The sequence below is a fragment of the Cedecea neteri genome, assembly GCF_000758305.1.
GTDB classification, from domain to species: domain Bacteria; phylum Pseudomonadota; class Gammaproteobacteria; order Enterobacterales; family Enterobacteriaceae; genus Cedecea; species Cedecea neteri_C.
The window spans coordinates 2,294,710-2,351,826 of the sequence record NZ_CP009458.1; the positions used below are offsets into that span (position 1 = coordinate 2,294,710).

Here is a 57,117-nt window from a genome sequence, read left to right on the forward strand (position 1 = left end):
CTGACGTATGCATTGATGTCACTTTTTTGCGCGACGCTTAGGGCGTCGAAATTCACAAGTTTCCTTTCATGAAATAAATAAGCCAGACCGTCTGTCGCATACTGAGAGGCGCTGATAACCATAACCATATTATTTCTCCTGCATTAAATTTTTTCTTGCCCAGAAGGTCTTGTATTTCATGCTAAATAAGGCTGAAAACAACACAATGCCGGGAAGGAGCAGGAGGATGTTTATATGTATAAAGCCCAACGCATAGATAAGCGAAAATACGCAAATGCTTAATAAAAAAAGATATATGTTTAAGCCTGCAAAGCGCTTAATGCGCCTGCTGCCGCAGGTTGAACACACATCTGTGTCTTTGTGCCTGAGCCGGTTGCAGACCACGCACCGCGTGTAGTTCTCGTCCTTTAAATCTGAGTTTAAACCGATCTGTTTTGAGTTAACCATGCACCCTCCACTTTATTCATGCTGAACATGCCTGCGAGTCAGGAGAACCCGGCTGGCAGCGTTAGGTAGCGTTGCTTATAAATTGTTTTGCTCTGGCATGATGCTATGTCAGGCCATTATGCTTTTTAAACAGTAGAAAATTAGCCCTGAGATAAGGCCTCTTGAGTATAATTATATTTTTAATTTTATGAAGCGGGTTTTATCTTAAGAGTCTGTCAGTAAACTCTGTCATTCTCTTGTTTAGTTAAATAACGTTTTTTTGTTTTTCAAAGTTAATAGTAAATCACTATAGGTTTTGCGGGCAATTGAGAGGAGTGGCTTTAAGATAAACTCTACCGGAATGGTGTGCGCTTCTTTATAGCCAAAAATATAGAGTTGATAATATAAGGAATGAAAACTTAAGCTGAAGTGTTCTTTTGTTGATGAATTCGCTTCGTAAGTAACGGCTGACCTCGCCATAATCCTTTACATCTGTTTTACATTGTTTTGAATTTGCATAATGACCTCACGCCATAACCAACAGGGCAACACAGAAAAATATTTCTGCTGGAATAACGGTTGTGGTTTTGACTAATTTTACTTGTGAGATGATAACAATGAAACTGATGCAAAAATCAATCTGCGCGCTGGCCGTGCTGGCCGCAACGGCAACCTCTTTTACCGCTCAGGCGGCGGACACTGTCGATCTGACCGTTATTGGCACAATCACCCCATCCGTCTGTGTGCCAACTCTGGCTGGCGGGGGTGTTTATGATGTGGGCACAATTAAAGCTGCTACCTTAAGTGCAACTGCGCTCAACGGGGTGACAACACAAACCAAACAGCTCTCCATTGTTTGTGATGCTCCAACCAAAGTTGCCATCAAAGCAGTCAACAAGCGTCTGAATACCGCGGCGGATACTACTGAGGTTGCTGCTACTGGAGCGGCTCCGGCGCCGACGTCATTGGTTACGTGGAGGGGTCATAATGTAGTTGGTCTGGGTCTGGATGGCTCTTCACGTATCGGCGGGTATTCCCTCTATAACACTGGCACAGTTAATGCTGATAACAACACAGTCGATGTGATCACCGCCGACGATGCAGCGCATACCGCATGGACTAAAGGTAGCGGAACTCCTAATATGTATGGTATAGGTGCCGCGCCGCGACTGCTCACCGTTGCCGCCACGGGCACAACCGTGCCCGTGGCCTTCACCAGTCTGACGATGAATGTATCAGCTACAGTATATGTTAATAAAGCTTCCGAGTTGGATCTGACTAAAGATATTAAGCTGAATGGTATGACGACCCTGGAAATGGTGTACCTGTAAGTTCTTCATGCTCAACCCGGCAATCGCCGGGTTTTTTCTGATGCTGTAAGCATTCTCTTACTAACTCTTAAAATATTACTGCTACGCAATATCAGCGTTTTTATAAATAATAAATCTGTATTGGATGTTATTTTGTTTATTTTTTTCTAATAGCATTAGAGGCTAGTGATGAAGTGTGATTTTCTATTAAAGTTTTTGGCGACATTTTTATTGATGAATGTTACCAGCGTTTATGCTGCCGGGATGATTCCTGAAACCTCCGTCGTGATTATTAATGAAAACGATGGGGAAGGGGCTATTAATATTCAAAATAGCGACGAACAACCACTGCTGCTGGTGACCACGCTGCAGAATACTGTGGATGACAAAATTACTAATTTGCTGTCAGTCACCCCGCCTGCGGCCCGAGTAGAGCCAGGCAAAAGCCAGCGCGTGCGTTTTATTCTGATCGATAAAACGCCGTTAAAAACCGAGCGCCTGGGCCGCGTTATTTTTGAAGGCGTGCCGCCGCAGAAGAAAGATGAAAATATAATACAAATGAATGTTCGCCAGAATCTGCCGCTGCTTATCCGCCCGGCGGGCTTGGTTAAAGACGATTCACCGTGGAAGCGCCTGACCTGGAAGCAGGCCGGGAACCAACTGACCGTCAGCAATGATTCTCCTTATGTGGTGCGCCTGGGGCAGGGAATACAAACCCTGCCGGACAACGTGAGCTGGACGCTGCCGCAGAGCTATGTGCTGCCGGGGCAAAAAATCACCATTTCTCCAGATAAAGATAAGCAGCCCGGCGTGGCCAGCAGCGTGCGGATCTCCCCGGCCACCACCTGGGGCTATAGCGTAGCCACCTACGACGCACCTGTTAGCCGGTAAGTGAAGTGAAAACACAGCCAAAACGGGCGTTGAGTTTACCTCGCTTAACGCATCTGTCCGTTGCCATTGTAGGTGCACTTGGTCTGTTCTCCGTGCCTGCGGCAAAGGCGGAGGAGGCGATTGAATTTGACGTGGAGTCCCTACGCTCGCAGGGGCTTGACCCTAAGCTGGCGAATCTATTCCCGACCGCGCCGCGTTTTCTGGCCGGTAAAAGCCTGGTTGAACTAAAAGTTAACGGCAGCGGGCGGGGGCGGATAGAGCTGATGTTTGACGAGCAGGGGCAGCCCTGCCCGGACGCTGAGTTTATGCAGAAAGCCGGGCTGAAAGCGCCCAAACAGGCCAAAGACGCCCGGCAGTGCATCGACTTAACAAGCCTCTGGCCGCAGGCGGAATGGACGCTGGAGCCTGGAGAAAGCAAGGTTGAGCTGGTGGTACCGCAGGAGGCGCTCGCCAGCCCGGAGGAAGATACCGGCCACTGGCAGCACGGCGGCGTGGCCGGGATGCTCAACTACGACGCGCAGTACAGCGGCTCCCGCGGGGCGACGAGCGGTCTGGAATTTATGCAGCTTGCCAGCGAAGCCGGGTTTAACGCCGGGGACTGGATCGTCCGCAGCCGTCAGACCCTGAGCCGCTTTAACGGTGAGGACAGTTTTCGCCACGATGCTGCCTATGCCCAAAGAACGTTCGCCGGATTAAAAAAGGTGCTACAGGCCGGGCAAATCGGCCTGGGCAACTCGATGTTTGGTGGTGGCCAGGTGCTGGGCGTGCAGGTGTTCCCGGAGCAGGCGCTACAGGGAGATAGGGGCGGCCCGGCGCTGGTGGAGGGCATCGCCGACAGCCAGTCGGTGGTGGAGGTTCGCCAGCAGGGGGTGCTGGTGTACAGCACCACGGTGCCCGCCGGGCCGTTCCGTCTGCAGGGGTTCCAGTTGCTAAACACCCGCAACGATCTGGAAGTGACGCTCAACGGCGTGGACGGCGGCAAGCGGCAGTTTATCGTCCCGGCGGCCACGCTGCTGCTCAACGGCCACGCTATCGCGCCCGGCCTCTCGTTCGGGATGGGAAAAATGCAGAACCAGGGCAGCGGCGACGCTCCGGTGGTGGGCACCCTGGCAACCGGCTGGGTGCTGACCCCGCAAACCACGCTGAACGGCGGGGTGTTTGGCTCCGATCCGTGGCGGGCGCTGGCCGCAAGCCTGGACTCGCAGGTCTGGAACCAGACCCTGCTTTCCCTGCAGCTCACCGGCGCGCAGGATAAGCGTCACGGTAATCACGGGGCGCAAGCCAGCTTCTCGGTCAATCAACCGATCACCGAGCGCCTGAGCGCCAGCGCCAATATTTCGCGGCAGAGCTTTGGCTACAGGGAACTGAGTGAGTCCGTTGCTCGGGAAACCCAGGACAAAAGCGGGTACACCCGCGAGCAGTATAGCCTCGGGCTAGGCTGGTCGCAGGAGGTTATCGGCAGCCTGTCGCTCTCCTGGGCGCGCAGCAGCACCTTTGACAACGATGTCATCAACTACTTGCGCGCCAGCTGGAGTAAAGGGTTTGGCCGCAGCTTTGTGGGGCTGAGCCTGGAGCAGGACAGCGGCGGCCGCCATTCGCGCGGCGACAAGCGCGCTTATCTGTCGGTCAGTATTCCGTTTGGCGACGGGCAAAGCGTCAGCAGCTACCTGAATACCAGCGCGGGAAGCGCCCGCAGCGGTCTGCGCTACAGCAACCGCACCAGCCAGGACCGGGGCTGGAGCCTTTCAGCGGACAGAGACCTGCGCAACAGGCGTTCGTCAGGTACGGCAAGCGGCGATCTGGTCACCTCCGTTAGCCAGCTCAGCGGTAGCGTAGGGACAGATTCAAATCGTTATACCAGCTATTCGGCACGCGCCAGCGGTTCGTTGGTTGCACACGGCGGCGGGGTTACCCCATCGTCCTACCGGGTGGATGACACCTTTGGCATTGCCAAAGTCGGGACAGAAAAAGGCATTCGCATTGAAACGCCATCCGGGCCGACCTGGACCGATAGCCGTGGCTACGCGGTGCTGCCGTCGCTCTCCAGCTACCAGCGATCCACTGTAGAAGTGGACACGCGTTCGTTGCCCAAAAATGTGGATATTGCCAACGCCTGGAACGAGACCGAAGCCGCGCGTGGTTCCGTGAGCCATATCGCTTTTAACGTAATCAAAACGCGCCGCGTGCTGGCAACGGTTATTGATGCGCAGGGTAAACCTTTGCCTTACGGCGCCAGCGTCTTTGCCGAAAGCGGCGACTTTATCACCGTCGTGGGTGAGAACGGCGGCGTGTTTATCAGCGACGCAGACAGCGCCGGGAAAATGGACGTGCAGTCCTCCGGCAAAACCCTGTGCAGCTTCCGCCTGATGCTGCCGGAGCAACCCGCGCAGGCCGAGCTGTATGAAACCGCCCGCGCCAGTTGCAAATAACAGGAGCCATCATGAGAAATATTTTTGCACCTTTCGCGCTGTTGCTGGTTTTGTCCGGCCATGCCTGGGCGGACATTGCGCCACCGCCTTCTGTCATGGCGGTTGACCCGCGCTGCACAATCTCCGTCGGCAACGGCACGATTAATTACGGGACGCAGACCAAAGCACAGCTTCAGAGCAGCGGCCCTCAGCTCACGCCGGGCAAGCGCACCCTGATGTTGAGCGTGGCCTGCCCGTTTGCCCGCGAAATCAGGCTCGGTGTTCAGGGGGAGCGGACCGGCGACGGCAGCCTGCGCTATGGCGATCTCGGGCAGCTTAAGGTGCGGTTAGTGGACGCGCAGCTCGACGGGCAGCCTGTGGCGCTGAGGGACATCAGCACCGGAGGGCAGCCCGAGGTCTGGAATATGAGTCTGAAAGCAGGCTCCCGCTTTGAGGTGAGCCACAATAGCCTGCCGCTGAACGGCAAAAGTTTCAGCGCCAGGCTCGAAATTGAGCCACTGATAAGCGAAAGCGCCGTTCGCGTAAGCCACCAGACCACCAGCGAAGCAAGACTGAGCTTCGACCTTCTCGACTAACTCTCCCAAGGAGTGCCACCCGCGGTAATGCTGCCGCGGGGGCTTTTTGCTACCTGTAATAACCTTCAGTCAAGTAAAGGGATGATGCTATGATTTTGAAAAATAAAAACAATTTTCTATTTCGCTATTCTCTGCTGGCTCTGGCCTGCGCGGCTTATCAGGCTTCCGCTGCCAGTTCTCCCGGCATCAGTATCGGTCAGGGAAACGTCAGCCTGACCGGGGCGGATATCGCGGCCACCGGCTCGGATAACGCGGTAGAAATTTATAACCCGGCGATGAGCGGGCATGGCTATGTCACGCTGGTGGACAGCACGCTTAGCAGTGAACAAGGCGATGCGGTGTACCTGCTGAGTGGTGATATCAGCCTCACCAATTCCACCGTTACCACGCAGGGCGGGATGGGGATCAACGTCAACAACGACTCGAATGCTCTGATTCGGGGCGGCAGCGTCACCACGCTGGGAAATAATGCCTCCGGGCTATGGCTGGCGCGGGGTGACTCCACGGCCGATGTGGACGGCACCCATTTCACAACATCCGGTTCTATGTCCCACGCCTTTGAAGCGCAGTACGGCAACGCGAAGCTGAACCACAGCGTGCTGAATACCAGCGGGTTGGGCAGCTACGGCCTGTATACAGAGGCCAGCGTAGAGGGCGAAGACAACGAAATTACCACCTCCGGCGACAGCGGGATTGGCGTTTTTGCCGCCCGGGGAGGCGTTATCAAGCTGAATAACAGCCAGATTACGACGGCCGGAGCAAGCGCGGCAGGCCTGCTGGCCTACCCTGGCTCAACGATTCAGGGGGATAACCTGACGGTGAATGTGTCGGGCAACAATAGCCCGGCGCTGTGGGCGCGTGAAGGCACGCTGGCGCTAAGCCACAGCCAAATCAGCGCGACAGGCCAAAGCGGGGCCGGGCTGCTGGTGACGTCGTCCACGGCGGGCAATGCCAGCCAGATTAGCCTGACCGGCAGCCAGCTCAGCTCAGCCAATGGCCCGGCTATTCAGGTGAACAGCAATGCGCTGGCGGATATCAACCTGCTGAACGGCTCTCAGCTCCTGGGCGATGTCCTGGCGGCGAGCGGGAGCCTGGTGAACCTCAATTTTACTGATGCCAGCGGGCTCACCGGCGCGGTAAACGGCGTCGAACAACTTAGCCTGGACGGCAACAGCCGCTGGACGATGACGGGCAGCTCTGCGCTGAACCAGTTGCACACCGACGGCGTGGTGGAGTTTTCGGCCAGCGGCGGGTTTAAAACGCTTTCTCTCGGCAGCCTGAGCGGCAACGGTGATTTCAGCCTGAACACCGACCTGGCGGCGCTAAAAGGTGACCTGATTGCCGTCAGCGGCCAGGCGGCGGGGAATCATCAGCTGCGCATCAATAACAGCGGCCTGGAGCCAGCTAATCCTGCCGACCTGACGGTGGTCACCACCGGAGGCGGAAGCGGCAAGTTTGCGCTTTACGGCGGCCTGGTTGATGCCGGGGCTTATTCCTACCGCCTGCAGCAGCAGGGCGATAACTGGGCGCTGGTGCCTTACACCTCTGGCGGAGGCGGGCGCGGCGGAGATGGTGGAGATAACGGGGCGATTTTACCGTCGCCTACCGCCGCCAGCGCCTTGGGGATCGTGAATGCGCTGCCCGTCGCCTGGTTTAGCGAACTGACCACGCTGCGCAGCCGTATGGGCGATGTGCGGCAGGGGCTCTCCAGCGGCGGGGCCTGGGCGCAAACCACCGGCGGTGAAACGCGAGTCAACAATGGTGCCGGGGTGGATTACCGCCAGACGCAGCAGGGCGTCACCGCAGGTATCGACGGCATTCACTCGTTCGACAATGGCCGATTGCTGACGGGGCTGTTCAGCGGGGTGGGCAACACTCGGCTGAATTTTGATCGCGGCAGTCGTGGCAAGGTGAATAGCTTTACCGTGGGGGCCTATGGCACCTGGCTACAAAACGACGGCTGGTTTACCGACGCGGTGATGAAGCTGAACAATTTTGCCAGCCGCGCCGATGCGGTGATGTCGGATGGAACCAAAACCCATGGCGGTTTTAACGTGCCGGGCCTGGGGCTTTCTCTGGAAGCCGGGAAGCACATTAAGCTGAATGACGGCTGGTTTGTGGAGCCTTCCGTTCAGGGTGCTACCCTCTGGACCAAAGGTGAAGCGTTCCGCTTTGATAACGGCCTACAGGCGGACAGCGGCAGCACCCGCTCTGAACAGCTTGCGGCCCACCTGAGCGCGGGGAAAGATCTCCAGCTTCAAAACGGCGTGGTATTGCAGCCCTGGGCGAGGGTTTCCCTTGTTCAGACGTTCAGGGGCAATAACCAAATGAACATCAACCACCACGGTTTTGATAACGATCTGGCCGGGACTCAGGGTGTATTTGCCCTTGGCGCTGCCGCCATGCTGCGAGCCGATACCCAGGTTTATGCTGAAGCCAGCACCAGCCAGGGAGAGCGAGTCTCTTCCCCTTGGAGCGGCATGCTCGGGGTTCGCTGGAGCTGGTAATGATTAACGGTGATATCCGCTGCAAGGCGGGTGTCACCGCGTTTTAATTCACGTCAGGCTGTTTCTTCTCTTTATTCCACCACTAAGTGCTTCTCTCCGCTGGGTAATCTGGTAATAGCCTTATTAATAAAGGCATTACTGTTTTTGTGGGCTAAATATCGACCAGTTCAATAAGTAATCTCCTACAGATCATTCTGTGGTGAATCGTTAATGTGGCGCTAACATTACTTGCGGGTAAGATGTTTCCCAGGGCCCCTTCAGGAAAAAGAGCGATGATTAAGAAAGTGCTTATTGTTGATGACCACCCGGTGATCCGTTTTGCGGTGAAAATGCTGCTGGAGAAAAGCGGCATGGAGGTCGTCGGCGAAACTGACAACGGTATTGAGGCGGTGCAAAAGTCGCGCGAGCTGGAGCCGGACCTGGTGCTGCTGGACATCGGCCTGCCGAAAATCGACGGCATGCAGGTGCTGGAGCGTCTTCGCTCTCTGGCGCTGCCGATGAAGATCCTGGTGCTGACCTCTCAGGCGGGGGCTCACTTTGCCCAGCGCTGCCAGCAGGCCGGGGCCGACGGGTTTGTCACCAAAACGGATGATCTCAACGACCTGCTGGACGCGGTCAGAATCGTGCTGAAGGGCTATGCCTATTTCCCGCAATCTTCCCACTTTGTCAGCGCGGCACCGGGTAAAGTGCAGAACGAGGAACAGAAGGTGAACGACCTGTCTGACCGCGAGCTGAGCGTGCTGATCCTCACCGCACGCGGCCTCGGGAATAAGCAAATTGGCGAGCAACTGCTGCTGAGCGAAAAAACCATCAGCACCTACAAGCACCGACTAAAAACCAAACTTAACGTCACCACGCTGGTGGAAATGATCGACTTCGCTCGCCGTAATAATCTGCTGCAGTGAGGCCCTGCGTGCGCCGTCTGCTCCTGATTCTGTGCCTGCTTTTACCGCTGAGCTTTGCGGCGGCAGAGGATTTCCAGCTGCTGACCCGCGTGCCGCCTCAGGCCGTTCCCACGCTGACCTTGACCGAACAACAAGCCTGCTACCTGGCCGATAAAAAACAGCTGGTGATGGGGATCTTTCGCTATGACTCTCCTCCCTATGGGATGAGAAATATTCGCAATGAATTTGAGGGGTTAAGCGCGGATTACGCATACCTCATCGCCGAACAACTCAAGTTACCGCTCAGAATTAAACAGTTCGATACGCCGGAAGAAGCCTGGCGCGCCTTATCCCAGGGCGAAATTGATTTCATCCCATCGGTAGGTACGCTCTCCGAAGACGAGACGTTCGCGACCTCGCGCCCCTACGCCACGGAAAGACCGGTGATCGGCGTTGATTTTAACGACATCAAAGCGCTGCCGGACGATTTAGCCAACACCCAGGTCGCTATGGTGCGTGACTACCTGCCGCTCGACGTGGTGCGGAATTATTATCCCGGCGCGCATTTTCGCCTCTACGACAATTACCAGGATGCGCTCAGCGCCGTCGCCTTCGGGCAGGCCAGAGTTTACCTGGGGAACAGCTTCTCGCTCAGCCGTAATTTTCTCAACAGCCTGCGCATGGTGCGCTTTAGCCATATTCCCGCCAAAGGCATCTCTTTTGCCCTTAGCCGTCAATCCCCGGAGCTGCTGAATCTGATTAACCAGGCGCTGCTGAACGTGCCGGAAGAAGAGCGGCTGGAGATCCTGCGTAACTGGCAGCCCAACTTTGCCAACATCAGCCAGTCGGCGGGGGAGTTACAGCTCACGCCGGATGAAAAAACCTGGCTGGCGCGCCACCCGGTGGTGAAAGTTGCGCTTTACGGCGGCGACAAAGCGGCCCCGCTGTCGTTTATTGACAGCAACGGCCCGCTGCTGCGTGGCATGGTCAGCGACCTGCTTTATGCCGTCAGCGTGCGCACCGGGCTGCGGTTTGACTTTATTACGGTGGACACAACCTCTGAGATCCTGAAGCTGGTCAACACCGCCGATGCCGATATGTTTGCCTCCATGACCGCGAGCGCCGAGCGGACAAAACAGATCCTGTTTACTCGCCCTTACCTACGCAGCGCCTTTGCGCTGACGGTCGCCAGCAAAAATAAAGAGATAAAATCGCTGCCGGATCTGCGCGGTAAAACCCTGGCGCTGGTCAAAAACAGCGGCATAGAAGGCATAATTAAAGCGCGTTATCCCGAAATCAAAATCCTCCCGCTGGAAAATGAAACGGAAATTATGGACAGCGTGGCGAGCGGCAAAGCCGATGGCGCGGCCAGTATTCTGCTGATGGCCGATTACCAGATAAAAACCCATTACGCGGGCAAGCTGAAAGTGGTGGCGACCCTGGGCGACCAGCCCGCCTGGATTTCATTTGGCGTGGGCCGCGCCGACCCCGAGCTGCGTTCCATTCTTGATAAAGTTTTGCTGAGCATTCCCCCGGTCGAAATCGAAAGCCTGGCAAACCGCTGGCGGCCAAGCGATTTAGTGGTGGTGGACAGCTTCTGGAGCCGCTACCGCACGGTGCTGGTGACCGGCGGGCTGGTCACCACGGCGATTATTTTACTGCTGATGGGCTGGGCGCTGACGCTGCGCAGGGAAATAAAACGCAAAGCGGCTCTGCGCAGGCAGCTTAACGACCAGCTGGCGCAGATGCAGACGTTGGTCAGCAGCATGCCGTTCCCGGTTTCACTCCGGGATCGTGAAGGTCGGCTGACCTACTGCAACGAGCGTTACCTGGCGGAAACTGGCGTGGTCTACGAGCAGGCGCTGGGGAAAACGATGGTGGAGTACCCCGGTTTACGCTCGCCTGAGCAAGCCGCGGTTGATCACCAGCAAATGATGCAGGCGATTGCCAGCGATCTGCCCATCTTTGAAGACCGACGCTACGATCTTTGGGATAACCCCGGGGCGTCCATTGGCATCACCGTTTATCAGTGGATCCAGCCTTATCACAACAGCGAAGGTAAAGTTGTGGGGGTGATTGCAGGCTGGCTGGACATTTCAGAGCGTGAGGCTCTGTTCGCCGAGCTGCGCGAAGCCAAAGAGCGGGCCGAAGATTCCAACCGGGCAAAATCGGTCTTTCTGTCTACCATGAGCCATGAAATTCGCACGCCGATGAACGCCATTATCGGCATGTTAGATATGGCGCTGAAAAAAGGCCGGAACGGCGAGCAGGATCTGCAGGCGCTTGAAGTTGCCTATGACTCAGCGGACAGCCTCGTCGGGCTTATCGGCGATATTCTGGATCTCTCCCGCATTGAAGGCGGGCACCTTGAATACCACCCGGAGCCGGTCAATCTCGCCAGGCTGGTGGATAACCTGCTGAAGGTGTTCCAGGGGCTGGCGATGGATAAAAACATCACCCTCAGCAAGTCGCTGCCCGAACCGGCGGGCGAAACGGTACTGGCCGACCCGCTGCGCATCAAGCAGGTACTTTCCAATTTGCTCAGCAATGCGATCAAGTTCACCGACCAGGGCGGCGTAACCTTGACGCTTACGCAAAGCCACGATGAGGCGGGCGACAATATTGTTTATTGCATCGAAGTGCAGGACAGCGGCATCGGCATCGATCCTGTCCAGCAGGCTGCATTGTTCAGGCCCTTCAGCCAGGCGGATAACCGCCGGGCGGGCACCGGGCTGGGGCTGTATATCAGCCGTAATATCTGCGAAGACATGGGCGGTAGCTTAATGCTCAGCAGCGAGAAGGGGACAGGGACTCGCGTTTGTGCCACGTTTTGCCTGCCCGTTGTGGCTGAGCCTGGGGCTGCCCATTCCCGCTCGTCGCAGCCGGATGCGCCGCTGCCTGCCATGCACATTTTGGTGGTGGACGATAACCCGGCCAACCGGATGCTTTTGGCGAAACAGCTGGGCTGGCTCGGGCAGCAGGTTTCCCTGGCCGAAGACGCTTATCAGGCGCTGCATGTGTGGCAGAAGCAGCCGTTCGAGGTGATCATCACCGACTGCAACATGCCCGGTATGAACGGCTATCAGTTCACGCAGGTCATCCGGGAATCCGAAGAGGAACAGGGGCGCGAGCGGGCACTGATTATCGGGTTTACCGCCAATGCGATGCACGAGGTGACCGAGCGTTGTCTCGAGGCGGGCATGGACGGCTGTCTGTTTAAACCTTGCTCTATCAATGCGCTGGCCGACATGCTGCGCGGGCGCGGCGGGGTAAAAAATAGTGACGCCGTGGCGGCTAAAGACGAGGGAGAAGAGGTGGATCGAGCGATGGAAAAAGCCATGCTGGCGCTGATGATTGATACCCTGCGTGAAGACTTAGCCCACCTTGAAGGGCTCACGCCCGAGCGTGACCGGCTGGCGATTGCAGACCTGGTACATCGCATGGCGGGCAGCGTGCGTATTGCCCGGCAAAATGCGCTGGCGGATGACTGCCTGGCGCTGGAAAAAGCCTGCCGGGGCGAGGTCCCCGTCGAAGCCCTGGCCGGGCCGTTAAGCGAGCTTAACCAGCGTTTGCATAGCTATCTGCAACGCCTGCAGGATGTTAGTTCACTAGACGAGCTGGCCGGAACGGTCTTTTAACCAAACAACAGGGGCCGAAGCCCCCTGGTTAAAACCCGTTGCGGCGGGCGAAATCCATCAGCTCGTGCAGGGTTCTGGCATGAATCTTCAGCATAATATTGCGCTTGTAGGTACTCACCGTTTTCTCGCTGAGCTGCAGTTCGCCGGCAATCTGCTTATTGGTTAACCCGGCGCTCAAATGGCGTAGAACCGAAAGTTCACGGGGCGTCATGTGCAACAGCTGTTCGCTGTTACTCTCTGCGGTTTCAATACTCCTCTGAGCCTCCGGGCCGCGCAGGCAAAAAAAGTTGCTCATCACGAGGCTATCCAGCGCCTGATTTATTTCCGCAGCACCAAAGCATTTATTGAGATAGCCGTGAACGCTCAGTTTGCAGCCGAGCAGCCGGTACCAGGCGCTATCGGACGCCGCGTAGGCCAGCATTCGCATGCGGGGGCAAAGGATCTGCACCCGAGGCAGCATTTTTAGGGTTTCGTCGTTCAGCGTCGTGGGGTCGAAAAGCAATATATCGGGCTGCTTCTTAAAGAGTTCATGCAGTAAATGACGCTCTTCCTCCTGCATCAGCATGACCTGCCACCCCCGCTGGGCCACGATCCCGGTTAACCCTTCGCGCATCAAAGGGTGCTGTTCATAGATCAATACCTTTCTCATTACCTGTTCCTTTCTTCATCATGAGACATGCCTCTTCCGGGCGAGCTTGGTGCTCTTTTTGTTGAGTAGTTACCAGCAGGTGCTGCAAGGTTTCGGGTTGCAAGGGTTTGGTTAAACAATCGTTCATGCCGGCGGCGAGGCAGTTATCGCGGGCATCTTCGCGGCTCATCGCCGTCAGGCCGTAGATTGGGGTTGGATTCAGGCCAAAGCGCTTTTCTGCCTGCCGAATGTGGCGGCTTAACTCGAAACCGTCCATGTCGGGCATCGTACAGTCGGTAATGACCATGGTCAGGTGGCGGTGCTGCTGTTGCCAGAGCGATAGCCCTTCGCGGCCATCCGTGGCGGTCAGTACCTGGTAACCCTGTTTTTTAAGCTGCTGGCGGAGCAGAAGCCTGGCGGGCGGGTAGTCATCCACAACCAGCACCTGAGGTGCGGCGGCGGGCAGTGCCAGCTCGGAGGTTATTAGCGCCGCAGGCGTCGCGGGGGTAAAATGGCGAACGCTAAAGCTGAAGCTTACCGCCGCGCTTTGCGAGTCCTGTTCGGCCCTGAAAAGTTCAGCTCCCGACGCCGTCGCTACGCACTGGCATTCTGAAAATACGTGCTGCTGCGAGGCTTCGGGCCAGGCCGGGTTACTCACTTCGATTTTTAACGGCAGCGCACCTGCTTTTTCTTCGCCCAGGACTCTCAGCGCCACAATGATTTCCCCGCTGGACGAATGCTTGATGGCGTCCCGCAGCAGGCAGGAAAGAATGCGGATCATCTGCAAAGGGTCGCACTCAACCTGCGGGTGAGTCAGGTCAGACTGAACTTTAATCCCAACACCTTTTTCTTCCGCCTGCTGGCGGTAGAGCGCCACGGTGCTGTGCAGCAGAGAAGGGAGATTCACGAGGCGGGAATGCCCCTCCGAATCCATATTTTCTGCCCGGAAGATGTCGATGAGATCGTTACTCAGCATTTGCAGCGAACAGGCCGACTCGTAGGCTGTTTGCACATTTTCATTGTGCTGATGTCGTTCCTGAAAGCGCTGGAGCTCAAGCTCAAGCAGGCCCACGATGGCGTTCAACGGCGTGCGGATTTCGTGCCCCATGCTGCGCATAAAGGCATCTCTGGACTTCACCAACTGCTCATTCTCCTCTTTTGCCTCCTGCAGCTGCTCGATCAGCGCCTGGCGGCTTTGTAGATGCGCGGCGAGCGCCCTCAGGCGGTGGCGCAAATGGTTTATCCAGAATGCAATCAGCGTAAACAGGGCCACAACGCCCGCGGCGCCCCACAGCAGGGCCTGCAGGGAAGGCGCGTTAACGGCGGGCTTGTCCAACGTGGTCTGCGACTCACGCCAGCTTGCCGCCAGTTTGAGCAGCGTTTCAGGCGTTATTTTTTGCAGCGCCTTATTGAAAATAGAGAGCGGCTGCGGGTTATCGCCGGGGAAGCCAAAGCCGAAATTAAGCGGCTTAAGCGGGAGCGACAGCGCCTGATAAAGGCGCATATCCTCCTCCCGCTTGATCTGGTATTGCGCGGCAAACTGGCTGGTGATAACGCCGCGCACCTGGCCTTTATGCAGGGCCTGAACCGCCTCGGCCAGGGTGTCTGTGCGGATAAGCCTGAGCGTGGGGTACCAGGTTTCCAGCCACGGGATCAACAGGCTATGGCGCTCAATAGCAATGCGCTCGCCGCTTAAATCGTGCAGCGAGGCCGGGCGCTGGTGGTGGCGATCCATGACTAACACCGCCGGGGAGACGAGCCACGGGAAAGAGACTTTTTCCGGCGGGCGCGCCGTTTCGTCTTCCCCTGGGATCGTCAACTGGTGAGCCAGAATCGCGCCGGGAAAACGGCCAATCAGTCGGGTCAGCTCTTCATCGCTGTTGGCTATTTCGTAGCGCAGCTTGAGGCCGTAGCGCGCTGAAATAAGCCGCAGCACGTTGACGGCCAGGCCATCGGGCTGCCCTGCGGCGTTAATTAGCGTGAAAGGGGCGCGGCGGGTATCCACCAGCACGACCAACGGCTGCTGCTCGTCCAGCCAGCGCTGCTCTTCTTCGCTGAGCTGAAGCGGCAGTAAATCCTGTGTGCCGTCGTCGTCAACGCCCCAGCCCTGGGCGATGCGCAGCCGGCTGACGACCGGCAAAGCGTTGAGCGTGTCATCAATGGCGCGGAGCAGCTGCGGCGAACGGCGGGTCACGCCAAAGCTAAAATTGATGTCACTTTGGGCAGGATGGGGCATCAGCCAGATATTATCGACCTGCCCGTCGCGGGTTAAGTACCGGGCGGTGGCCTGGTTGAGTGCGAGCATCCCCGTCTGGCCGAAGGCCACTTCGTTGATGGCGTGCCGGTAGTCCTGGAAACTGTGTGGGGCGACGCCAAACGGGTCGTGCGGCGCGGCGGCAATGTCCTCCAGCTCCGCCAGCAAGCCAAGTTTTGCCAGTTGACGATCGGGGTCGCGTTCGTGGCCAACCACCATGACGCCGGTATCGTGCAGCCACGGCACGGAGGCTTCAACAGGGCGCCAGGTGTCCAGCGCCGGGTTCCAGACGGCAAGCATTTGAAGGGTGTTCTGGCTGAGCGCCGCCAGGGCTTCGCCTTTGCTCCGGTAGTAATGCAGCCTGAAACGCACGTTAAGCGTCGTTTCCAGCACGGACAAATAGTCCGCGTCCATGCCCGCCAGCTCCCCGTTTTCAAGGCCGAGGCTTATCGGCGGCTGGGATATTCCCCAAATACCGACGTTGATGATGGGGTTGGCAAGCAGCCAGGCTTTGACCTCCGGCGGGAAATCCACTGTCGGCGGGTTGACCTCTATTCGGGGCGCAAGCTGCAGCGCCTGGGATGCCGCCTGGGCCGAAATCATCAGAAAAAATAGCCAGCCAGTAAACAGCGCGGTGAGTATTTTATTCATCAAGGATTCAGCTCCGACGGCGGTCAGCATAGGGGTAGCGGCTAAGAAAAGTCTGGCAAGGATGCCGAAGCGCGGGGCAAAAGCCTCCAGGCTCTGTCCTGGATTTTGATGTGATTAGCAAGGTAAGCAATTGCTTACCGGTCGCTCAGTAAAGCTTGATAAGAAACCACCAGAAGTGTGACTAAGATCTACCCCAGAACACCGTATGAGCCGGTGCATCAAGCGTGAAACAGAGAGGCATACATGCAGGTGAACACTCCCCAAAAAATCCGCGTCGTGCTGCTGGACGACCACCCAATGATTCGCCTCTCTTTTGATATCGCCGCCCGAAGAGAGCCGGACATGGAAGTGGTGGCCAGCTTTAGCCAGAGCAAAGACCTGCTGCAGTGGCTAAGCTCGCACCGGGCAGATGTGCTGGTGCTGGACTATATCCTCGAGGGGCATGAAGTGGATGGCCTGACGCTAATCAAACAGATTCTGGCGCGTTACCCCGACCAGAGGATTTTGCTGTCTTCTTCAATGGAAAGCCTGGCGGTGATCCACGCGGCTCTGCTTGCCGGCGTGAAAGGCTACATCAACAAACGAGAAGACATTAGCCGCTATTTTCACGCGGTGCGGCAGGTGGCGGCGGGGAAATGCTATCTCTCGGCTGAGCAGGAAGCGGGGCTTCTGCAGTTACCCGCTCGTCGCAAAAACAGCGCCTCATTAGACGCGCGTTTTGGCGATGACGCGCTGCCGGTCAGCAGGCTGCTGGCGCTGCTGACGCCGCGAGAGTCTGAAATACTGCGGCTCTTTCTGGATGGCCTGACGGTGCAGCAGATCTCAGATAAGCTCAAGCGAAGCCGGAAAACGATCAGCTGTCACAAACAAAGCGGCATGAAAAAACTGGGGATTGCTTCCGATCCCGAGCTGTTTAAGTACCGGGAAGATCTGTTCAAGTAAGGTTTGGCGGCTGCGGGAGAGGCTGTTTTCTGGCCGGGATAGCGTGATTGCTGGGGGAGAAAGTTATTTCGGTGCGTGTTAACTTCAAAATGGTACGCCCTACAGGGTTCGAACCTGTGACCTACGGCTTAGAAGGCCGTTGCTCTATCCAGCTGAGCTAAGGGCGCACTGAGTAATGCAGAGAAACATTACGGCTTGATGCGGGGTGGATTATACGGTCAGCACCTTTTGAGTCAATGGCTTTTCAACCACCTGCGCGACAAATGAGCATAAACCCACATCAGTGCCTGACAGCGGGCCGCGCATCTGACAAAATAGCCGCAACCCCCTTCCTTTAAGTTTACAGATGGAATTCTCTCTCTGATGGCAGCAAAGATTATTGACGGTAAAACGATTGCGCAGCAGGTCCGGCTTGAAGTTGCTGAAAAAGTAAAAGCCCGAGTTGCCGCAGGAAAACGTGCCCCTGGTCTGGCCGTTGTATTGGTGGGAGCGAACCCTGCGTCCCAGATTTATGTCGCGAACAAACGCAAAGCTTGCGAAGAGGTGGGTTTTGTCTCCCGCTCTTATGATTTGCCGGAAACCACCAGCGAAGCGGAGCTGTTAGGGCTGATCGATGCGCTGAACGCGGACGCCGAGATTGATGGCATTCTGGTACAGCTGCCGCTGCCTGCCGGGATCGATAACGTCAAAGTTCTCGAGCGTATCGACCCGGATAAAGACGTGGATGGCTTCCATCCGTACAACATTGGCCGCCTGTGCCAGCGTGCGCCGCGCCTGCGTCCGTGCACGCCACGTGGTATCGTGACGCTCCTTGAGCGCTATAACATCGACACTTACGGCCTGAATGCGGTCATCATTGGCGCCTCCAACATTGTGGGGCGCCCGATGAGCATGGAGCTGCTGCTGGCCGGTTGCACCACCACCGTGACTCACCGTTTCACCAAGAACCTTCGTCAGCACGTTGAGAACGCCGACCTGGTGATTGTCGCCGTGGGCAAACCGGGCTTTATTCCGGGCGAATGGATTAAGGAAGGCGCTATTGTTGTGGACGTCGGCATTAACCGCCTGGAAAGCGGGAAAGTGGTCGGGGACGTAATTTATGATGAAGCCGCCGCCAAAGCCTCGTATATTACGCCGGTTCCGGGTGGCGTAGGCCCAATGACGGTGGCCACCCTAATTCAGAATACCTTGCAGGCCTGCGAGGAATATCATGATGTTGATGGAGAGTAATAATGGCGACCTTCTCACTAGGTAAACACCCCCACGTTGAACTGTGCGACTTGCTCAAGCTGGAAGGCTGGTGTGAAAGCGGCGCGCAGGCTAAAGCGGTGATTGCCGAAGGCCTCGTGAAGGTGGACGGTGAAGTTGAAACCCGCAAGCGCTGCAAAATTGTGGCGGGTCAGACCGTCGTCTTTGAAAGCCTGAGCATTACCGTTCAGCCTTAATCGCGCGCGCCCTTTTCTGAACGAAGAGGGCAGGCATCAACTCTCCTTGCCGTTCGGGGGAAGGAGAGTTGCAGAGCCTTTCCCACCTCAGATCCAAGTACCCTTATCAAAACCAGGCTTAAAAACCTGCGTCACTTCAAATATTCGATAACAATATGGCAACAGCGCAGAATTCAGTTGCGGGGCAAAAACCGTTTCGGCACTCTAGGTAGAACGTTCTACTAGAACGTTCTACCTACCATAAAAACGCGTGAACAGACAAAACGCGGTTACTGCGTCTGCACCGGGGGAAACGTCCATGAGTCTGTTGTCCAGTGTTGTTAAATCGTTATCAAAGCTTTCCATGATTGGCCGCGCCTTAATGCTGCCTATCTCTCTGCTGCCCGCCGCAGGTTTACTGCTGGCGTTCGGCGATAAGTTTCACTTACCGCTGATGATGAATGCGGGCGGCGTTATCTTCGATAACCTACCTATGCTGTTCGCCATTGGTTCCGCTGTGGGCCTGGCCGCTGAGTCAGGTATTGCCGCGCTGTCTGCGGCGGTGTCGGTGTTTATCATCAACATTACCATTGGCACGGTGATGCACATCACGCCGGAAATGGCCTCTGCGGGCGGGAAATACGCCATGGTGGTCGGCATCCCGACGCTGCAAATGGGCGTTTTTGGCGGGCTGATCTCCGGTATCCTGGCGGCATGGTGCTACAACAAGTTCCACACCATGCAATTGCCGGAATTCCTGGGCTTCTTCTCCGGCAAGCGTTTTGTGGCCATTGCGACGGCGTTTCTCTCCTTCCTGTTGGGGATGGTGCTGCCGTGGGTCTGGTCGTACATTCAGTCCGGCATTGATGCGCTGTCCGTGGTGGTTAACGGGGATAATCAGGCCGCATCAACCTTCATCTTTGGGCTGGTTGAGCGCGCATTAATCCCGCTGGGCCTGCACCACATCTGGTATCCGTCCTTCTGGTACTCCTTCGGGGAATACACCACCCATACCGGGCAGGTGATTCACGGCGACCAGACGATTTGGTTCAAAATGCTGGAAGAGGGCGTGAAGTCCTTCAGCAGCGACAGCTACCAGAATGCCGGTAAATTCATGCAGGGCGAGTTCCCGCTGATGCTGTTCGCGCTGCCTGCCGCCTGTCTGGCGATGTACCATGAAGCCAACACCAAGAATAAGAAAATTGCCTCCGGTATTCTGTTCTCTGCGGCGCTGACCTGCTTCCTTACCGGGATCACCGAGCCGGTTGAGTTCACCTTCATCTTCGTGGCTCCGATTCTGTATGTGTTCAACGCGGTGATGGCCGGCCTGTCTTATATGTGCATGTACCTGCTGCATGCCCATATCGCCAAATCGTTCTCCGCCGGGATGATCGACTACATCTCCTTCGGGATCCTGCCGTCGTTCAACGGCTACCAGACTAACTTCCTGATGGCGGTGGTCGTGGGCGTGCCGATGGCGCTGATTTACTACTTCACTTTCCGCTTCGTGATTCGCCGTTTCGACGTGAAAACGCCGGGCCGCACCGAAGTGACCGCTAACGCGGGAGACAAAACCGACACCGAACTGGCGGGCGATATCATCGGCCTGCTGGGCGGGGCACCAAACATCAACTCCGTGGGGTCCTGCATCACCCGCCTGCGTCTGGAAGTGGACGACAGTTCGATGGTCGACAAAGACGGCCTGAACAGTCTGGGCGCTCGCGGCGTGGTATTCGTCGGCGATTCGGGTATCCAGGTCATATTTGGTGCCAGGGCGCAATTTATTGCACAGACAATGTCGACGATGATCGGTAAATAATGTAATACCTTTCGGCCTCCTGTATGTTTCAGGGGGCTGAAATTTATGGATGTGCGGTTACAGGGGTGGAATGAAAAAGGTCAACATCATTGATGTCGCTGAGCTGGCGGGCGTATCGGTTTCGACGGTTTCGCTGGTGCTGCGCCAGAAGGGCAAGATCTCTGAGGCGACCATTGATAAGGTCAATGCCGCTATCAAGGAGCTGGGCTACGTGCATAACGTTGCCGCCGCCAACCTTCGCTCCAACACCTCTAACCTGATCGGCCTGATTATTCGTGACTTTAACAACTCTTTCTCCGTCAACGTCACCGCGAGCGTTGTCCAGCAGCTCGAAAAACAAGGCTATATGGTGTTTCTCGGCCAGCCGCGCGACGGAGAGCAACAGCTGCGCAACTGCCTGACGTCGTTTAGCCAGCAGGGCGTTGCCGGGGTGATTTATCTGGCCGCTGACTGCCACTCCGCTGACGTTCCCCAGGCCATTACCGACTGCCCGCTGCCCACGGTGGTTATCTCTGAATCAACCATTACCAGCACGCGCGATGTGATTGGGCGGGATAATCGCCAGGCCGGTAACCAGGCCACGCGCTTTCTCATTGAACGAGGGCATCGCAATATTGCCTGGCTGGGTGGCACAAAAAGCTGCCTAATCCGCGCCGAGCGGCTGTCTGGCTACCGCAGCGCCCTGCAGCAGTATGGCTTGCCGTTCAGAGAAGAGTGGGCGCCGGAATGTGCAGACGATACATCGGCCTCGGCTTTTGCCACGCGCCTGATGCTGGAAAAGAGCAACCAGATTACCGCCATGCTGTGTCATTCTCCGGCGGCCATTATCGGCGCAATTACCGGCATTCAGCAGGTTGGCCGCACCGTTGGGAAAGACGTTTTCTTAACGCAGCAGGTCTCGCTGATTGGTTTCGAGGATATGATGTACATTAATCTGACCTCGCCGAGCTTTACCTATGTTTCCGCCTCCAGTGAAGAGACCGGACGACAAGCTGCTGCATTAATTGTCAGCAAAATCAAACAGCCGGAACTTCCCGCCCAGAGAATTATCATCTCTGGTGAACTGGTGCCGCGCGAATCTGCATAACGGGAAGTATATTACCCGTCCGTTATTATTATGCGATTAAACCCTTCCACTCACATTAATGGCATATTATTAACGCATTATTTTCATTTTTATTTCAATTAATGATGAAATCAGCCTGAGATTGCAAACCGCATATGTTCTGGTCAGAATAGCCACTTCTCTTTCAGAATTTTCTCTTAAATATGCTCAAGCGTGTGCTTTTCATCTTATTGTTAATATCTGGTTTTTATACCGGTAGTGCGATGGCGGCTAGTTGCCAGCGTCCGGCTACGCCTTTGGAAAATACCATCTGCACGAATGATACCCTGCACTGGCTTGACAGTGCGATGACCGTTATTTACCGCAGCATGCTGGAGAAACACGATGCGCTCCCGGTGCATAAAGAGTACGCGGAGTGGGAAAAATCCCTTGAAAGCTGCACGTCATATAGCTGCATTGAACGCGCCTACTATGAAGGTATTAGCCGTATTTCTGACGTGAAAGAGAATTTTGACTGGCAGGGAAAATGGTGGAATACCTCGGCGGCCAACCGCAGCGGCGGGATACTCACCTTTAGCCGCAATGCTGAATGGTCATTGACCGTTGATATTCAGGCCTGGGCAGGCTCGAATCATGATGATTTTAGCGCCGAAGCCAGAAAACTCTACGGTATTGCGATTGTGGAAAAAGTGAAGGATACCAGTAACTGTAAGCTGTTGCTTATCCCGCAACAGGACGGCTCCATTCAGGTTTACAGCAACGCGAGCTGGGGCTGTAGTCTGTCGATGCCGACCGGCGTATTTATTGACGGTCTCTATGCCAAAAGTCCAACGGATCCACGCCCGAAAGCCACGTTGTTGTCCCTGGGTATTTTCCCAGACTCGGCAACAGATACCCGTTTTAGGGAGATGGTAGGGGACGACTATCAAAACTTTGTTGATTCCGCGAATGTCTATATCTACCAGGACGATATCGACAATATTGGCGCGAAAGTGATTTCCATGTGGGTGCGCGGAGAGGCGAATCGCCATACCGCCATTATTATGTATACACCGGACGGTAAAATGTGGGCCGCCCGGACTACGCCAGGGAAAAATGGCGTTCAGGAGGCCAGGTTTTATCGCGGTAAAGGGAATGAGACTGGCCCTCTACCTAGAACGATTCAGAGCTGGAAGCTGCGGTTTTTAGATAAGTAGCTTTGCTCACGCCGCCACTTCTTTCAAACTTAACATCGCTTCAGGTCTTTACCCTCACCCTAACCCTCTCCCTGAAAGGGAGAGGGGATAAAAAATTCGCCGCGGTTTGTTTTTCCCTGAAAGGGAGAGGGGATAAAAAATTCGCTGCGGTTTATTTTCCCCTGAAAGGGAGAGGGGATAAGCCATATCCCCCATCGCTTGTTTCCCCCCTCGCCTCTTTGGGGAGAGGGCCGGGGTGAGGGGAAATCACGCCAATGTCCCGACAATCTTCAAATCACTGTCGTCCGGCACCTCGTTATAAGACAACACGTGCAGACCGGCGCTAAACAGGCGGCCATAGCGCGCCAGAATTGGACGAAGCTGTGGGGTGACCAGCAGCAGCGGCGGCAGGCTTTTCGCTTTCATCTGCTCGTAAATCATCGGCATGGTATTTTGCAACTGCGCCAGAATATTGGGGTCAACCGGGAAGCTGTCCAGCGCAACTTTCCCCGCCTGCTGGGCCTGATTCAGAGCGTTCAGCAGCAGGTTTTCCAGGTCGTTATCAATGGTGTAGGCGGCAAGCTGTCTGCGGTCGCCGTTGATGTTGTGCAAAATAGCGCGGCGCAGGGCGTAGCGCACATCGGCGCAAAGCAGTTGCGGATCTTTGGTCACCGCCGAACTTTCCAGCAGCGTGGCGGCAATGGTGACAATATCTTTCAGCGACACCTGTTCCAGCAGAAGCTGGCGGTACACTTTCAGCAGTTGACTGAAATTCAGCGCATTCGCTAAGTCCTCCGCAAGCTTGGGTGCCTGCAACGCAAGGCGTGAATGCAAGTGAGTAATATCGTCATAGTTAAACAGGTCTGGCAAATGCTGGCGCGCCACTTTGTTGACATGTGTGGCCACCACGCTGGCACAGTCCACCACCTGATAGCCAAGATTTAGCGCCCGCGCCTTTTGGTCAGGATCAATCCAGACGATGGCCATCCCGTAAGCCGGATCGGTATCCAGTACGCCGTCGATTTCGCCGTAAAGCTCGGTGCCAGGAATAGCCATTAATTTTTCCGCGTTCACTTCCCCCAGCGCCACCCGAATACCATTGATGTGGATGGCGTACTGGGCGGGCTTGAGGCGGAAGTTTTCACGAATGCGGATCTCCGGCAGCAGCACGCCGCAGGTTTCAGAGATAACCTGGCGCGCCCCACGAATACGCTGCGAAAGCGGGCTGCCTTTGGCTGTATCAACCAGCGCAACTAGCTTGTAACCAAGATTTAAACCAATCGGCTCTACCAGCGGAATGCTGTCCCAACTGACGGTGGGTTCCGTGTCGGGGATGAGTGCCTCCTGAATCGCCAGGATGTCATCATCCTGCTGCTGCGCAGGCTGTACCACTTTGCTCTGTCGCCAGGCGGCAAACAGCAGCAGGGCGGTAAAGCTCAGGAAGGCAATATGCGGCATGCCCGGTACGACAGCCAGAATAAACATCACGAACGCGGCGGTATAAAGTACGTTCGGGCGAGCCAGCAGCTGCGTCTTAATTTCGTGGCTAACGTCGCCGCCATCGCTTACTCGGGTCACGATGATGGCCGCCGCAGTCGCCAGCAGCAGCGATGGGATCTGCGCCACCAGGCCATCACCAATCGTCAGCAGCACGTACTGCTGGAAGGCGTGGCTGGCATCAAGATCGTATTTAAAAATACCAATACAAATCCCTCCGATCACGTTGATGATAAGCACCATGATCCCGGCAATGGCGTCGCCGCGCACGAACTTCGAGGCCCCGTCCATCGCGCCGTAGAAATCGGCTTCGTTGGCAACGTCTTTACGCCGCGTCTTGGCCTGTTGCTGATTGATTAAGCCGGCGTTCAGGTCGGCATCGATTGCCATTTGCTTGCCGGGCAGGGCATCAAGGGTAAAGCGGGCCGACACTTCAGAAATACGCTCTGCGCCCTTGGTGACGACCACGAAGTTGATGATCATTAGAATAACGAACACCACGAAGCCGACCACGAAGTTCCCGCCAATAACGACCTGACCAAAGGCCTCGATCACTTTCCCGGCAGCGCCTTCACCTTCATGACCGTGCAGCAGCACCACGCGCGTGGAGGCCACGTTCAGCGTCAGACGCATTAGCGTGGTGATCAGCAGCAGCGTCGGGAAGACGGCAAAATCCAGCGGGCGCTTGCTGTTTACCGCCACCAGCAGCACGATGACCGCCAGCACGATGTTGAAGGTAAACAGGATATCCAGTACCAGCGGTGATAGCGGCAGAATGATCATCGCCAGCACGCTGAGCAGCAGCACAGGCACGCCCACGTGCGTTTGCCTCAGCACAGGCACGCCCACGTGCGTTTGCCTCAGCACAGTCATGGCCTGGGTAAACTTATTGTTCGCCATCGGCTTTTAATACCTCTTTTGGAATGTCTATCTGCCTGTTAAGGCGGGGTTTTTGCTCAACGCTTCCTGCCCGCCAGGCTTTCACCTGCATCACGTAAGTCAGGACATGGGCAATCGCGCGAAACAGCTGCGCCGGAATTTGTTGGTTAACGCGGGTGGTGTAGTACACCGCGCGAGCCAAAGGTGGAAACTCGACGATTTCCACGCCGTGGTTCTGGGCGACTTCACGAATAAACATCGCCACGTCGTCCACGCCTTTCGCCACGATGTAGGGCGCTTCGGCTTTATTCGGGTCATACTTCAGCGCCACGGCGTAGTGAGTCGGGTTGGTGACGATAACGTCCGCCGAAGGCACCGTTTTGTTGATTTGGCCCATCGCCATTTGACGCTGCAACTGGCGAATACGGCCTTTAATCTGCGGGTTACCGTCGTTGCTCTTATGCTCTTCTTTCACTTCCTGCTTGGTCATGCGCATTTTTTTGGTGAACATAAATTTACTGAGCGGCACGTCCAGCAGGGCGAAGATAACGATCACTGCGACAAAGTAGCTGATCACATGGTGAAAAATATCGAAACCGCTGCTGATTGCCTGACGCAGGTAAAGCTGCTGCAGGTAAAGCAACCCGGACAGGGAGTCGTGCACCATGGTGTAGAGCACGGCGAGGATCACCCCACATTTCAGCAGCATCTTGCCAACGTCGACGTAGTGACTGCCGGAGACCATGCGCTTAAATCCGCTGATCGGGTTGATTTTTTTGAAGTCGGGCAGCAGCTTGTTGGGGGTGAATATCCAACCTCCGGGGATTAGGCTTGCCACAATACAGGCCAGCGGAATCGGCACCAGCGTGGCGATGAACTTGAGGATCACCAGTACGTTAAGCAGCATAAACTGGCTCAACGCGCCGCTGTCGTCGAGCCGTCCGGCCATTCTGCCAACGGAGAGAAATGACTCACCTATCAGCGACTTGTAATAAGGGAAGAAGCTGCTTATGGTCACGAAAGAAGCCACCAGCCCTACCGCCATGGTCATGTCTTTTGAGCGCGGAATATCCCCTTTCTGGCGGGCTTTACGCAGCTTGCCCGCCGTTGGTTTTTCGCTCTTATCTCCGCTTGAGGATGACGACATTACTGCACCCTTATGGCGTCAAGTCGGGCAAGGATCTCATTGGTCAAATTGAGATAGTGCTCCGGAATATGGGAAACAATCATCGTGATGCACAGCAGGCCAAACAGCATGCTGATGGGAAAGCCGAGTGAAAAGAGGTTTAGCGTCGGCGAGACGCGGTTCAGCAGGCCAAAACCGCCCTGCACAATCAGCATCACAAAGGTCGTGGGCAACGCAATCAGCGTGGCGGCGGACATGATCCAGCCGAGGCTTTGTGCCAGCTGTTTTAGCGTGGGTTCATTGATGGCCTGGCCGATAGGCCAATAGGTGAACCCCTTTACCAGGATGGTGACCACCAGCAGATGGCCGTCCATGATGAAAAAGAGCAGGGCGCAAAAAACAAAGATGATCTGCGAAATCACCGCCGTCGAGCCGCCGTTAACCGGGTCGTTCATCATTGCCATGCCCAGGCCCATATTCATCGACAGAATATGGCCGGCGGTTTGCAGCGCCACGAAGACAAGCTGCATCGTCATGCCAAACAGCAATCCCCAGAGTAACTGTTCGCCGATGAGCAAAATTGCTCTCATCGACATCAGTTCACTCAGCACCACGTTGTGCGGCAGCATCGGCGTAATCAACACCGTTAGCGTTAGCGCGGTGGCGATTTTTATACGACGGGAGAAGGCTTTGCTGTCGAGCACCGGGCAAAAGTGGATGAACGCCAGAATGCGTATAAACGGCAGGATCATCGCCATCAGCGGATTAAGCAGATCGTGAATGTTGATGCCCATATGTCAGCCGACCAGCGAAGAGGCCTGGTGAAAGATTTCAGTCGTGAAGTCTACCAGTCGGGTAAGCATCCATTTACCGCCAAAAATCAGCACCAGCAGCGTGACCACCAGGCGAGGCAGGAAACTCAGAGTCTGTTCATTAATCTGAGTGGTGGCCTGAAAAATACTAACGCACAGGCCCACCAGCAGGCTGGGAACAATCGCCACGGCGGAAATCAGCAGCACCAGCTGAATGCCGGAGGCCATGATGTCACCGGCGGTATCCATGTTCATCATCGTTACAGCCCCTGTACGCTGGAGGTCAGCGTACCCACGATCAGCGTCCAGCCGTCGCACAGTACAAACAGCATCAGCTTAAACGGCAGCGAGACAATCAGCGGGGAGAGCATCATCATCCCCATCGCCATCAAAATACTGGCGACAATCAGGTCGATGACCAGGAACGGGATGTAAATCATAAAGCCAATCTGAAAGGCCGTTTTTAGCTCGCTGAGCAGGTAGGCCGGTGTGACGACCGTTAAGTCCTGTTCTCTCGCGTCGCCGGTGACACCGGCAATGCTCATCATTTGCGACATGGCCTTGTTGTTGGTCTGCGCCAGCATGAACTTCTTCAGCGGTACTTCGGCGGTCGCCAGGGCCTGATTCAGGGTTATTTTATCGTTTTGAAACGGCACGACGGCGTCGTTGTACACGGTGGTCCACACCGGGCGCATCACCAGCAGCGTCAGGGCCAGCGCGATGCCGGTCAGGATTTTGTTCGGTGGACTTTGCTGCAGCCCCAGCGCCTGGCGCAAAATCGCCAGCACGATGATAAAGCGCGTGAAGCAGGTCATCATCAGCACCATGATCGGCAGCAGGCCGAGCAGGGTCATCAGGATCAAGATTTCAATTTTGACGTTGTAATCCTGGCCCGTGTCGGTGTTGTTGGCGCTAAATAAGGTCACTTCGCCGTTGGCGGCAAACAGCAGCGGCGAGAAGCACATGCCGAGCATCAGAAGTGCCGCAAGGCCGCTTTTTCTGCTCGTCAGAGCGTGGAGCAGGTTGTTCATCCCGCCAGCTCGCCCAGGTTTTTGTTGTTAAATTCGGTAATGCGCAGCCCGTACTTATCGTTGAGCACCACGACTTCGCCTTTACCAAACAGAATGCCGTTAACCTTTATATCCAGCGGCTCACCGGCGAGTTTGTCCAGCTCAACCACGGAGTCGTTGGTGACCGACATTAAATCGGCCAGCGAAATCTCCACCGAAGCCACTTCCAGCGTCAGGGTAACGGGGATGCGGCTGAACAGCGACATCTTGCGGATCTGATCCATAGGATTTGCGCGAGAGGTATTTTCCTGCAAATCCAGGCGAATGTTCCCTTCCACGGTCTCTTCCTGTGGGATATCGTCGAAATTCAGGTCATCCAGATCCAGCGCCTGGTTCAGATCTTGTTCAATTTGACTCATAGTGATTCTCACCCGCTTTATCGTTAAATTCACTCAACAGTAATTTGCCGCGATCTTCCGCAATTTCAGCGGTAAAAATCTGCTCTTTGCCGATAAAAATCGGTATAGGTTGGTTCAGAGAAATGGGAATAATATCCCCTGGTTCAATATCTGCAATTTGTGCGACAGTGAGGTTCAGCGACGCCAGGCGGCCATTCAGCTTCAGCGGCAGGTCGTAGAACAATCTTTCTATTTGCCCGGCACTCAGGGCGGACTCTCGCTCGCCGTCTCCACTGTCAGGCGTCCGAAGCATGGCCAACATGCGATCCACATGCAGATGGTCGAGCAGGATGGTAAATACGCCCTGTTCGTATCCCTCCAGGCTAAACGTAATACACCACGACCACTTGCTGATAACCGTGGAGTAATCGTTCTTTATTTCCAGCTCTTCGCCGAAGGTTTCTTTATTGACGATAAGCGCAGTCAGTTCCTGGCCTAATTTATTTTTTAGCCGTTCTTCCGTTTTAGAAATTGGCTGAGACAAATCCGGCGTAACCTGCGCACTGTCTTTACTCAGTCCATAGTAATCATGAAGAATATTTAGCAACAAAATACGGTCAATATCGAAACCGAGATTGCCGTAATCGGTAGAAAATATCAGCGTGTTTTTGTAATTTCTATCAATGGTAAATGTCATATTTTTTAACATGACGTTTACTCTGAATTTTTTAAGGAAATAAATACCCAGTCTTGCATCAAGAGTATCGAAGCAATCATTCATGATTTTAGGCAGCTTATGCCAGGGGCGTCCAAGCTTATTTACTTCCAATTTCACCAGGTCGGGAAGCCGATCGCGGTGATGGATTCTGAGTCGTTGTAATACAGGCTGCATAATTCTTCCGCATAACCATGGTGTCTGGCGATGTTAGTGATGAGTTTCATTATTGATTCATCTCTCGCCAAAGAAAAATTTTACCTGATATTTAAGTTTCGATTATGAGATGACGCTCTTTATTAGTCGACACGGATGAAAATCCAAAACATCTCATCACTTTTTTTTCAGGAAGGTGATTAAACTCTTTTCTGTTTGCTGCTGCAATAGCAGCGAGCTTATTAATCTATTATTTAACAGAGATTAATAGTGATTAATAACTTTTATAACTCTTTGTATTTAAAAGATTAATGTTTTAATACCCATTAAAAATGAGACAAATTAGCCATCTTGAGTATACTGGCGCTCAATTGATAGCCGTGGTGTTGTAATGCTGGCGGTTAAATAATCTGGCGACTGACGCTGAATTTACTGGTCTTAATTTTTTCTTTATCTTTATGATGAAAGAACAAATCAAGTCGGTTTTGCTGTCCTCGTCAGTTAGAATTTACTCTAAGTGGGTGATGCATCATGAATATGTTTATGGACCATGACACAGGAAACCTTAACGGCTTCGTGGCCAGTGCGCCTGCCAGTGTAAGTGTATTTTCACTTGCTCGTCGGGTTGCTAAGTTTAATGTTTCCGTGCTGGTGACAGGTGAAACTGGGACAGGGAAGGAATGCGTAGCAAAATATATTCATGAGCACGCTGCAGGCAATGATGCCCCCTATGTAGGGGTTAACTGCGCAGCAATTCCTGAAAGTATGTTAGAAGCTATTTTATTTGGCTATGAGAAAGGTGCTTTTACCGGGGCGGTTGCCAGCGTGGCCGGTAAATTTGAGCAGGCTAATGGCGGAACATTATTGCTGGATGAAATTGGTGACATGCCGCTGGCGCTTCAGGCAAAGCTATTAAGGGTATTGCAGGAACAGGAAGTTGAGCGTTTAGGCAGTCATAAAAAAATTCCCCTTGATATTCGACTGATTGCTTCCACAAATAAAGATCTACAGCTTGAAATTGCTGAAGGTCGTTTTCGCCAGGATCTTTTCTACCGCATTTCCGTGGTGCCTATTCATATCACGCCGCTGCGTGAGCGTCAGCAGGACATTATTCCGCTGGCCCAGCGCTTCATTGCCAAATACCACACCTTTCACCAGGGCAAAATTCTGCTGTCTGAAGAGGCGCGCCAGGCGCTGCTGAGCTACGACTGGCCGGGGAACGTCCGCGAGCTGGAGAATGTTATCCAGCGCGGGCTGATCCTCTGCAACGGCAGCGAGATTACCGCCAATGACTTCGGCCTGACGCCTGTCATGCAGCCGTCAGGCACCGCCATTGGCATCATGCCTGCGTGGCATGAAACCCACCACCGTGGTGAAAACGGTGCGCCAGCCGCAATTCGTAACGTCAAGCTGCACGGCCGCATGGCTGAGTACCAGTACATCATCGATCTGCTGAAGCGCCATCAGGGCAACAAATCGAAAACGGCGCAGTTTTTAGGTATTACCCCCCGGGCGCTGCGTTATCGACTGGCTTCGATGCGCGAAGAGGGCATTGATATCGGGTGTTACTCCTGAAAAGGAGAAGGAAACCACTATGGATAAGATTTCAGGCTTAGGTATACCGGTAGGGCAGCAGGAAATGCTGATGCGGCTACAGCAGACGGCGGCTAGTGCCGGTACAGGCGCTATCGCCGCCCCCGAGATCCTCGCGCCGTCGGTGACTGGCGCTCCTCCCTCCGTTTCGTTTGGCAATGTCCTTAACCAGGCTATCAACAACGTTGACCAAATGCAGCACGCTGCCAGCGCTCGCCAGGCCGCTATCGATACTGGATTAAGTGACGATTTAACGGGCGCAATGATCGAAAGCCAGAAGGCCAGCGTGGCGTTTACAGCGATGGTGCAGGTGCGCAACAAGCTCACCACCGCGCTGGATGAAGTGATGAACATTGCGCTCTAAGGGCCTTACCGTGTTAAACAAAATCAAAACTCAGCTTGCGGCCATGCCGTTGCCGCAGGGAAAGCATAAAAAATGGCTAATAGGTGCCGCGGGCGTGTTGCTCACCGGCGCGATTGTGGCCTCATTGTGGCGCAGCGGCGGCGGCTATGTCGCGCTGTATGGCGCGCAGGAAAATCTGCCCACCGGCCAGGTGGTTGAAGTTCTGGGCGCAGAAAACATCGCCTACCGGATTAACCCTGACAACGGGCAGATCCTGGTGACCGAAAATAAACTGTCCAGGGCGCGAATGGCGCTGGCGGCAAAGGGCATCAGTGCGGCGCTGCCGGAAGGCTACGAGCTGATGGACAAAGAAGAGATGCTTGGCAGCAGCCAGTTTGTACAGAACGTTCGCTACAAACGCAGCCTCGAAGGGGAGCTATCAAAAAGCATTATGGGGCTGGAACCGGTTGAGCTGGCGCGCGTTCACCTTGGGCTAAGCGAAGCCAGTTCCTTTGTGATGAGCAATAAGCCCGAAAGCAGCGCGTCGGTTATCGTCCAGCTTCGTCATGGCAAAGTTCTCGATGAGCAGCAGGTGGCGGCTATCGTTCAACTGGTTTCCGGCAGCGTGCCGGGGATGAAAGCCGCTAGCGTGCGCGTTGTGGATCAGGCCGGCAATTTGCTTTCTGAAGGGCTGCAAAACGGCGGCAGCCTGGCCGGGATTCGCCAGGCCAATGACGTGGTACAGCGCATGAAAGCGGACACGGAAAAGAACATTGCCGGGCTACTGACCTCGCTGGTGGGCAGCAATAACTTCCGCATCAGCGTAGCGCCTCAGGTTGACATGAGCAGCGTGGAAGAGACCCAGGAGCGCCTGGGGAAAGACGCCCGCGTCAGCGATGAAAATATCAGCCAGGAAAACGTCACCAATGAGCTGGCAATTGGCGTACCGGGCTCGCTCAGCAACCGTCCTGCAAACCAGCCCCCTGCGGCAGCGAATGCACCGGCTAACGCAAATGCCAACCCGGCTCAGGCGGCTAATCCACAATCCCTCAGTAGCCGTAATTCCGAGCAGCGTAAATACGCCTACGACCGAGATATCCGCCATATCCGCCATCCGGGCTACCAGCTTGAAAAGCTGCGGGTGGCTATAGCCCTGAACCAAACCGCGCCTGCGCTGGCGAAGATCACGCCGGAAAAACTGGCTGGCCTGACGCGGCTCGTCGAGGACGCCGCGGGCATAGACAAAGCGCGTGGCGATTCGCTGACGCTGGACGTGATGGCCTTTACTGAACCCGACGCAACGGTCTTCCCGGTGTTGAAATGGTGGCAGGATCCGCACATGCAGTATTGGGGGCAAACTGGCGGCATAGGCCTGCTGGCGCTGCTAACCCTGCTGTTTGGCGTGCGCCCGGTTGTGCAGCGTTTCAGCCGCCGCGAAGTGGTCGTGGCTGAAGCTGCAAATGAGCCCGCGCTGGAAAGCGGCACATTGCTTGAAAATGAATTAATGACCAGCGATGACGCTCTGGCGACAGCCCTGCCTAAATCGTCATTCCAGAACGATGACAACCTGCCGCCGCAGAGTTCTGGCCTTGAAACGAAAGTCGAATATTTACAGATGCTCGCCCAAAGCGAAACCGAACGCGTGGCGGAGGTACTGAAACAGTGGATCAACAGCAATGAGCGAACCAACAGTAAGCAAGAGCAATAAAAGTAGCGCAGGGAATGGGCGCTCCCGCATCGAGCAGGCGGCGATTCTTCTGCTGAGCGTAGGCGAAGATGCCGCCGCTCAGGTGATGCAGAAGCTGAGTCGGGAAGAAGTGATTTTGCTCAGTGAAACCATGGCGCGTCTGCATGGCGTGAAGGTCACGCAGGCTCGCCAGGCAATGAACAACTTCTTTCAGGATTACCGGGAGCAGAGCGGGATTAACGGTGCCTCGCGCACCTACCTGCGCAGCATCCTGGAAAAAGCCCTCGGCGGCGAAATCGCACGTAGCGTGATCAATGGCATCTATGGGGATGAGATTCGCTACCGCATGGCCCGCCTGCAGTGGGTGGACGTGCCGCAGCTGGCGGCGCTGATTGAACAAGAACACCTGCAGCTGCAGGCCGTATTTCTTGCTTTCCTGCCGCCGGACGTCGCGGCCAGCGTGCTCAGCGTGCTGCCCCAGGAACGCCAGGACGAAATCGTGTATCGCATTGCCAAGCTGGATGACGTTAACCGAGACGTCATCGACGAGCTGGACAGGCTGATCGATCGTGGTGTGGCGGTGCTTTCTGAGCACGGCTCCAAAGTGACCGGCATTAAACACGCGGCCAATATCGTCAACCGTATCCCGGAGAACCAGCAACTTCTGCTGGAGCAGCTGCGCGAGCGTGACGAAGACGTGGTGGACGAGCTGAAAGACGAAATGTACGAGTTCTTCATTCTGAGCCGCCAGAACCAAAATACGCTGCAGCGCCTGATGGAAGAGATCCCGATGGAAGAGTGGGCGGTGGCGCTGAAGGGCACCGAGCCGGTGCTGCGTCAGGCTATCTGCAACGTGATGCCAAAGCGTCAGGTGCAACTGCTGCAAAGCACCACATCGCGCCTTGGCCCGGTGCCGGTCAGCCGAATTGAGCAGGTACGCAAAGAGATCATGGGTACCGTACGCCAACTGGCTGAAGACGGCGAAATCCAGGTGCAACTGTTTGCGGAGCAGACGTTGGAATGACCATGTTTAAAAATGCGAAAGCCGCCACCCTGAGTAGCCTGACTGCCCGTCGTCAGGGCGTGATTAAGCCCAGACTGCATAAATTCCCGCCGCTGCGCAAAAGCTGGCAGCAGGCAAGCCTGGAACAGTCGGGTCAGGCATTAGACCCGGAAGCGTACCAGCAGCAACTGGTTGAGGGGTTTCAGGATGGCCTGAACCGCGGCTTTGCTCAGGGCATGGAAGAGGGGAAGGAAGAGGGGTATCAGGAAGGGGCTCGCCTCGGTTTCGACGAAGGGATGCGTAAAGGGCTGGAAGAGGGGAAGCTGCACGCTCGCCAGCTGTTTTTGGCTGCGGCCGAGCCGCTGGATGGCGTCGCCAATGAGCTGCGCCAGTACCTCAACGCCTATGAACAACGCCGCCGCGAAGAACTTCTGCAACTGGTGGAAAAAGTCACCCGCCAGGTGATTCGCTGCGAGCTGGCGCTGCATCCTACCCAGATGCTGACGTTGGTGGAGGAGGCGCTGAACGGCCTGCCGCAGATCCCCGAGCAAATTCGCGTCTTGCTTAACGCAGATGAATATCAGCGCATCAGTGAAGCTGAGCCGGAGAAAGCCCGCCACTGGGGCCTGGGCGCCGACCCGGATCTCGAGGCCGGTGAGTGCCGGGTCGTGACGGAGACCAGCGAAATGGATATCGGCTGCCAGCATCGCCTTGAACAGTGCATGGATGTGCTTAAAGAAAATCTGCTGCCGGAAACGCGCGGTGAGTGATCTGGACTTAGCGCAGGCGCTGCGCTCCATTGAAAACATCAATCTTGCTCGCGTGGCGGGCAGGCTGGTGCGCGTGAACGGCATCCTGCTCGAGTGCGTGGGCTGCCGCCTGGCGGTTGGGCAGATGTGCCGCGTGGAAAGCGCCGACAGCGAACTTATTGATGCCCAGGTCGTGGGATTTGACCGCGATCTGACCTGGCTGATGCCGTTTAAACATCCGACCGGCTTAATCGCCGGCGCGCGCGTTTTCCCGGCGGATAAGCAGGAAGGCGTGATGATCGGCGACCGCTGGCTTGGCCGCGTGGTCAACGGGCTGGGCGAGCCGCTGGACGACAAAGGCAAATTGACTGGCGACACGCCGCTCCCGCTGCATTTACCTCAGGTTCACCCGTTGACGCGCCAGGGCGTGGAGCAGCCACTCGATGTCGGTGTGCGTACCATCAACGGCCTGCTGACCATTGGTAAAGGCCAGCGAGTCGGGTTGATGGCTGGCAGCGGCGTGGGGAAAAGCGTGCTGCTGGGGATGATCACCCGCTATACCCAGGCGGAAGTTGTGGTGGTCGGGCTTATCGGCGAGCGCGGGCGCGAAGTAAAAGAGTTTATTGAAAACTCGCTGCAGGCCGAAGGGCTGGCGAAATCGGTGATCGTTGCCGCGCCGGCTGATGAGTCACCGCTGATGCGCATTAAAGCGACCGAACTTTGCCACACCATCGCCAGCTACTACCGCGACAAAGGCAAAGATGTCCTGCTGCTGGTGGACTCCCTGACGCGTTACGCGATGGCACAGCGTGAGATTGCGCTCTCCCTCGGCGAACCCCCTGCCACCAAAGGCTACCCGCCTTCAGCCTTCGGTATGATCCCGCGCCTTGTGGAAAGCGCGGGCAACAGCACCGGCAGCGGAACCATGACCGCGATTTATACCGTCCTGGCGGAAGGCGACGATCAGCAGGACCCGATCGTTGACTGTGCCAGGGCGGTGCTTGATGGCCACATTGTTCTTTCCCGGCACCTTGCCGAAGCCGGGCATTATCCGGCCATCGACGTGGGGCAGTCTATCAGTCGCTGTATGAGCCAGGTGACGGAGCGTTCGCACCAGCTGGCGGCCAGGACGCTGAAACAGCTGTATGCCGAATACCAAAGCATCAAGCCGCTGTTGCCGCTGGGCGGCTACGTTGCCGGGGCCGATCCGCAGGCTGACAGGGCAGTAAAACTGGCGCCAGCGATTACGCAATTTCTTCAGCAGGAGGTGCATGAACCCGCGCCGCTTGCCAATACCATCAGTGACTTATGCCTGCTGTCGCAGGCGGGATAACGGACCATGAGCAAACTGATTGCCACGCTCGAGCAGCTGCATATGCTGCGCAACCGGGCGGTTAAAGAGACCGGTGCGCGACTGAATGCGCAGCAGCAGCTGTGCCAGCGCTATGAAAAAAACATCACTACGCTGACATCGCTCGCCGCCGGTATAAGTCCGGAGAGCGGTAACTCGGCGCTGCAGATGGTCAATCACTCCGGCTATAAGCGCACCCTTCAGCGGGTGATTGACTGGCAGAAGCAGGAGCACGCGCTGGCCGAGCTGGAGGCCCGTCAATTGCAGGGGGCTTTGCTGCAGGAGGCGAAGCGTGAAAAAGGCCTTGAGGTGGTACTCGACGCGAAGCGCAGCGAACGCCACGCAGAACAAGAGCGGCGCGAACGTAAGGCGACGGATGCCATTTCCGCTCAGTGCTGGCTTCGCCAGCGGCTTGCTCATCGTTAAGAGTTCACCCATGAAACCTACCGCAAACCGCAGCACCCTGCTGGATAACCTGTTAAAACGCCAGCGTGCGTCTGCCCCGACCAAAACGCCGTTCGTCAGCGTCGTTTGCCCAACCTGGAACCGGCGCGAGTTTCTCCCGTACCTGCTCTACATCTACCAGTATCAGGACTACCCAGCGGACAAGCGGGAGCTGATCATCCTTGATGACTCAGAGCAGAGTAATCAGGATCTGATCGACATGATGATCGACCCGGCACAGCACAACGTCCGCTACATGCACAGTCCTGAGCGCCTGCCGCTGGGTAAAAAACGGAATATGCTCAACGAACTGGCAACCGGGGAATACATCATCAGCTTTGACGATGACGATTATTATCCGCCAGAAAAAATCTCGCACCAGGTGGCGGAGATGCAGGGCCGTAATGCGCTGTTTTCCGGCAGCGACCAGATTTACGTCTGGTACAGCCACCTCAACAAAATGTACCTCACCCATTCGTTTGGCCCACGGCATGCGCTCAATGGCACCTTTGGACTGCATCGCAACCTGCTGAAGAAGAATCGCTATAAGGACGAAGAGACGCTGGCGGAAGAACAGGCATTTCTCAATAACTTCACTACGCCGGTGCTGCAAATCGCACCTGAGAAATCCATTGTCTGTATCTCTCACAGCAGCAACACCTACGACAAAGACTTCATTATGGGCAGCAGCACGCCGGTGGATCTGCGCCTGGAGGATGTGGTGAAGGATGAAAACCTGCTGGCGCATTACCGACGCCTGAGTCGAGCGCCGCTTAATCAGCAGGTGCAATGGTCGGTATTCGACAAAGTTGCGGTCATCTACCCTGCGCAGCGGGAAGCAGAGCTGGAAGCGCAATGCCAGGGGCTTATTGACTTCGGTTTTTCAGCCAGCCAGCTGCTGCCGGTGGCGCTTCACCAGGGCGAGGATCCGGCACTTGCTGAACTGAAAACCCACTGTGCGCTGCTGGAGCAGGCTCAACGTGAGGGCTGGCGTAACGTCGTGCTGCTGGATGCGGCGGTGCATTTTGTCAAAAAAGAGAACTCGGTACGGCAGGTGAACGCCCTGCTGACCAAACTGGAACATATCGACTGGCAGGCGCTGATGCTTGGCGGTAAATACGCGGAACTTAGGTTGTTGAAATCGCTGCCCGGCGTGGCGCGCGTGCAGGCTTCTGAAAATGGTTGCGCCTATGCCGTTAATGCCTGTTTTTACCCCACTTTGATTACGGCCTACCGCGAAGCCATCACCGCAGCAAAAAACCGCGATGAGGCCTGGCTGCCGCTATTTGCACAAAGTTGCTGGCTTGGTTTCTACCCGAGCTTTGCCTTTATCCAGCAAACGGTGGACGGCGAGAGCGGTCAACGGGTCGACTGCACCCACTGGTTTTTCCGTAAACCCAGCTAAACAAAGAGGAGGCTGCGGCCTTCCCGGAGAGAGAAATGGATATCATCGAACGTTATCAACCTGAATTTGTCACCCGTCATGCCGCGATGAGCGAATCTTGTTCATGCCCTGCCTGTAGCAGAGCCACTGAGGGCTGGCCACAGGCCAGCGTTAAACTCACGACTCAAGTACGAGAAAGCCTGGATCCCGGCTGTGAAAGCGTGGCCCGCGAGCTATTGTTGAATCCTCAGGCATTTGTGCTGCAGATCTCTCAGGGTGAAGTACAGGAGGCCGTTGAGCTGACGCCATGGGACCAAATGCTCAACCAGCAGTGCATTAATCTGGCGGTGCATCCGTCGCTTTCTCTGGAAGTGAGTCTGTACGCTATCGGCGTGCTGCTAAGCAAAGCGCAGCAGTATCTGAATGATGATAACTGCGATCCAACGCTGTTGATGTCGATGGGCGAGCAGCTCGCTCAACTGGCCGAAAACGGCGTACTGGAAGAGCAATTAGCCCTGTTGCCGGCCATTGAAGAAAACGGCCTTGCCGCGCTTAAAGCGATGGGGGCCATGCGGCTAAACCTCAATCTGCCGATGGCGGAAAAAATGAGCGTGATGCTGAAGCTGAGCGAACTGGGCATTATGCCCGACGGCCGTCTTAGCGAACGTCTGCATGAGCTGCAAGCCCGCCTGCAAGAGAGCGTTTTATTTGCAGGGCACCCACATATCCTACGCAACGTGCTGATTTACCGTCTTTACCATGATGTATTCCCAGGCATTAGATGTGAAAACTACGGCGCGGCTTTTCTCTCGCTGGCGCAGGATTTTTTCCAGTTGAAAATGCTAAGCGTGATGGCGATGGGGGAGGCGAACAACCTCGCAGAAGATCGGCTGATTGTATTATTCAGCGCATGGTATAGCTGGCGTCAAGCTAACCCGACGATTGTTGACGAAGCGCACAGTGCGGATTACAGCCTGCTTTGTGGGCTGTCTTTGCTTCAGGCGCAACGTTGATTTACTCGTAATACTCTTTGAACAGAGGAACGCTGGTGTGGCCATTGACTGGGATTTATTGGACAAAATCATCTATATCAACCTGAAAGAGCGTAGCGATCGCCGGAAAAGTATAGAACGTGAACTGAGCGCGCTCAGCGTTCCCGGCGACAAGATTGTCCGGTTTGAGGCCAGGCGTCATTTACTTGGGCCAATTGGCCGGGCACAGTCTCATCGGGACGTGCTGGAAATGGCCATCGCTAATGGCTGGGGCAATATCCTCGTTCTTGAAGATGATATGGTGTTTAGCCAGGGCGCTGAGGCAGAAAACCGCCTGCGCTATTTCCTCCATGTGCTTGCGGCGGTGAGCTGGGATGCGGCATTGCTGGGTGCAAACTACCAAAAAACGATTGCCTTAAAAGCAACCGATAAAGTCCTCAAACTCGTGGAAGCATATTGCCCGTGTGCTTATGTGGTACACGGTAATTACCAAATCCCCCTGCTTGAATGCTTTGAGGGCGCTGTGAAACGTTTACTTCAGGGCGCCAGCGATGGTATGTGTGCCCTGGGGGAGGCCTGGCTTCCTTTAATGCAGCGTGACAGCTGGCTTGGCATTTACCCCGTTGCTGGCGCGCCCGTGGCCGGCAAGTCAAACATCAAAAATAATACCGCAACACATACAGCCTCTTTTTATAAAGATATAGAGGACCTTGTCTAATGAAGATACCCAAAATTATCCATATCGTATGGATAGGCGATGAGTCTAAAACACCCCGCAAAATGATTGATACCTGGAGGAAGCTGAACCCGGCCTGGCGAGTTGTTGTGTGGGGAAATACGGAGCTGAGAAAGACAAGGTGGATTAACCGAACCCATATTAATGCCATGGTATCGGCCAGGCGCTGGTGCGGTGCCGCCGATATTATGCGGTATGAAATTTTGTTTAATCATGGTGGCTTTGCGGTAGATGCCGACAGCGTTTGTACTCGCCCGCTGGAGGACTGGCTGTTTGACAGCCAGGTGTGTGCCAGTATGGAAAACGAAAGAGTCCGCCCAGGGCTTGTGGCCAATGGGTATCTCGCCGCTGAGCCGCAATCGGCACTGATGGCTGAGCTGGTGATGGGGCTGGCCAAAAAAACAACGGTGCTTGATGATTTACCGTGGATTGTCACCGGCCCTAAATATCTCTCCGACACCCTCAGCAGGCTGGCGTACGCGAATATCACCTATTGGCCGAGCCATTACTTTATCCCCGAGCATTTTACCGGACAGCGCTACCTGGGGCATGGTCATGTTTTTTCAAATCAAATCTGGGGCACCACCAAAGGGATGAATGATCGGCTTGTGAACTTTCATGTTTAACCCCAGGGCTAATCCTCTATAGCCTCACCAGGCCGCGACATTTGCCATGCCTGGTGAGCCGATTTACCGGTAATACGGCCGGGTCAGCTCACCATTTTTATAAAAACAAATCCAATTGCTTCAGTTTTGAATACAGTTTTTCCGCGCCTGAAAAATTAAGGTGATCTCCGTCGTAAAAATCTGCGGCTGAAAAATCGCTATCCTCAAGTAAATCAATGTACCGGAAGCCATTGTTGTGCAGCGATGTGAAGAAATCGCGGCTTTCTACGATCATGTTGTGTTCAATGTTATCGAGATACCGGGCCGGGAACGGTGACATAATAACGTTGAGTTTAATGCCGTGATTTTCCGTGAAAGAGATTAACGCTTTGATGTTCTCTTTGTTCTTTGTAAAGGAGGCCTTATAGCGATAATGCCTCGCGTGTTTTCGTGCTCGCTCAGTACACGAGTTTTCCTGAGCGTGGGGATCGAGACTTGCTCTTGAATACTTTCTTTCATCGTCATTAGCCATGTAGTTTTGCTGGTGTGCGAAAGAATGATCGTTTTTGTTTTTTATGTCGCTATTTATAGTCTGTAATTTCGACAGTACATCCATTCTGGCAGCGTCTGTGTAAAGTAATGTGTCGAGGAAAAATAGCGGGAAGTTGTTTTTTAACTGTTCACCATAATGGAAAATGAAGTCATAGGCGGCGCTATTATTGGTTTCATATTCGAAATGATGTTCTGCACAAAAATTTTTAAGTGCGTTGAACGTCGTTAATATTTCGTTATTCCTGGACTGAGATAATTCGTAATATAAATCATAAGGACTTAAGAGTAATACGATTTCATCGATATTTTTTATCGGATGTAGCCCTTTTATTACCGACGCTGAAAAAGTCAGGTCCGCGCAGTGCATTGATAAATTCGCTGTATTAGTTAATAACTTCTCCGGGAATGCAGCCCACGGGTATGATGAGCCAATAGCGATTTTACTGATGTCCGGGGAGGTCAAATAATGCGCCAGGGATCTGTTGAGGGCACTGTGATGCAGTGAACGGGTTGTCATCTGCGCAATCTGCACATCAAGAAGATTGTTAACCTCAGTGAGTGTGTTGAACAGAGATGAAGGAAAAGCGTCAGCAATATCTGCTATGACGGATAATGAATACCTGTCATAAATAAAAATAACCTCTGAGGTTGCCAGGTCATCAAGCAGCGCAGTTAAAACCACCAGTTGCTCAGGTTTAACGTGAAATAGATCTATGGTGTCCGGAAACTCCCGGTTTTTCTTGAAATCATCATAGTTATCTTTAGTGCCAATGAAAACGATGATTAATGGGAAGTTGAATAATATACTTTTAAGCTGACTGAAGTCAGTGGAGGCGATATCAGCGGCTTCATTGGTTGATAGTTTGCTATTGATTCTCTTTATTAATGTTGCGGTGTTTTTATCGCTACGGATAACTGCAGGGTTTTGAAAAATGAAATGCTCAATGTCGTGATGGTTATCGGAATTTATCTTGTTAATAAATTCCATCAGGTATTCTGTTTTTTTCATTTTTTGTTGGGTTTATCTATTTTGACTTTTGAGTATGGTTTGCCAGGGCGGTTGTTGTTTTCTTTATTACTAAGGATATCATTATATTTCCACATTTATTAAATTAATGGAGATTGCTAATGAACGGAAAAATAATAATATTCAGGACATTAGCAATGTCACAGGAAATAAATAATTTGCGTTATACCTGCTGATAAAACCAGTTTTCCGGCTCGCTGCTGTTGACCAGGTTTTCCAGAATCTCTTGCTGCATTCCCAGCAATAATCCATTTCCTTCATTGGTCGTTTGACAGCGGCTGGCCTGGCTTTCCAGGTCTGACCAAAGCGCATTGACCTTGTCCTGGTGAGCGGCCGGAAGGTTCGCAAACAGGGATTGAATTCCCTGTGGGCCGGCAGGAATGCCCAAACCGGCTAGCGTGGCGTAACGCTGCTGGCTGTTAACGGCGAGGCGCTCATAAATCTGGATGAGTTTACCGTTCAGCTCATCCAGCTCGGCCGACCGACGGCCAACAATAAGCTGACGTTGCTGCTCCAGCAGGGCGTTAAGCTCGGTGTAGTATTTGCGGTCATCAATCATATCTGCAATTAATTGCTTCACGCCCTGGGCTGATTTGCTCATCACTTACCTCTGATAATATTTCTGCATCGCGTCGGTCAGCTCATCCATATTCAGGCTGATTTTTCCTGCACTGATGGCCTCTTTCATCGCTTCAACACGTGCCATATCAACGTCAGGCATCGCGGCCATGTTCTTCTGCGCCTCACCCAGAACCGGGTCTACCGGGTGAGTTTTTTCGCTGCCTGCACTTTCTTCAGCCTGCGGGCGAGTCTGCGCCGCGGTGTGGGTGCTAAGCGCCGTTACGGCAGAGCTGAACTGGGTTGTATTCACTTTCATCGCTGTTCTCCGGTTGCTCGGTGGTTCTGTTTCTTATTGAGTTGCAGGGTGATTCCATCGGGAGGAAAGCCTCTTTCCCATTCCCTTATCGGTGTAAGGCGGCCCGGCAACAGCGAAACTTTAATCGCAAAATTAAAATTATTTTGTAGTGACGTTGAGCATACGCACCACGCCCGCGTCGGCGACCACGGCGCTGACCACCCGCTGACTGCTTTCGTTTTTCACTTTAATCATTTCGCCTTTACGCCCCTTTTTCATCGCTTCGCCGACGGTTCTCGCTTCAATACCGTCCTGCAGAGCAACCATCAGTACGCGCTGGCCGCGTTCAATCAACACCGGAGAATCAAGGTGCGCGCGGGTGACCGGTTGGTCGGCGCGTAGACGTCGCTTCAGCGTCATGCCGATGGCGTCTTTAGGGTCGGTCAGATAACCCGCGCGGGCAGCAGAAGCCTGAAGTGTTTTCAGCTGAAGATCTGCCTGGGTTAGCACATGCCCGCGCTCAAGTGCGTTTTTGGCGGTGACGACGTTTTGTTCCGCGGCGAGAAGCGTTGTGGGCAATATCAGCCAACCCAACGCGGCAACAAGGCGGAAAGAGAAGAGGAAATGGGGTTTCCCTTTATGGCTAATTAATTTGGTAAAGGTCTTGATATTCATGATGTTATAACTCTGGCACGGTAATTGCTATACAAGGACGTATTCGCGATTTTTCGCCGTTGTTTTTCCATCACGAGGATGTGGGCTGTGAGTATTTCTTTTGACAAAGCATTGGGTGTTCATCCGCAGGCAGTAGCACTTCGACTTTCCCGAGCAGAGCTGCTATCCGCCAACCTGGCTAACGTCGACACCCCAAACTTCCAGGCTAAAGATATTGATTTTGCCGCGGAGATGCAACGTTCAGCGTGGAGTTTTTCAACTGACCCTTCGCCGCAGGAAAAATATCGCGTGCCGTATCAGCCTTCTTCCGATGGCAACACCGTCGCCTTAGACGTGGAGCAGGCTGAGTTTTCAAAAAATGTGCAGGACTACCAGGCAAGCCTGGCATTTCTGAACATGAAGTTTGTTGGCCTGAAAAAGGCTATCGAAGGGAAATAACGGACTCAGGTAACCACGTAAATGGCATTTAACAATATCTACCGTGTTTCAGGCTCGGCGATGACGGCGCAAACCGTTCGCCTGAACACCATCGCCAGCAACATGGCGAACGCTGACGCGCCGTCGGCCACAGAAAACGGCGTCTACAAGGCACGCCGCCCGGTATTCGCCTCGGTTTATCAAAATGATGAGCTGATGGGGAACCGGGCGTTGACCGGGGCAAGAGTGCAGGTGATGGACGTGGTTGAAACCGGCAGCGCGGTACAGCGCTATGAGCCTAACCACCCGATGGCGGATGACCGCGGCTACGTGTACTACCCGGACGTTAACGTGGTTGAAGAGATGGCGGACATGATGTCGGCCTCACGCAGTTTTGAAACCAGCGTGGACGTGTTGAACAGCGTGAAAAGTATGCAGCAGAGCCTGCTGCGCCTTGGAGAAGTGTGAACATGAACGTGAATAACGACACCAGTAACGTTAGCGCCAACGGCAACGGTAGCGTGGCAAATAATGGCAGTGCTGCGGGCATGAACGGCCTGTTTATGCAACTACTTGTCGCGCAAATCCAGAATCAGGATCCGCTCAATCCGACGGACGGCACCGAATATGTCGGCCAGCTGGCGCAACTGACGCAGGTGCAGTCGATGGAAACCATGTCTCAGCTAATGGCCAACAATGCCGTGCTGATGGACAACCTGCAAACGCTGAGTACCGGAAACCTGGTAGGGCAGAAGGTGATGGTACAGAGCAATAGTTTTACTTCCGACGGGACGACGACCGTGGATGGCCGGCTGACGCTGGAACACGCCGCTGGCGTCGTGACTGTGATCGTTAAGGATTCCGGCGGAACTGAACACAAAATCGAGTTGGGCAAGCAGGAGGCCGGGCAGGTTGATTTTGCTATCGATCCTGAGGAGATGGGGCTGGCAGAAGGGAAATACACGCTCAGCGTGGTGACCGATACCGGGGAAGAAACCGTGCCGATTGAGCTTGGCGGCATCATTAACAATGTGCGCATCCCGCTGGACGGCAGCGCGACCATGCTCAACATCTCGGGCCTGGGTGAAATTGCTTACAACTATATCAGTCAATTTGGACAATCTGCCCCTGCCGGTAAGGCATGAGTCAGGGACAGTAAACATCATCAGGAAGACATTCTATGAGCTTTAGCATTGCAACCTCCGGCCTTAACGCCATCACCGAACAGCTGAATGCGATTTCTAACAATATCGCCAACTCCGGCACCGTAGGCTTCAAATCTGGTCGTGCGGAGTTTTCCGCCCTGTATGCGCAGAGCCAGCCGCTGGGCGTGGGTGTGACCGGTATCACCCAGAGCATTACCCGTGGCGGGGCTATCAATGCCACCGGTAATGGCCTGGATCTGGCTATCTCCGGCAACGGTTTCTTTGTGGTGCGCGACAGCGCAGGGACAACGGCTTACACCCGTGCAGGCTATTTCGGCACCGACAGCAGCGGCAACCTGATCAACAACGCCGGCATGAACCTGCAGGGCTACCCGGTTGACGCCAACGGTGTGCTGCAGGTAGGCAATGTCGGCAATTTGACCATCAGCAGCGGCTCTATTGCGGCGAAGGCCACCGACAGCCTCGATTTTACGGCCAATCTGGACGCTCGCGCGGAGAAGCCTGCGACGGCCAAGTTCGACCCAAAAGACAATACCTCTTATAACAACACCTACGCGACGCAGGTCTATGACTCTCTGGGTCGCGAACACACCATTAACCAGTACTTTGTCAAAACCGACGAAAATACCTGGGAAGTCTACTACTACATGGACGACCAGCCGATGACCAGCCCGGCGAGCAAAACCCTGACCTTTAGCGAGCAGGGCATTCTGAGCACGCCTAATGGCGCCGTGAAGATGTCGATTGATATTCCCGGCGCCCAGTCGCTCACCCTCGACCTGAACTATAACGGCACCACGCAGTATGGATCTGATTTTTCGGTGAGTAAGAACAAAGGCAGCGGTTATGCGTCCGGTGAGAAAACCGGGCAGCAGATTGATGAAGATGGTTCGGTGTATGCCACGTTTTCTAACGGCGAGCGCATGCTCCAGGGGCAGCTGATTTTAGCCAACTTTGCCAATCCTAACGGCCTGGCCGCGCAGGATGGTACCACCTGGATGCAAACCGCAGCATCAGGAACACCGTTGACCGGTGCGCCAGGTAGTGGCCTGCTCGGCGCGATTAAAGCCGGTGCGCTGGAAGCGTCTAACGTTGACCTGACCTCTGAGTTGGTTGGCCTGATGAGCGCCCAGCGTAACTACCAGGCGAATACCAAAGTCATCAGCACCAACGACAGCATGATGAACGCGCTGTTCCAGGCCTTGTAATGGACCACTTAATTTATACCGCCGTCAGCGGTGCAAACCGCAGCCTGTCCCAGCAGCAGATCCACGCGAACAACCTGGCTAACGTCAATACCCAGGGATTCCGCAGCGATCTGGAAAGCGCTCAGGCACAACAGATTGAAGGCGCAGGCTATGACTCGCGCTATCTGGTGCAGCCGACCAACGGCGGCATTGATATGACGCCGGGCGCGATGAAGCAGACCGGTCGTGACCTCGACGTTGCCCTGCGCGGGAGCGGCCTGATTGCCCTCGGCAGCGGCAATCGTGAAGTGTATACCCGCAACGGGCAAATCGACGTTGGCCCGGAAGGTGACCTGACGATTAACGGCCTGCCGGTGGAAGGGGACAACGGCCCCATCGTGCTGCCGCCTTTCTCACAAATTTCCATTGCCCAGGACGGGGTGATCAGCATTGTGCCGGACGACGGCGGCCCTGCCGTACCGGTAGAAATCGATCGCCTCAAGCTGGTGGATATTCCGGCCGGGCAGCTGCAGAAAAACAGCGCCGGATTCCTCGTTACAAACGCGCTGAACAATCCGCGTAACGAAGAAGTGATGGTGGCCTCCGGGCATCTGGAAAGTGCCAACGTTTCGGCCATTAGCGAGATGGTGTCCAGCATTGCGCTGAACCGTCAGTTCGAAGCGCAGATCAAGATGATGAAAGCGGCGGAAGATCTGGCCACGGCCGGTAATCGCCTGCTGCGCGGTAGTTGATAACAAGGATAACGAACGATGAATCCAGCTTTATGGGTAAGTAAAACCGGGCTTGCGGCGCAGGACGCCAAAATGGGCGCGATTTCTAACAACCTCGCCAACGTCAATACCTCCGGGTTTAAGCGCGACCGCGTGATGTTCTCGGATCTGTTTTATCAAAACCAGCGTGCGCCCGGCGGCCAGCTCGATCAGAACAACACCGCACCAACCGGCATCCAGTTCGGCACCGGCGTGAAAATCGTTGGCACGCAGAAAGAGTTCTCCACCGGCAACATCCAGAACACCGGGCAGGATCTGGACGTGGCAATTACCGGCCAGGGGTTTTTCCAGGTGGAAACGCCGGATGGTGAAATCGCCTATACCCGCGCGGGTAACCTCCAGCGCAACCAGGAAGGTGTGATCACCAACGCCGCTGGCCTGCCGCTGGTACCGCAAATTGAGCTTCCGGCTAATACCAAAGAGATCCAGATAGCGAAAGACGGCACGGTGATGGCGCTTGTAGGCGGTGAAACCGATCCGGTTGAGCTGGGGCAGATTACCCTGGTGAACTTTGTCAATCCGGCCGGCCTGGAAGCCGTGGGCGGCAATCTCTATCGCGAAACCGCTGCCAGTGGTGACGCGGTGGAAGGGATCCCAGGTGAAGAGGCATTTGGCCAGCTGGAGCAGGGTTCGCTGGAAGGATCTAACGTGCAGGTCGTTGAGGAGATGGTGGACATGATTACCGTCCAGCGCGCCTACGAAATGAACGCCAAAATGGTGTCCGCCGCCGACGATATGCTCAAGTTTGTCACCCAGACGATGTAATGATGGGTCAATGAAGTGAAGAGAGTCATGAAAAAGCAGTGTGTTATCGGTTTACTGGCATTGATGTTGGCCGGGTGCGAAAGCCCGGCTTTGCTGGTACATAAAGACGATGCGGCCTATGCGCCGCCGGAAGATTTTGTCATGCCGGATACGGCGGTGCAGGGCGGTGGCGTCTATAACGGCGGCTACAACTGGTCGCTGACCCAGGATCGCCGCGCCTACCGCGTGGGCGATATTCTGACCGTGCGTCTCGATGAGTCAACCCAGGCCAGTAAACAGGCGCGAACCAACTTCGGCAAGAAAAACGACGTCACGCTTGGCGTGCCGCAGGCATTCGGCCACTCGGTCGATAAGCTAAGCGGTTCCGTTGACGGTGAGCGCAACTTCAACGGCAATGCCAGTTCCCAGCAGCAAAATAGCCTGCGCGGTTCCATTACCGTCGCGGTGTTCAAAGTACTGCCCAACGGTATTCTGGCGGTGCGCGGTGAAAAGTGGCTCACCCTTAACCAGGGGGATGAGTACATGCGTGTCACGGGCCTGGTCCGTGCCGATGACGTAGAGCGTGATAACACCGTTTCTTCTCAGCGCATTGCTAATGCCCGTATCTCGTATGCAGGCCGCGGCGCGCTGAGTGACTCGAATGCAGCGGGCTGGCTGACGCGTATCTTCAACCACCCACTATTCCCTATCTAACCGGAGCCGACGATGCGTAACGTGGCGCTTTTCCTCTCGCTCCTGTGGAGTACCTGCTCACTGGCTGAAACGCTGGGTAACATCGTGGATATTCAGGGGGTGCGCGGTAACCAGCTGGTGGGCTATAGCCTGGTGGTCGGCCTTGACGGCTCTGGCGATAAAAACCAGGTGAAGTTTACCAGCCAGTCGGTGACCAACATGCTGCGGCAGTTTGGCGTGCAGCTGCCAACTAAAATTGACCCAAAGGTGAAAAACGTGGCTGCGGTGGCGATCAGCGCCACGCTGCCGCCGGGCTACGCTCGCGGGCAGTCGATTGATGTGACCGTTTCTTCCATTGGCGACGCAAAGAGCCTGCGTGGTGGCACGCTGCTGCTCACCCAGCTTCGGGGCGCCGACGGCGAAGTCTATGCGCTGGCGCAGGGCAACGTGGTGGTGGGCGGCGTGAAGGCGGAGGGAAACAGCGGCTCCAGCGTCACCGTGAACACGCCAACGGTAGGACGCGTGCCCAACGGCGGCTCTATCGAGCGCGAGATCCCAACTGATTTTCAGGACAACAGCCAGGTGATGCTTAACCTCAAGCGCCCAAGTTTTAAAACTGCCAATAACGTGGCGGTAGCGCTGAACAGCACCTTTGGCGCAAACACGGCCGTTGCGCAAAGTGCGACTAATGTTGCGGTGCGTGCGCCGATGAATCCGGGCGAGCGCGTGCGTTTTATGTCGATGCTGGAAGACGTGCAGATCAACGCCGGGAAACAGCCGCCGCGAGTGGTGTTTAACGCGCGTACTGGCACGGTAGTTATCGGTGACGGGGTGGTTGTGCGCGCGGCCGCCGTCTCTCACGGCAACCTGACAGTGACCATTCGCGAAAGCAGCAATGTTAGCCAGCCGGGTGCATTCAGTCAGGGGCGAACAACGGTGACGCCGGACAGTGACGTCAACGTCAATCGCGGGCGTGGCCAGATGGTCACTATTCCTGCCGGTACCAGCCTGCGCAGCATTGTGAGCACCATTAACAGCCTCGGTGCCGCGCCGGATGACACGATGGCGATTCTGCAGGCACTGCATGAAGCCGGTGCGCTGGATGCCGAACTGGTGGTGATTTAAGGAACCCAAATGATCAATTCGATTAACCGACAGCAAACCGTGCTGCCTGGCGATATGACCGGCCAGGTGAAGCCACAAAATGTTGAGCAGGCGGCCGAACAGTTTGAGGCGATGTTCCTGCGCTCAATGATGCAGCAGATGCGCAAAGCCTCGGATGCGATGGCCGCCGAGGACGGCCCGTTTAACAGCAAACAGCAGCGCATGATGCGTGACTTTTACGACGATCGCCTGGCCACCGAGCTGGCTTCGCAGCGCAGCACCGGCATTGCCGGGATGATTATTGCCCAACTGGCACCTGGCGACGTTAAGGAAGGGGCGAAAAGTGCCGCTATACCTCAACAGCCCTCAGAACTAGCGACCCCGGTCATCCCCGTGATGCGTCGCGGTCAGGAGTCATAAAACATGAGCATAATTAATATTGCCTACAGCGGCCTTCAGGCAGCCCAGACGGGGATGAGCGTCACCTCGATGAACATCGCCAACCTGCTGACGCCCGGCTACAGCCGTCAGGGTATGCTGCAAAGTGCTATTGGCCCGATGGGGCAGGTTGGCCTTTCCGGCGGCAACGGCGTGCAGGTGGACAGCATTCGCCGTATCTCCAGTCAGTACCTGGTCAATCAGGTCTGGCAGACGAATACCAAAGCCAGCTATTTCACCTCGGGGCAACAGTATCTTGGCGCGCTGGAAGAGGTGATTGGCACCGATTCAACGAGCCTTGGCAACGGACTGGATGAGTTTTTTGGTGCCCTGAGCGCGATGACCACGCAGCCCGAATCCCCCGCGCTGCGTCAGCAACTGTTAAACCAGGCCAACTCTCTGGCCACGCGCTTTAACAGCATGAATGATTTCATCAACAGCCAGAAAAACTCACTGTCTACCCAGCGTAATGCGGCGGTAGACAGTATCAATTCACTGAGTTCTGGCATCGCCAGCTATAACCAAAAAATCATCGAGCTGGAATCCACTGGCGGTAATAGCAGCGTACTTCGCGATCAGCGCGACGAACTGGTGAAAAAACTCAGCGAACTGGCGGATGTAAAGGTCACTGAAGACGGAAGCGGGAGCTATACCGTGGCGCTGAAAGGCGGCCAGCCGCTGGTCAGTGGTAAAACGGCGGGTGAATTGAAAGCGGGCGTGGATGCCAATGGTAACAGCACGCTTAGCCTGAAGTTTTCCACAAGTGAGTTTAACCTCAATCCGTCAGCCGGCGGCCAACTTGGTGCGCTTTATGACTATGAAACGACCACGCTGAAAGAGATGCAAAGCGCGATTCAGGGCATGGCAGAAGCGGTGGCCGACCTGTTTAATAATCAGCTGGCACAGGGGTTCGATCTTAACGGCAACCCAGGCAAGCCGCTGTTTGTGTTTGACCCGAGTAATAGCGCAGGCATGCTGCAGGTCACCGATCTCAAGCCTGATGAGATTGCACTGTCCGGTGTAGCAGGTGAGCCCGGTAACGGCGATAACCTGCAGCAGCTTATCGAACTGAAAAACAGCAAAACGAACATTGGCGGCCTTGGCAACATGAGCCTCAACGAGGGCGCAGCGGCGATCATTTCCCGCATCGGCATTGCCAGCCGCCAGAACAAAACTGAACAGGAAGCAGCGATCGCCGTGGCTAATCAGGCCCAGACCCAGCGCGACAACCTGAGCGCGGTCAATGAGGATGAAGAGGCGATCAACCTGCAAATCTATATGCAGTCCTACCAGGCTAACCTGAAAGTTATCGCCACCGGCGACCAAATTTTCAGCGATCTGCTTAATCTGTTCTAACGAGGCCTGGAGAAAATACTATGAGAATCAGTAGTCTTTATAACTCTTCACAGATGCTTAGCCAGTTGGGCAAAAACAGCGAGAGCATCGGCAAGCTGATGCAGCAGCTTGCCACACAGAAGCGAATCAACGTCCCGTCGGACGATCCGGTGGCCGCCAGCCGTCTCGTGCAGCTTAACCGCGAACAGTCGGCAATCCAGCAGTACCAGAGCAACATCACCAGCATCAGCGGGACACTGGCCAGCCAGGAATCTCATCTGCAGGCGATGAACGATCAACTTCTGGCGCTGAATGACAAGCTGCTTGCCGCCGCCAACGACACCAACAGCCAGCAGGATATGGCGGGTTATGGCGCAGAGCTTGAGTCAATGCTTGATTCGCTGGTGGCATCGATGAATGCGCAGAATGAAAACGGCAGCTATCTTTTTGCCGGCACTAAAACCGGGACTAAGCCGGTGCAGTGGGATCAAGCCTCTAAAACGTTTGTGTTTGCCGGCAATGATGGTTCGCGTGAAACCACCGTCGCGAACGGTGTCAACATTAAAGAAAATACTAACGTGGCTGGGGCATTTTCTAGCGGCAGCGACGATCTGGACATGCTGAATAAGCTGAAAGCGCTATCCCAGAAGATGCAGGATCCGGCCATTCCGGCCGCGGATTATAAAAGTGAAGTCACCGGGATGTTGGACTCTGCCAAAGCCACGCGGGATAACGTGTCGGCGATCTTTACCGATGTAGGCGGGCGGCAGAACCGTTTAACCTTACTGAGTGATGCGCATACCGATGTCAGCGCGGCAAACGACCAGGTAGTACGCGATCTTTCCTACAGCGACCCCGCTACGGCGACGGTGAATCTTCAGCTGTATATGAATTCGGTGCAGATTTCCAACCAGGCTTACAGCATGATCAGTAAGCTCTCTTTATTTAGCGTGATGTAGCCATGCAGGTTGGTTTAGCCACAACAACATCCTCCCAGACTGCCGCGCTTAATCGTGGCAATATTGGCGCGCCGCAGTCCGTCCAGCAGCGTAAAGTCGAAGAGACTATTTCATCCCGCAGCCCGTTCCCTGAGGCAGCGTTACTCTCCACTCGCCCGCTGCGTTATAACGTTCAGCTCAACCAGCAACTGACGGCGGTGCAGCAGGCAGACAGCTTCCTTTCCAGCGCAGAAACGCAGCTTTTGCAATTACGTCATGCAGCCAGTCAGGGGAAAGGGCAGGCTCAGGCGGTGGGCCTGGAGCGATTGCTGTCGCGTCGAGAGCAGCTTTCCGGCGGGACGGTCGATCGCCAATTCAACATCAGGTTGCAGAATCAGTCGCAGGTGAATTTCAGCTTACCGGGCAGCGAGAAAATCCTGACTTCTCCCGGTGGGGAAACGCTGGTCTTTATGCTGGGGGGCGCGAAGCGAGAGCTGGCCGCTGTTGCGCTGCCGGAAGAAGGATCGCCGCGTACCGTTTTGACCCGTCTTAACGTTGGGCTGGGGCGCATGGGCATTCACGCCAGCCTCGACAGAAGCGGGCAGGTGAATTTCAGCGTGGATGAATCCCGCTGGGAGCAGGTCAGCCAGCAGCTCAGCGTGCGGGGGGAAGGGCATAATTTCCCCGCTGATGCGTTTACTTTGCTTTCGGTTCAGCCTGAGAAAGCGCATCATGAAGCGCTGGTGCAGCTGGCGGCCCGCCCGGACAGCAGCCGCGACGCGCAAATGGGGCTGCAGCAGGCGCTGGAGCAGATAACGCAGCAGCGTGGCAAGCTGCGAGCGCATCAGGATCGCGTCCGGTCTCGTATTGATGAGATGGCCACGCCGTATAGCTCACAGCAGGCGCAAGACACGGCGCGGGCGTTAGGCAACGTGCTGGAAAAAAGCGGCGACAGTTTTACCACACTTAACCGTGCTCTGGGGGCGCAGGCAAACGTGCAGCTCGCGACGGTGAAGAATTTACTCGGGTGATTTTTGTCTGCCTAAAAACGCTTTAGCTACCCGCTGCAGGGCGGGTAGTTGCCACCGGGTTTATTGAGTGAGGCATTAATATTTTGTTTTTATCATCTGGCCTTTATCGTTTATATGGTATTTCCCATCGTAAACACCGAAAAACACATTGTTATGTCTGTCCGTCGATACCGTGAAGGCTTTGTTTTTTTCAATGCAATTTAACGGGGGTGGCATATCTTTAAAACATAACCGATCATATTTTCCCTCAGCCATGTAGCCGTCGCCGAAATACCAGAATATAACGGTGTAGTCACCAGAGGAGGATGGTTTTGGTATGCTATATTTTTCTTTTAACATATCTTTTTTTTGTTGCCACCAAATTATTTTCCCCTGTTCCGTAAATGGAAAGTTTTCAACTAATACATCACTGTAATTAGCTTCTTGATGCACGGCTATAATCTCTACCGGGCGAAGCGTTATCCATAGGCCCCAGGTGGATAACGCACAGGCAGCTAAAAAGATCAGGGCAATTTTTTTATTTATTACTGTCATTTCGCCCTCCGGTGATAGTAATTTTGGCTTCCATATTGGTCATAAAGGGCTTGAATTTAAACCGGCTGTAGCGCTGGAGAATAAACCAAATGCCGAAAAACCGGAAAAATTTGAATTTCACTTTTGAAATATCATCGCCATCCAGCCCAAAGTGATCCTGCACGGTGTAGCGAACCACGGCGTGATAGCGATCGTTCTCAATCTTGAGGGAATCAATGTGGATATGTGTTGCCCATGTGTCATGCACGGTGATGCCGAGGCCATTAAAGTTATCCTGAAATCGATCGAATTTTGGTAATTTTCCACGCATAATCTCTGTCTTTAACGCATTATATTCACTGACGGGATAATATTGATTATCCCAGTCAATTTTTTTGTTAAGAATATTTTTTAGAAGTAAACGAGTACTGTTCTCCGTCCGGTCATTCAGAATATGCTCCTTCAAGGCGCTATCCAGTAAGGCATGGCGAAACGGTAAGCCGCAGCCCTTTTGCAGATGGGTAATCATCTGGCCGATCAGCACGTCGTAAGGGGGAACGAACGCGAACAGCCTGGCCCGGTGCCGCAGCTCATCAAAAAGAATATCTGCACACTGCCACGTGGTCAGCATCTCCCCCTCATCCCGGGAGCCATGGAATCTCGAATGCGGCTGACTGAAAGGGCTAATTTTGGTCAACGTGTAAGGATCGGCCCTGGAAGAAACATCCACCAGCTTAAACCGTGCCTTTAGCTTGATGTCGGACAAGTCGCCGTAGCGCATATCGTCGGCCTGGTAGTCATTCATCTTTTTCTGGGTTTTGAAAATCGTGCAGGGAAAGCGGAGTGCGGGCATCAGTACGCTCCTTGTGTATTGTTGTCGTGCTCATCGTGAGCGCCGCTTATCATAATTTGCGGTCGTAGGTAGCGTAATTAAAATCGGCTTCCTACTGAGGGAATTAAGACGATAGACAGGTTTTCAGACCTGTTAAAAAAGTGTGAGGCCGTTTTTAGCCGGGGAGGGATAGATCATTAATATCATTCAGATAGGTGTCTTATTCCTCTCTATTTGAGGTGAATGTATTTTTAAAAAGTACTGAATGAGAGAAGGGAGTCTGGCATACGTCGAAAAAAATGCCCCGAACAAGGGGCGTGCCAATCGTGCTTTTCCTGACTCAGTCAGCGTGGCGGATAAAGGAAAATAATCCCACTTTGGCCCACTACCAGCGGTTGCCCATTGAGTTGTAGCGGTTGCATCCAGATATCCATATTCATCATCAAATCCACCATACCGTCGATCATTAATCGCTTGTCGGCAGCGCTGTAATAAATGGGAGACCAGGAAAACCATTGGCGGCGTTCATGGCTGCTGGTCTGGGTGAACTTGCCCTTCAAAATAAAACGCGGATCGTCCGGGCTGGTGATGGTCGTCAAAATCGTTTTATTGACGATGACCATGTGGGTGTCATAAGTCTCTTTTCGCCGCGACATCAGATCGTAAAAGCCCATCTGGACATCCACCTTGGTCTGTTGTTCAACAGGCAGAGTACTCTGCGGCCAGCTATAAAAACCCACCAGGCTAATCAACAGGAGGGCAATTAAGGTATAAAGGATCCATTTAGCCAACGTTGCAGCCCTCCATTTCGCCGATTTTCCTTCGTGTTTCTCTCAGGATCAGATTGTTGAGCTGGTTAATGTCTATCCGCCAGTGGTAGATAGACATGGCCAGTTGCTTACGGTCACAGCTGCTTTTCAGTGAAAAAGTATAGTTAAGCGTCTGATCGATACTCTGATAGTAAACATTCATCACGACCGATTGCCCTTTAAGGAGCTGATTCATCTGATAGAGAGTCCCTTTCAGCTTGTTATAAAACTGGTCTTGATTGCGGTTTAGGTTATCTGGCGGGTAAATCTCGTACAGACGAATATTGCTGTATACGTTGCTTTCCTGTTCTTTGTACTGCAGGCGATGGTGCGCATTCTCAAAATAGCGCCATGCAATAGAGGTAGTGATGACCAGCGCCACCACGACCAGTAAGGCAACGGCCGGAAAACGTTGCCACCGACGCACGCGAGTTACTGTTGGAGCGAGTTTTCCCGTCTCTGCCACGCCGCTTGTTTGTTTCGGCGAAAAGAAGGGGTCTGCTATTTCATCCGCTTCCTGGGGCTGTGGAGCGTCAAAGAGCACCGCCTCGCTGAGTAGCGCATCGTCTGACTTATCGAGGACTTCCTCTTCTTCTTTTTCAATCATGCTGCAATAATCGGCTTCCAGCAAATAACCTTTTCGAGGGATGGTTTTTATTATCCTTTGCTGTTTGCCATCATCTTCCAGTGCCGTACGCAGCGCATGAATGGCGTTTGGCAAACTATTATTGCCAATGACTCTATTCTCCCAGACTAGCGTGGTCAGCTCTTCTCTGGTGAGAATTTTCCCTGCATGTTGTGTCAGTGTATCCAGCAGTTTTAGCTGATATTCCCCAAGACGCCTCCGTTCTCCATTGGTTAAATGGAGAATCGATCCAGAGCTAACATCAATTAGCCAGTTATTTACAGCGCAGTAGCGTTTATTCATTTTTGGTTGCAGCCATTCCTGTAATAATTAACGGATATCGCGGCGCTATGCGTGAGCGCCACGAATACATTCGCCATCATTAAGTCCATTTAGCCTTCATTACTAAGCTGCGACGCGTTGCCGAGGGCACGAAAATGCAACCTGCCTCTATACCGGGTACAGATTTATCTGTCTGTGGGTGGTGAAAAGTGTGGTTTTAAGGGGTGTCGGTAGTAATGTCATCTTCCGTGCTTCTTTTTTACGCTATAAAAATGTGATTCGCAACATGTTTCAAGGCGGTTTTTGGCATGTTTTATTAAACGGAATAATAGAAAGTTAATATTTATAAGCATGTGTTAGTGGTGTTGTGAAAAAGATTTTTGATGTAAAAATGATGTTCTCAGTAACGTGCGTTATTAACTTTATTCTCTTTTTTTTTAAACAGGATGCAAGGCGTTTTATATTTATTTTTTATTTAAGATTAGTCTCAAAAGTGTCGCCTGAAATGTCTTTTTTGTTTTTTCTTTTTGTGCTCAACTTGAATGAGAATGATTATTTTTAAAAAGAGATGCGATTTCAGTATTAGTAAATAAAAAAAGAAAACGGATTTAATTTTAAAGAATGAGGTGTCGTTTTATCTCAGCACGACAGTCAGGAGACTGAACATCAGGTCCATCAAGGAGATTCATTATGTCTTTATCTATTTTCACCAGCGGCTCTGCCATGTCCTCCCTTAACGCGCTGAATAAGTCCAACAGCATGCTGTCCACCGCGATGGAGCGCCTGGGCACCGGCAAACGCATCAACTCTGCTGCCGACGATGCCGCAGGGATGCAGATCGCTTCACGCCTTCAGGGCCAGAGCAACGGTATGGCCGTGGCTCAGCGCAACATCTCTGACGCCACCGCCATGCTGCAGACGGCGGAAGGCGCATTCGATGAAGTCAGCAACATCATGTATCGCATGAAAGACCTGGCCACGCAGTCTGCGAACGACACCAACA

54 protein-coding genes, 1 tRNA gene and 2 pseudogenes (2 of these 57 cut by a window edge) are annotated in these 57,117 nt (G+C 54.4%); 38 read left to right on the plus strand and 19 right to left on the minus strand.

Features of this window, described 5'->3' with window-relative positions:
• Positions 1-128, minus strand: partial view of a LuxR C-terminal-related transcriptional regulator gene (locus tag LH23_RS10680; RefSeq protein WP_039290995.1) — the 5' portion only. 457 nt of this gene lie to the left of the window's left edge; 128 of the gene's 585 nt are visible here — the first part of the coding sequence; its start codon is at positions 126-128; the stop codon falls past the left edge of the window.
• Between the two features lie 915 nt (positions 129-1,043).
• Between LH23_RS10680 and LH23_RS10690 the strand changes: the two genes are divergently transcribed.
• The 7 genes from LH23_RS10690 (at position 1,044) to LH23_RS10720 (ending at position 12,660) form a co-directional block, all read left to right on the plus strand.
• Positions 1,044-1,757 (plus strand): DUF1120 domain-containing protein, encoded by a 714-nt coding sequence (locus tag LH23_RS10690; protein WP_052050174.1) that lies wholly within the window; start codon positions 1,044-1,046, stop codon positions 1,755-1,757.
• 213 nt (positions 1,758-1,970) lie between these two features.
• A complete protein-coding gene (locus LH23_RS10695; RefSeq protein WP_052050461.1) occupies positions 1,971-2,627 on the plus strand; it encodes a fimbria/pilus chaperone family protein in 657 nt (218 codons plus the stop codon).
• A gap of 5 nt (positions 2,628-2,632) precedes the next feature.
• Entirely contained in the window at positions 2,633-5,056 is a 2,424-nt protein-coding gene (locus tag LH23_RS10700; RefSeq protein ID WP_231560177.1) for a fimbria/pilus outer membrane usher protein, read from the plus strand.
• Positions 5,057-5,067: 11 nt separating this feature from the next.
• Complete coding sequence (locus LH23_RS10705) at positions 5,068-5,631, plus strand: hypothetical protein (protein ID WP_052050176.1); 564 nt, start codon at positions 5,068-5,070, stop codon at positions 5,629-5,631.
• 89 nt (positions 5,632-5,720) lie between these two features.
• A complete protein-coding gene (locus LH23_RS10710) occupies positions 5,721-8,138 on the plus strand; it encodes an autotransporter outer membrane beta-barrel domain-containing protein (RefSeq protein ID WP_052050179.1) in 2,418 nt (805 codons plus the stop codon).
• 272 nt (positions 8,139-8,410) lie between these two features.
• Positions 8,411-9,043 (plus strand): response regulator transcription factor, encoded by a 633-nt coding sequence (locus LH23_RS10715; RefSeq protein WP_197062508.1) that lies wholly within the window; start codon positions 8,411-8,413, stop codon positions 9,041-9,043.
• Positions 9,044-9,051: 8 nt separating this feature from the next.
• Positions 9,052-12,660, plus strand: coding sequence for a transporter substrate-binding domain-containing protein (locus LH23_RS10720; RefSeq protein WP_231560178.1), 3,609 nt, complete (start codon positions 9,052-9,054; stop codon positions 12,658-12,660).
• Positions 12,661-12,688: 28 nt separating this feature from the next.
• Here LH23_RS10720 and LH23_RS23070 read toward each other — a convergent pair whose 3' ends face one another.
• A complete protein-coding gene (locus tag LH23_RS23070) occupies positions 12,689-13,309 on the minus strand; it encodes a response regulator transcription factor (protein WP_052050182.1) in 621 nt (206 codons plus the stop codon).
• Positions 13,287-16,193 carry a response regulator gene (locus LH23_RS10730; RefSeq protein ID WP_197062509.1) on the minus strand — a complete coding sequence of 969 codons (2,907 nt, stop codon included), beginning with the start codon at positions 16,191-16,193 and terminating at the stop codon, positions 13,287-13,289. The genes LH23_RS23070 and LH23_RS10730 overlap by 23 nt, the downstream gene beginning before the upstream one ends.
• Before the next feature lie 243 nt (positions 16,194-16,436).
• Here LH23_RS10730 and LH23_RS10735 point away from each other — a divergent pair, with 243 nt between their 5' ends.
• On the plus strand, positions 16,437-17,135 hold the full coding sequence (locus LH23_RS10735; protein ID WP_039291001.1) for a response regulator transcription factor: 699 nt from the start codon (positions 16,437-16,439) through the stop codon (positions 17,133-17,135).
• Between the two features lie 90 nt (positions 17,136-17,225).
• On the opposite strand, the gene LH23_RS10740 is transcribed toward LH23_RS10735, so the two are convergent.
• Positions 17,226-17,302 (minus strand) — tRNA-Arg (locus LH23_RS10740).
• A gap of 196 nt (positions 17,303-17,498) precedes the next feature.
• On the opposite strand from LH23_RS10740, the gene folD reads away from it, so the two are divergent.
• The 5 genes from folD to LH23_RS10765 all read left to right on the plus strand — a co-directional run bounded on the left by folD (position 17,499) and on the right by LH23_RS10765 (position 22,640).
• Positions 17,499-18,365, plus strand: a complete 867-nt coding sequence (folD, locus tag LH23_RS10745) for a bifunctional methylenetetrahydrofolate dehydrogenase/methenyltetrahydrofolate cyclohydrolase FolD (RefSeq protein ID WP_008455989.1) — start codon at positions 17,499-17,501, stop codon at positions 18,363-18,365.
• A 2-nt stretch (positions 18,366-18,367) separates the two neighbouring features.
• Positions 18,368-18,580, plus strand: a complete 213-nt coding sequence (gene ybcJ, locus LH23_RS10750; protein WP_008455991.1) for a ribosome-associated protein YbcJ — start codon at positions 18,368-18,370, stop codon at positions 18,578-18,580.
• 298 nt (positions 18,581-18,878) lie between these two features.
• The gene (locus LH23_RS10755) at positions 18,879-20,378 is read left to right on the plus strand and encodes a PTS transporter subunit EIIC (RefSeq protein ID WP_008455993.1); all 1,500 of its coding nucleotides are present in this window, start codon (positions 18,879-18,881) and stop codon (positions 20,376-20,378) included.
• Between the two features lie 70 nt (positions 20,379-20,448).
• Positions 20,449-21,465 carry a Mal regulon transcriptional regulator MalI gene (malI, locus tag LH23_RS10760; protein ID WP_039291003.1) on the plus strand — a complete coding sequence of 339 codons (1,017 nt, stop codon included), beginning with the start codon at positions 20,449-20,451 and terminating at the stop codon, positions 21,463-21,465.
• Between the two features lie 242 nt (positions 21,466-21,707).
• Positions 21,708-22,640, plus strand: a complete 933-nt coding sequence (locus LH23_RS10765; RefSeq protein WP_231560179.1) for a lysozyme inhibitor LprI family protein — start codon at positions 21,708-21,710, stop codon at positions 22,638-22,640.
• A 246-nt stretch (positions 22,641-22,886) separates the two neighbouring features.
• On the opposite strand, the gene LH23_RS10770 is transcribed toward LH23_RS10765, so the two are convergent.
• From LH23_RS10770 to LH23_RS10800, 7 genes are read right to left on the minus strand one after another with little or no spacing between them, the layout of a single operon-like run.
• Entirely contained in the window at positions 22,887-24,989 is a 2,103-nt protein-coding gene (locus LH23_RS10770; protein WP_071842774.1) for a flagellar biosynthesis protein FlhA, read from the minus strand.
• Between the two features lie 13 nt (positions 24,990-25,002).
• Complete coding sequence (gene flhB, locus LH23_RS10775; RefSeq protein WP_039291007.1) at positions 25,003-26,142, minus strand: flagellar biosynthesis protein FlhB; 1,140 nt, start codon at positions 26,140-26,142, stop codon at positions 25,003-25,005.
• A complete protein-coding gene (fliR, locus tag LH23_RS10780) occupies positions 26,142-26,915 on the minus strand; it encodes a flagellar biosynthetic protein FliR (RefSeq protein WP_039291008.1) in 774 nt (257 codons plus the stop codon). Before fliR ends, flhB begins: the two co-directional genes overlap by 1 nt.
• Before the next feature lie 3 nt (positions 26,916-26,918).
• Positions 26,919-27,191, minus strand: coding sequence for a flagellar biosynthesis protein FliQ (gene fliQ / locus LH23_RS10785; RefSeq protein WP_039291011.1), 273 nt, complete (start codon positions 27,189-27,191; stop codon positions 26,919-26,921).
• 2 nt (positions 27,192-27,193) lie between these two features.
• Positions 27,194-27,964, minus strand: coding sequence for a flagellar type III secretion system pore protein FliP (fliP, locus tag LH23_RS10790; RefSeq protein WP_039291013.1), 771 nt, complete (start codon positions 27,962-27,964; stop codon positions 27,194-27,196).
• Positions 27,961-28,362 (minus strand): flagellar motor switch protein FliN, encoded by a 402-nt coding sequence (gene fliN / locus LH23_RS10795; RefSeq protein WP_081946078.1) that lies wholly within the window; start codon positions 28,360-28,362, stop codon positions 27,961-27,963. The genes fliP and fliN overlap by 4 nt, the downstream gene beginning before the upstream one ends.
• Positions 28,349-29,233 carry a FliM/FliN family flagellar motor switch protein gene (locus LH23_RS10800; protein WP_039291015.1) on the minus strand — a complete coding sequence of 295 codons (885 nt, stop codon included), beginning with the start codon at positions 29,231-29,233 and terminating at the stop codon, positions 28,349-28,351. Before LH23_RS10800 ends, fliN begins: the two co-directional genes overlap by 14 nt.
• 510 nt (positions 29,234-29,743) lie before the next feature.
• Here LH23_RS10800 and LH23_RS10805 point away from each other — a divergent pair.
• The 12 genes and pseudogenes from LH23_RS10805 to LH23_RS10855 form a co-directional block, all read left to right on the plus strand.
• Positions 29,744-30,476: pseudogene (locus tag LH23_RS10805) on the plus strand (sigma-54 interaction domain-containing protein); the annotation flags it as partial.
• A 137-nt stretch (positions 30,477-30,613) separates the two neighbouring features.
• Positions 30,614-30,787: pseudogene (locus LH23_RS24435) on the plus strand (helix-turn-helix domain-containing protein); the annotation flags it as partial.
• 19 nt (positions 30,788-30,806) lie between these two features.
• The gene (fliE, locus tag LH23_RS10810) at positions 30,807-31,169 is read left to right on the plus strand and encodes a flagellar hook-basal body complex protein FliE (protein WP_039291019.1); all 363 of its coding nucleotides are present in this window, start codon (positions 30,807-30,809) and stop codon (positions 31,167-31,169) included.
• Positions 31,170-31,179: 10 nt separating this feature from the next.
• The gene (fliF, locus tag LH23_RS10815; RefSeq protein WP_039296575.1) at positions 31,180-32,856 is read left to right on the plus strand and encodes a flagellar basal-body MS-ring/collar protein FliF; all 1,677 of its coding nucleotides are present in this window, start codon (positions 31,180-31,182) and stop codon (positions 32,854-32,856) included.
• Positions 32,825-33,859 (plus strand): flagellar motor switch protein FliG, encoded by a 1,035-nt coding sequence (locus LH23_RS10820; protein ID WP_039291020.1) that lies wholly within the window; start codon positions 32,825-32,827, stop codon positions 33,857-33,859. The genes fliF and LH23_RS10820 overlap by 32 nt, the downstream gene beginning before the upstream one ends.
• A 2-nt stretch (positions 33,860-33,861) precedes the next feature.
• The gene (fliH, locus tag LH23_RS10825) at positions 33,862-34,608 is read left to right on the plus strand and encodes a flagellar assembly protein FliH (RefSeq protein WP_052050464.1); all 747 of its coding nucleotides are present in this window, start codon (positions 33,862-33,864) and stop codon (positions 34,606-34,608) included.
• Positions 34,565-35,920: a flagellar protein export ATPase FliI gene (fliI, locus tag LH23_RS10830; RefSeq protein WP_156108027.1), complete on the plus strand. Its 1,356-nt coding sequence runs from the start codon at positions 34,565-34,567 to the stop codon at positions 35,918-35,920. Before fliH ends, fliI begins: the two co-directional genes overlap by 44 nt.
• A gap of 6 nt (positions 35,921-35,926) precedes the next feature.
• Entirely contained in the window at positions 35,927-36,364 is a 438-nt protein-coding gene (gene fliJ / locus LH23_RS10835) for a flagellar export protein FliJ (protein ID WP_039291024.1), read from the plus strand.
• A 10-nt stretch (positions 36,365-36,374) separates the two neighbouring features.
• On the plus strand, positions 36,375-37,787 hold the full coding sequence (locus LH23_RS10840) for a glycosyltransferase family 2 protein (protein ID WP_039291027.1): 1,413 nt from the start codon (positions 36,375-36,377) through the stop codon (positions 37,785-37,787).
• Between the two features lie 35 nt (positions 37,788-37,822).
• The gene (locus tag LH23_RS10845) at positions 37,823-38,779 is read left to right on the plus strand and encodes a hypothetical protein (protein WP_039291029.1); all 957 of its coding nucleotides are present in this window, start codon (positions 37,823-37,825) and stop codon (positions 38,777-38,779) included.
• 37 nt (positions 38,780-38,816) lie between these two features.
• Positions 38,817-39,476, plus strand: a complete 660-nt coding sequence (locus LH23_RS10850; RefSeq protein ID WP_052050185.1) for a hypothetical protein — start codon at positions 38,817-38,819, stop codon at positions 39,474-39,476.
• A complete protein-coding gene (locus LH23_RS10855; protein ID WP_039291031.1) occupies positions 39,476-40,120 on the plus strand; it encodes a glycosyltransferase family 32 protein in 645 nt (214 codons plus the stop codon). The genes LH23_RS10850 and LH23_RS10855 overlap by 1 nt, the downstream gene beginning before the upstream one ends.
• A 97-nt stretch (positions 40,121-40,217) precedes the next feature.
• On the opposite strand, the gene LH23_RS10860 is transcribed toward LH23_RS10855, so the two are convergent.
• The 4 genes from LH23_RS10860 to flgA form a co-directional block, all read right to left on the minus strand.
• Entirely contained in the window at positions 40,218-41,639 is a 1,422-nt protein-coding gene (locus tag LH23_RS10860; RefSeq protein ID WP_039291033.1) for a hypothetical protein, read from the minus strand.
• Positions 41,640-41,841: 202 nt separating this feature from the next.
• On the minus strand, positions 41,842-42,279 hold the full coding sequence (gene flgN / locus LH23_RS10865; protein ID WP_039291034.1) for a flagellar protein FlgN: 438 nt from the start codon (positions 42,277-42,279) through the stop codon (positions 41,842-41,844).
• Between the two features lie 3 nt (positions 42,280-42,282).
• A complete protein-coding gene (flgM, locus tag LH23_RS10870; RefSeq protein ID WP_039291036.1) occupies positions 42,283-42,555 on the minus strand; it encodes a flagellar biosynthesis anti-sigma factor FlgM in 273 nt (90 codons plus the stop codon).
• A gap of 138 nt (positions 42,556-42,693) precedes the next feature.
• Positions 42,694-43,209, minus strand: a complete 516-nt coding sequence (gene flgA / locus LH23_RS10875) for a flagellar basal body P-ring formation chaperone FlgA (protein WP_052050189.1) — start codon at positions 43,207-43,209, stop codon at positions 42,694-42,696.
• Positions 43,210-43,296: 87 nt separating this feature from the next.
• On the opposite strand from flgA, the gene flgB reads away from it, so the two are divergent.
• The 12 genes from flgB to LH23_RS10935 are packed head-to-tail and all read left to right on the plus strand — an operon-like array spanning position 43,297 to position 53,053.
• Complete coding sequence (gene flgB, locus LH23_RS10880) at positions 43,297-43,647, plus strand: flagellar biosynthesis protein FlgB (protein ID WP_038474859.1); 351 nt, start codon at positions 43,297-43,299, stop codon at positions 43,645-43,647.
• 21 nt (positions 43,648-43,668) lie between these two features.
• Positions 43,669-44,094, plus strand: a complete 426-nt coding sequence (gene flgC, locus LH23_RS10885) for a flagellar basal body rod protein FlgC (protein WP_039291039.1) — start codon at positions 43,669-43,671, stop codon at positions 44,092-44,094.
• Entirely contained in the window at positions 44,091-44,771 is a 681-nt protein-coding gene (gene flgD, locus LH23_RS10890) for a flagellar hook assembly protein FlgD (protein WP_039291041.1), read from the plus strand. Before flgC ends, flgD begins: the two co-directional genes overlap by 4 nt.
• Positions 44,772-44,806: 35 nt before the next feature.
• Positions 44,807-46,000 carry a flagellar hook protein FlgE gene (flgE, locus tag LH23_RS10895; protein WP_039291043.1) on the plus strand — a complete coding sequence of 398 codons (1,194 nt, stop codon included), beginning with the start codon at positions 44,807-44,809 and terminating at the stop codon, positions 45,998-46,000.
• Positions 46,000-46,731 carry a flagellar basal body rod protein FlgF gene (locus LH23_RS10900; protein WP_039291045.1) on the plus strand — a complete coding sequence of 244 codons (732 nt, stop codon included), beginning with the start codon at positions 46,000-46,002 and terminating at the stop codon, positions 46,729-46,731. Before flgE ends, LH23_RS10900 begins: the two co-directional genes overlap by 1 nt.
• Positions 46,732-46,749: 18 nt before the next feature.
• Positions 46,750-47,535, plus strand: coding sequence for a flagellar basal-body rod protein FlgG (gene flgG, locus LH23_RS10905; RefSeq protein ID WP_039291047.1), 786 nt, complete (start codon positions 46,750-46,752; stop codon positions 47,533-47,535).
• A gap of 27 nt (positions 47,536-47,562) precedes the next feature.
• Entirely contained in the window at positions 47,563-48,228 is a 666-nt protein-coding gene (gene flgH, locus LH23_RS10910) for a flagellar basal body L-ring protein FlgH (RefSeq protein WP_039291049.1), read from the plus strand.
• Between the two features lie 12 nt (positions 48,229-48,240).
• Positions 48,241-49,332, plus strand: a complete 1,092-nt coding sequence (locus LH23_RS10915; protein WP_039291052.1) for a flagellar basal body P-ring protein FlgI — start codon at positions 48,241-48,243, stop codon at positions 49,330-49,332.
• 9 nt (positions 49,333-49,341) lie between these two features.
• Complete coding sequence (locus LH23_RS10920; protein WP_039291053.1) at positions 49,342-49,731, plus strand: rod-binding protein; 390 nt, start codon at positions 49,342-49,344, stop codon at positions 49,729-49,731.
• 3 nt (positions 49,732-49,734) lie between these two features.
• Positions 49,735-51,105 (plus strand): flagellar hook-associated protein FlgK, encoded by a 1,371-nt coding sequence (gene flgK / locus LH23_RS10925; protein WP_039291055.1) that lies wholly within the window; start codon positions 49,735-49,737, stop codon positions 51,103-51,105.
• A gap of 20 nt (positions 51,106-51,125) precedes the next feature.
• Positions 51,126-52,043 (plus strand): flagellar hook-associated protein FlgL, encoded by a 918-nt coding sequence (flgL, locus tag LH23_RS10930; RefSeq protein ID WP_071842712.1) that lies wholly within the window; start codon positions 51,126-51,128, stop codon positions 52,041-52,043.
• 2 nt (positions 52,044-52,045) lie between these two features.
• The gene (locus LH23_RS10935; RefSeq protein WP_039291057.1) at positions 52,046-53,053 is read left to right on the plus strand and encodes a hypothetical protein; all 1,008 of its coding nucleotides are present in this window, start codon (positions 52,046-52,048) and stop codon (positions 53,051-53,053) included.
• A gap of 75 nt (positions 53,054-53,128) precedes the next feature.
• Here the strand turns inward: LH23_RS10935 and LH23_RS10940 are convergent, their stop codons facing one another.
• The 4 genes from LH23_RS10940 to LH23_RS10955 form a co-directional block, all read right to left on the minus strand.
• Positions 53,129-53,587: a DUF943 family protein gene (locus LH23_RS10940; protein ID WP_039291059.1), complete on the minus strand. Its 459-nt coding sequence runs from the start codon at positions 53,585-53,587 to the stop codon at positions 53,129-53,131.
• Entirely contained in the window at positions 53,571-54,419 is an 849-nt protein-coding gene (locus tag LH23_RS10945) for a YPO3983 family protein (protein WP_039291060.1), read from the minus strand. Before LH23_RS10945 ends, LH23_RS10940 begins: the two co-directional genes overlap by 17 nt.
• A 323-nt stretch (positions 54,420-54,742) precedes the next feature.
• Positions 54,743-55,189, minus strand: a complete 447-nt coding sequence (locus LH23_RS10950) for a hypothetical protein (RefSeq protein ID WP_039291062.1) — start codon at positions 55,187-55,189, stop codon at positions 54,743-54,745.
• The gene (locus LH23_RS10955) at positions 55,182-56,135 is read right to left on the minus strand and encodes a winged helix-turn-helix domain-containing protein (RefSeq protein WP_039291064.1); all 954 of its coding nucleotides are present in this window, start codon (positions 56,133-56,135) and stop codon (positions 55,182-55,184) included. Before LH23_RS10955 ends, LH23_RS10950 begins: the two co-directional genes overlap by 8 nt.
• A 669-nt stretch (positions 56,136-56,804) precedes the next feature.
• Here LH23_RS10955 and LH23_RS10960 point away from each other — a divergent pair.
• Positions 56,805-57,117 carry the beginning of a flagellin gene (locus LH23_RS10960; protein WP_039291066.1) on the plus strand. Its footprint extends 548 nt past the window's final position, so only the first 313 of its 861 coding nucleotides appear in the window; its start codon is at positions 56,805-56,807; its stop codon lies beyond the right edge, outside the window.

Bases quoted from the DNA above. Each gene is read 5' to 3' on its own strand.
- flgG (WP_039291047.1), top strand. From the start codon at position 46,750: ATGAATCCAGCTTTATGGGTAAGTAAAACCGGGCTTGCGGCGCAGGAC.
- flgE (WP_039291043.1), top strand. From the start codon at position 44,807: ATGAGCTTTAGCATTGCAACCTCCGGCCTTAACGCCATCACCGAACAG.
- fliQ (WP_039291011.1), bottom strand. From the start codon at position 27,191: ATGATGAACATGGATACCGCCGGTGACATCATGGCCTCCGGCATTCAG.
- LH23_RS10800 (WP_039291015.1), bottom strand. From the start codon at position 29,233: ATGCAGCCTGTATTACAACGACTCAGAATCCATCACCGCGATCGGCTT.
- fliN (WP_081946078.1), bottom strand. From the start codon at position 28,362: ATGAGTCAAATTGAACAAGATCTGAACCAGGCGCTGGATCTGGATGAC.
- folD (WP_008455989.1), top strand. From the start codon at position 17,499: ATGGCAGCAAAGATTATTGACGGTAAAACGATTGCGCAGCAGGTCCGG.
- flgN (WP_039291034.1), bottom strand. From the start codon at position 42,279: ATGAGCAAATCAGCCCAGGGCGTGAAGCAATTAATTGCAGATATGATT.
- LH23_RS10770 (WP_071842774.1), bottom strand. From the start codon at position 24,989: ATGACTGTGCTGAGGCAAACGCACGTGGGCGTGCCTGTGCTGAGGCAA.
- fliP (WP_039291013.1), bottom strand. From the start codon at position 27,964: ATGAACAACCTGCTCCACGCTCTGACGAGCAGAAAAAGCGGCCTTGCG.
- LH23_RS10860 (WP_039291033.1), bottom strand. From the start codon at position 41,639: ATGGAATTTATTAACAAGATAAATTCCGATAACCATCACGACATTGAG.
- LH23_RS10940 (WP_039291059.1), bottom strand. From the start codon at position 53,587: ATGACAGTAATAAATAAAAAAATTGCCCTGATCTTTTTAGCTGCCTGT.
- LH23_RS10735 (WP_039291001.1), top strand. From the start codon at position 16,437: ATGCAGGTGAACACTCCCCAAAAAATCCGCGTCGTGCTGCTGGACGAC.
- fliI (WP_156108027.1), top strand. From the start codon at position 34,565: ATGTGCTTAAAGAAAATCTGCTGCCGGAAACGCGCGGTGAGTGATCTG.
- LH23_RS10710 (WP_052050179.1), top strand. From the start codon at position 5,721: ATGATTTTGAAAAATAAAAACAATTTTCTATTTCGCTATTCTCTGCTG.
- LH23_RS10900 (WP_039291045.1), top strand. From the start codon at position 46,000: ATGGACCACTTAATTTATACCGCCGTCAGCGGTGCAAACCGCAGCCTG.
- LH23_RS10695 (WP_052050461.1), top strand. From the start codon at position 1,971: ATGAATGTTACCAGCGTTTATGCTGCCGGGATGATTCCTGAAACCTCC.
- fliJ (WP_039291024.1), top strand. From the start codon at position 35,927: ATGAGCAAACTGATTGCCACGCTCGAGCAGCTGCATATGCTGCGCAAC.
- flhB (WP_039291007.1), bottom strand. From the start codon at position 26,142: ATGTCGTCATCCTCAAGCGGAGATAAGAGCGAAAAACCAACGGCGGGC.
- LH23_RS10955 (WP_039291064.1), bottom strand. From the start codon at position 56,135: ATGAATAAACGCTACTGCGCTGTAAATAACTGGCTAATTGATGTTAGC.
- LH23_RS10820 (WP_039291020.1), top strand. From the start codon at position 32,825: ATGAGCGAACCAACAGTAAGCAAGAGCAATAAAAGTAGCGCAGGGAAT.
- LH23_RS23070 (WP_052050182.1), bottom strand. From the start codon at position 13,309: ATGAGAAAGGTATTGATCTATGAACAGCACCCTTTGATGCGCGAAGGG.
- LH23_RS10715 (WP_197062508.1), top strand. From the start codon at position 8,411: ATGATTAAGAAAGTGCTTATTGTTGATGACCACCCGGTGATCCGTTTT.
- LH23_RS10840 (WP_039291027.1), top strand. From the start codon at position 36,375: ATGAAACCTACCGCAAACCGCAGCACCCTGCTGGATAACCTGTTAAAA.
- fliR (WP_039291008.1), bottom strand. From the start codon at position 26,915: ATGGGCATCAACATTCACGATCTGCTTAATCCGCTGATGGCGATGATC.
- ybcJ (WP_008455991.1), top strand. From the start codon at position 18,368: ATGGCGACCTTCTCACTAGGTAAACACCCCCACGTTGAACTGTGCGAC.
- LH23_RS10755 (WP_008455993.1), top strand. From the start codon at position 18,879: ATGAGTCTGTTGTCCAGTGTTGTTAAATCGTTATCAAAGCTTTCCATG.
- fliH (WP_052050464.1), top strand. From the start codon at position 33,862: ATGTTTAAAAATGCGAAAGCCGCCACCCTGAGTAGCCTGACTGCCCGT.
- LH23_RS10855 (WP_039291031.1), top strand. From the start codon at position 39,476: ATGAAGATACCCAAAATTATCCATATCGTATGGATAGGCGATGAGTCT.
- flgA (WP_052050189.1), bottom strand. From the start codon at position 43,209: ATGAATATCAAGACCTTTACCAAATTAATTAGCCATAAAGGGAAACCC.
- LH23_RS10730 (WP_197062509.1), bottom strand. From the start codon at position 16,193: ATGAATAAAATACTCACCGCGCTGTTTACTGGCTGGCTATTTTTTCTG.
- flgC (WP_039291039.1), top strand. From the start codon at position 43,669: ATGGCATTTAACAATATCTACCGTGTTTCAGGCTCGGCGATGACGGCG.
- LH23_RS10915 (WP_039291052.1), top strand. From the start codon at position 48,241: ATGCGTAACGTGGCGCTTTTCCTCTCGCTCCTGTGGAGTACCTGCTCA.
- flgM (WP_039291036.1), bottom strand. From the start codon at position 42,555: ATGAAAGTGAATACAACCCAGTTCAGCTCTGCCGTAACGGCGCTTAGC.
- LH23_RS10920 (WP_039291053.1), top strand. From the start codon at position 49,342: ATGATCAATTCGATTAACCGACAGCAAACCGTGCTGCCTGGCGATATG.
- LH23_RS10845 (WP_039291029.1), top strand. From the start codon at position 37,823: ATGGATATCATCGAACGTTATCAACCTGAATTTGTCACCCGTCATGCC.
- LH23_RS10705 (WP_052050176.1), top strand. From the start codon at position 5,068: ATGAGAAATATTTTTGCACCTTTCGCGCTGTTGCTGGTTTTGTCCGGC.
- flgH (WP_039291049.1), top strand. From the start codon at position 47,563: ATGAAAAAGCAGTGTGTTATCGGTTTACTGGCATTGATGTTGGCCGGG.
- LH23_RS10935 (WP_039291057.1), top strand. From the start codon at position 52,046: ATGCAGGTTGGTTTAGCCACAACAACATCCTCCCAGACTGCCGCGCTT.
- flgL (WP_071842712.1), top strand. From the start codon at position 51,126: ATGAGAATCAGTAGTCTTTATAACTCTTCACAGATGCTTAGCCAGTTG.
- LH23_RS10690 (WP_052050174.1), top strand. From the start codon at position 1,044: ATGAAACTGATGCAAAAATCAATCTGCGCGCTGGCCGTGCTGGCCGCA.
- flgK (WP_039291055.1), top strand. From the start codon at position 49,735: ATGAGCATAATTAATATTGCCTACAGCGGCCTTCAGGCAGCCCAGACG.
- fliE (WP_039291019.1), top strand. From the start codon at position 30,807: ATGGATAAGATTTCAGGCTTAGGTATACCGGTAGGGCAGCAGGAAATG.
- LH23_RS10945 (WP_039291060.1), bottom strand. From the start codon at position 54,419: ATGCCCGCACTCCGCTTTCCCTGCACGATTTTCAAAACCCAGAAAAAG.
- LH23_RS10765 (WP_231560179.1), top strand. From the start codon at position 21,708: ATGGCGGCTAGTTGCCAGCGTCCGGCTACGCCTTTGGAAAATACCATC.
- malI (WP_039291003.1), top strand. From the start codon at position 20,449: ATGAAAAAGGTCAACATCATTGATGTCGCTGAGCTGGCGGGCGTATCG.